The sequence below is a fragment of the Cohnella luojiensis genome (assembly GCF_004564235.1).
GTDB classification, from domain to species: Bacteria; Bacillota; Bacilli; order Paenibacillales; family Paenibacillaceae; genus Cohnella; species Cohnella luojiensis.
Window position 1 is genome coordinate 1 of record NZ_SOMN01000033.1, and the last position, 57,671, is coordinate 57,671.

The 57,671-nt window shown below is 49.6% G+C and carries 58 protein-coding genes and 1 pseudogene (1 of these 59 running past the window's edge); 45 read left to right on the plus strand and 14 right to left on the minus strand.

The window, feature by feature from the left end; genetic code table 11:
* Positions 1 to 364 precede the first annotated feature (364 nt).
* The 4 genes from E2980_RS18765 to E2980_RS24335 all read right to left on the minus strand — a co-directional run bounded on the left by E2980_RS18765 (position 365) and on the right by E2980_RS24335 (position 3,711).
* Positions 365 to 1,165 (minus strand): M48 family metallopeptidase, encoded by an 801-nt coding sequence (locus tag E2980_RS18765; protein WP_205699993.1) that lies wholly within the window; start codon positions 1,163 to 1,165, stop codon positions 365 to 367.
* Between the two features lies 1 nt (position 1,166).
* Positions 1,167 to 1,502, minus strand: a complete 336-nt coding sequence (locus tag E2980_RS18770) for a TM2 domain-containing protein (RefSeq protein WP_135153758.1) — start codon at positions 1,500 to 1,502, stop codon at positions 1,167 to 1,169.
* A 172-nt stretch (positions 1,503 to 1,674) separates the two neighbouring features.
* Positions 1,675 to 2,934 (minus strand): glycoside hydrolase family 18 protein, encoded by a 1,260-nt coding sequence (locus E2980_RS18775; RefSeq protein ID WP_135153759.1) that lies wholly within the window; start codon positions 2,932 to 2,934, stop codon positions 1,675 to 1,677.
* A gap of 129 nt (positions 2,935 to 3,063) precedes the next feature.
* The gene (locus E2980_RS24335; protein WP_167747184.1) at positions 3,064 to 3,711 is read right to left on the minus strand and encodes a sensor histidine kinase; all 648 of its coding nucleotides are present in this window, start codon (positions 3,709 to 3,711) and stop codon (positions 3,064 to 3,066) included.
* Positions 3,712 to 4,523: 812 nt separating this feature from the next.
* Here E2980_RS24335 and E2980_RS18785 point away from each other — a divergent pair.
* From E2980_RS18785 to E2980_RS18810, 6 genes are all read left to right on the plus strand, one after another.
* A complete protein-coding gene (locus E2980_RS18785) occupies positions 4,524 to 5,297 on the plus strand; it encodes a hypothetical protein (RefSeq protein WP_135153761.1) in 774 nt (257 codons plus the stop codon).
* Positions 5,266 to 5,793, plus strand: coding sequence for an accessory gene regulator ArgB-like protein (locus E2980_RS18790; protein ID WP_167747185.1), 528 nt, complete (start codon positions 5,266 to 5,268; stop codon positions 5,791 to 5,793). The genes E2980_RS18785 and E2980_RS18790 overlap by 32 nt, the downstream gene beginning before the upstream one ends.
* A complete protein-coding gene (locus tag E2980_RS18795) occupies positions 5,790 to 5,912 on the plus strand; it encodes a cyclic lactone autoinducer peptide (RefSeq protein ID WP_135153763.1) in 123 nt (40 codons plus the stop codon). The genes E2980_RS18790 and E2980_RS18795 overlap by 4 nt, the downstream gene beginning before the upstream one ends.
* Before the next feature lie 28 nt (positions 5,913 to 5,940).
* Positions 5,941 to 6,327 carry a LytTR family transcriptional regulator DNA-binding domain-containing protein gene (locus E2980_RS18800; protein WP_135153764.1) on the plus strand — a complete coding sequence of 129 codons (387 nt, stop codon included), beginning with the start codon at positions 5,941 to 5,943 and terminating at the stop codon, positions 6,325 to 6,327.
* Between the two features lie 172 nt (positions 6,328 to 6,499).
* Entirely contained in the window at positions 6,500 to 7,285 is a 786-nt protein-coding gene (locus E2980_RS18805) for a class I SAM-dependent methyltransferase (RefSeq protein WP_135153765.1), read from the plus strand.
* A gap of 109 nt (positions 7,286 to 7,394) precedes the next feature.
* Positions 7,395 to 8,741 (plus strand): MATE family efflux transporter, encoded by a 1,347-nt coding sequence (locus E2980_RS18810; protein ID WP_135153766.1) that lies wholly within the window; start codon positions 7,395 to 7,397, stop codon positions 8,739 to 8,741.
* A 323-nt stretch (positions 8,742 to 9,064) separates the two neighbouring features.
* Here the strand turns inward: E2980_RS18810 and E2980_RS18815 are convergent, their stop codons facing one another.
* Positions 9,065 to 9,979, minus strand: a complete 915-nt coding sequence (locus tag E2980_RS18815) for an SDR family oxidoreductase (protein WP_135153767.1) — start codon at positions 9,977 to 9,979, stop codon at positions 9,065 to 9,067.
* 136 nt (positions 9,980 to 10,115) lie between these two features.
* Complete coding sequence (locus E2980_RS18820) at positions 10,116 to 11,522, minus strand: SpoVR family protein (RefSeq protein ID WP_135153768.1); 1,407 nt, start codon at positions 11,520 to 11,522, stop codon at positions 10,116 to 10,118.
* A 182-nt stretch (positions 11,523 to 11,704) separates the two neighbouring features.
* Here E2980_RS18820 and E2980_RS18825 point away from each other — a divergent pair, with 182 nt between their 5' ends.
* The 6 genes from E2980_RS18825 (at position 11,705) to E2980_RS18850 (ending at position 15,387) form a co-directional block, all read left to right on the plus strand.
* Complete coding sequence (locus E2980_RS18825) at positions 11,705 to 12,292, plus strand: sulfurtransferase TusA family protein (RefSeq protein WP_135153769.1); 588 nt, start codon at positions 11,705 to 11,707, stop codon at positions 12,290 to 12,292.
* Between the two features lie 52 nt (positions 12,293 to 12,344).
* On the plus strand, positions 12,345 to 13,466 hold the full coding sequence (locus tag E2980_RS18830; RefSeq protein ID WP_240703099.1) for an MBL fold metallo-hydrolase: 1,122 nt from the start codon (positions 12,345 to 12,347) through the stop codon (positions 13,464 to 13,466).
* Positions 13,467 to 13,482: 16 nt separating this feature from the next.
* Positions 13,483 to 13,710 carry a sulfurtransferase TusA family protein gene (locus tag E2980_RS18835; RefSeq protein ID WP_135153771.1) on the plus strand — a complete coding sequence of 76 codons (228 nt, stop codon included), beginning with the start codon at positions 13,483 to 13,485 and terminating at the stop codon, positions 13,708 to 13,710.
* A gap of 40 nt (positions 13,711 to 13,750) precedes the next feature.
* Positions 13,751 to 14,542 (plus strand): sulfite exporter TauE/SafE family protein, encoded by a 792-nt coding sequence (locus E2980_RS18840; RefSeq protein ID WP_240703096.1) that lies wholly within the window; start codon positions 13,751 to 13,753, stop codon positions 14,540 to 14,542.
* Between the two features lie 21 nt (positions 14,543 to 14,563).
* On the plus strand, positions 14,564 to 15,040 hold the full coding sequence (locus E2980_RS18845; protein WP_135153772.1) for a DsrE/DsrF/DrsH-like family protein: 477 nt from the start codon (positions 14,564 to 14,566) through the stop codon (positions 15,038 to 15,040).
* A gap of 80 nt (positions 15,041 to 15,120) precedes the next feature.
* Entirely contained in the window at positions 15,121 to 15,387 is a 267-nt protein-coding gene (locus E2980_RS18850) for a metal-sensitive transcriptional regulator (RefSeq protein ID WP_135153816.1), read from the plus strand.
* Positions 15,388 to 15,507: 120 nt separating this feature from the next.
* On the opposite strand, the pseudogene E2980_RS18855 reads toward E2980_RS18850, so the two are convergent.
* Positions 15,508 to 17,069 (minus strand): annotated as a pseudogene (locus tag E2980_RS18855) (IS1182 family transposase).
* Positions 17,070 to 17,632: 563 nt separating this feature from the next.
* On the opposite strand from E2980_RS18855, the gene E2980_RS18865 reads away from it, so the two are divergent.
* The 4 genes from E2980_RS18865 to recQ all read left to right on the plus strand — a co-directional run bounded on the left by E2980_RS18865 (position 17,633) and on the right by recQ (position 24,237).
* Positions 17,633 to 18,799, plus strand: a complete 1,167-nt coding sequence (locus E2980_RS18865) for a BMP family ABC transporter substrate-binding protein (protein ID WP_135153774.1) — start codon at positions 17,633 to 17,635, stop codon at positions 18,797 to 18,799.
* Between the two features lie 17 nt (positions 18,800 to 18,816).
* Positions 18,817 to 19,797 carry an aromatic ring-hydroxylating dioxygenase subunit alpha gene (locus E2980_RS18870; protein WP_135153775.1) on the plus strand — a complete coding sequence of 327 codons (981 nt, stop codon included), beginning with the start codon at positions 18,817 to 18,819 and terminating at the stop codon, positions 19,795 to 19,797.
* A 196-nt stretch (positions 19,798 to 19,993) separates the two neighbouring features.
* A complete protein-coding gene (gene helD, locus E2980_RS18875; protein ID WP_135153776.1) occupies positions 19,994 to 22,336 on the plus strand; it encodes an RNA polymerase recycling motor HelD in 2,343 nt (780 codons plus the stop codon).
* Positions 22,337 to 22,410: 74 nt separating this feature from the next.
* Positions 22,411 to 24,237: a DNA helicase RecQ gene (recQ, locus tag E2980_RS18880; protein WP_135153777.1), complete on the plus strand. Its 1,827-nt coding sequence runs from the start codon at positions 22,411 to 22,413 to the stop codon at positions 24,235 to 24,237.
* Between the two features lie 61 nt (positions 24,238 to 24,298).
* Here the strand turns inward: recQ and E2980_RS18885 are convergent, their stop codons facing one another.
* From E2980_RS18885 to E2980_RS18895, 3 genes are read right to left on the minus strand one after another with little or no spacing between them, the layout of a single operon-like run.
* Entirely contained in the window at positions 24,299 to 24,907 is a 609-nt protein-coding gene (locus E2980_RS18885; protein WP_240703097.1) for a 3'-5' exonuclease, read from the minus strand.
* An 18-nt stretch (positions 24,908 to 24,925) separates the two neighbouring features.
* A complete protein-coding gene (locus E2980_RS18890) occupies positions 24,926 to 25,867 on the minus strand; it encodes a TIGR03943 family putative permease subunit (RefSeq protein ID WP_135153778.1) in 942 nt (313 codons plus the stop codon).
* On the minus strand, positions 25,864 to 26,769 hold the full coding sequence (locus tag E2980_RS18895) for a permease (RefSeq protein ID WP_135153779.1): 906 nt from the start codon (positions 26,767 to 26,769) through the stop codon (positions 25,864 to 25,866). The genes E2980_RS18890 and E2980_RS18895 overlap by 4 nt, the downstream gene beginning before the upstream one ends.
* A 168-nt stretch (positions 26,770 to 26,937) precedes the next feature.
* Between E2980_RS18895 and E2980_RS18900 the strand changes: the two genes are divergently transcribed.
* The 23 genes from E2980_RS18900 (at position 26,938) to E2980_RS19005 (ending at position 48,165) form a co-directional block, all read left to right on the plus strand.
* Complete coding sequence (locus E2980_RS18900; RefSeq protein ID WP_135153818.1) at positions 26,938 to 27,915, plus strand: quinone oxidoreductase family protein; 978 nt, start codon at positions 26,938 to 26,940, stop codon at positions 27,913 to 27,915.
* A 295-nt stretch (positions 27,916 to 28,210) separates the two neighbouring features.
* Positions 28,211 to 28,873: a hypothetical protein gene (locus E2980_RS18905; RefSeq protein WP_135153780.1), complete on the plus strand. Its 663-nt coding sequence runs from the start codon at positions 28,211 to 28,213 to the stop codon at positions 28,871 to 28,873.
* A 147-nt stretch (positions 28,874 to 29,020) separates the two neighbouring features.
* Positions 29,021 to 30,439, plus strand: a complete 1,419-nt coding sequence (locus tag E2980_RS18910) for a SulP family inorganic anion transporter (protein ID WP_135153781.1) — start codon at positions 29,021 to 29,023, stop codon at positions 30,437 to 30,439.
* Between the two features lie 75 nt (positions 30,440 to 30,514).
* The gene (locus E2980_RS18915) at positions 30,515 to 31,336 is read left to right on the plus strand and encodes a lipase family protein (RefSeq protein WP_135153782.1); all 822 of its coding nucleotides are present in this window, start codon (positions 30,515 to 30,517) and stop codon (positions 31,334 to 31,336) included.
* Between the two features lie 124 nt (positions 31,337 to 31,460).
* Positions 31,461 to 32,027 (plus strand): NADPH-dependent FMN reductase, encoded by a 567-nt coding sequence (gene ssuE, locus E2980_RS18920; RefSeq protein ID WP_135153783.1) that lies wholly within the window; start codon positions 31,461 to 31,463, stop codon positions 32,025 to 32,027.
* Between the two features lie 675 nt (positions 32,028 to 32,702).
* Positions 32,703 to 33,353, plus strand: a complete 651-nt coding sequence (gene eutL / locus E2980_RS18925; RefSeq protein WP_135153784.1) for an ethanolamine utilization microcompartment protein EutL — start codon at positions 32,703 to 32,705, stop codon at positions 33,351 to 33,353.
* A gap of 15 nt (positions 33,354 to 33,368) precedes the next feature.
* Positions 33,369 to 33,782 (plus strand): BMC domain-containing protein, encoded by a 414-nt coding sequence (locus E2980_RS18930; protein ID WP_240703098.1) that lies wholly within the window; start codon positions 33,369 to 33,371, stop codon positions 33,780 to 33,782.
* Positions 33,676 to 35,193, plus strand: a complete 1,518-nt coding sequence (locus E2980_RS18935) for an acetaldehyde dehydrogenase (acetylating) (protein ID WP_135153785.1) — start codon at positions 33,676 to 33,678, stop codon at positions 35,191 to 35,193. Before E2980_RS18930 ends, E2980_RS18935 begins: the two co-directional genes overlap by 107 nt.
* A gap of 13 nt (positions 35,194 to 35,206) precedes the next feature.
* On the plus strand, positions 35,207 to 35,497 hold the full coding sequence (gene eutM, locus E2980_RS18940) for an ethanolamine utilization microcompartment protein EutM (RefSeq protein ID WP_135153786.1): 291 nt from the start codon (positions 35,207 to 35,209) through the stop codon (positions 35,495 to 35,497).
* Between the two features lie 8 nt (positions 35,498 to 35,505).
* Complete coding sequence (pduL, locus tag E2980_RS18945) at positions 35,506 to 36,321, plus strand: phosphate propanoyltransferase (RefSeq protein ID WP_135153787.1); 816 nt, start codon at positions 35,506 to 35,508, stop codon at positions 36,319 to 36,321.
* On the plus strand, positions 36,303 to 37,148 hold the full coding sequence (locus E2980_RS18950) for a hypothetical protein (RefSeq protein WP_135153788.1): 846 nt from the start codon (positions 36,303 to 36,305) through the stop codon (positions 37,146 to 37,148). Before pduL ends, E2980_RS18950 begins: the two co-directional genes overlap by 19 nt.
* 7 nt (positions 37,149 to 37,155) lie before the next feature.
* Complete coding sequence (locus E2980_RS18955) at positions 37,156 to 37,440, plus strand: EutN/CcmL family microcompartment protein (protein WP_135153789.1); 285 nt, start codon at positions 37,156 to 37,158, stop codon at positions 37,438 to 37,440.
* 2 nt (positions 37,441 to 37,442) lie between these two features.
* Complete coding sequence (locus E2980_RS18960) at positions 37,443 to 37,790, plus strand: BMC domain-containing protein (RefSeq protein WP_135153790.1); 348 nt, start codon at positions 37,443 to 37,445, stop codon at positions 37,788 to 37,790.
* A gap of 3 nt (positions 37,791 to 37,793) precedes the next feature.
* A complete protein-coding gene (locus E2980_RS18965; RefSeq protein WP_135153791.1) occupies positions 37,794 to 38,237 on the plus strand; it encodes a EutP/PduV family microcompartment system protein in 444 nt (147 codons plus the stop codon).
* Between the two features lie 91 nt (positions 38,238 to 38,328).
* Positions 38,329 to 39,771, plus strand: coding sequence for a sensor histidine kinase (locus E2980_RS18970; RefSeq protein ID WP_135153792.1), 1,443 nt, complete (start codon positions 38,329 to 38,331; stop codon positions 39,769 to 39,771).
* A gap of 6 nt (positions 39,772 to 39,777) precedes the next feature.
* Positions 39,778 to 40,377, plus strand: a complete 600-nt coding sequence (locus E2980_RS18975) for an ANTAR domain-containing response regulator (RefSeq protein WP_135153793.1) — start codon at positions 39,778 to 39,780, stop codon at positions 40,375 to 40,377.
* 7 nt (positions 40,378 to 40,384) lie between these two features.
* The gene (locus E2980_RS18980) at positions 40,385 to 41,893 is read left to right on the plus strand and encodes an ethanolamine ammonia-lyase reactivating factor EutA (protein ID WP_135153794.1); all 1,509 of its coding nucleotides are present in this window, start codon (positions 40,385 to 40,387) and stop codon (positions 41,891 to 41,893) included.
* Entirely contained in the window at positions 41,865 to 43,226 is a 1,362-nt protein-coding gene (locus E2980_RS18985; protein WP_135153795.1) for an ethanolamine ammonia-lyase subunit EutB, read from the plus strand. The genes E2980_RS18980 and E2980_RS18985 overlap by 29 nt, the downstream gene beginning before the upstream one ends.
* A 19-nt stretch (positions 43,227 to 43,245) precedes the next feature.
* On the plus strand, positions 43,246 to 44,109 hold the full coding sequence (gene eutC, locus E2980_RS18990) for an ethanolamine ammonia-lyase subunit EutC (RefSeq protein WP_135153796.1): 864 nt from the start codon (positions 43,246 to 43,248) through the stop codon (positions 44,107 to 44,109).
* Between the two features lie 30 nt (positions 44,110 to 44,139).
* Positions 44,140 to 44,268 (plus strand): hypothetical protein, encoded by a 129-nt coding sequence (locus E2980_RS24960; protein ID WP_276322341.1) that lies wholly within the window; start codon positions 44,140 to 44,142, stop codon positions 44,266 to 44,268.
* Positions 44,269 to 44,329: 61 nt separating this feature from the next.
* The gene (locus E2980_RS18995; protein WP_135153797.1) at positions 44,330 to 45,892 is read left to right on the plus strand and encodes an amino acid permease; all 1,563 of its coding nucleotides are present in this window, start codon (positions 44,330 to 44,332) and stop codon (positions 45,890 to 45,892) included.
* 167 nt (positions 45,893 to 46,059) lie between these two features.
* Positions 46,060 to 47,004 carry a DMT family transporter gene (locus E2980_RS19000; RefSeq protein ID WP_135153798.1) on the plus strand — a complete coding sequence of 315 codons (945 nt, stop codon included), beginning with the start codon at positions 46,060 to 46,062 and terminating at the stop codon, positions 47,002 to 47,004.
* A gap of 141 nt (positions 47,005 to 47,145) precedes the next feature.
* On the plus strand, positions 47,146 to 48,165 hold the full coding sequence (locus E2980_RS19005; RefSeq protein ID WP_135153799.1) for a Gfo/Idh/MocA family protein: 1,020 nt from the start codon (positions 47,146 to 47,148) through the stop codon (positions 48,163 to 48,165).
* A 114-nt stretch (positions 48,166 to 48,279) separates the two neighbouring features.
* Here the strand turns inward: E2980_RS19005 and yyaC are convergent, their stop codons facing one another.
* From yyaC to E2980_RS19025, 4 genes are all read right to left on the minus strand, one after another.
* Positions 48,280 to 48,858, minus strand: a complete 579-nt coding sequence (gene yyaC / locus E2980_RS19010) for a spore protease YyaC (protein WP_135153800.1) — start codon at positions 48,856 to 48,858, stop codon at positions 48,280 to 48,282.
* Positions 48,859 to 49,168: 310 nt separating this feature from the next.
* Positions 49,169 to 49,366: a hypothetical protein gene (locus tag E2980_RS19015; RefSeq protein ID WP_420808662.1), complete on the minus strand. Its 198-nt coding sequence runs from the start codon at positions 49,364 to 49,366 to the stop codon at positions 49,169 to 49,171.
* 242 nt (positions 49,367 to 49,608) lie between these two features.
* Positions 49,609 to 50,010, minus strand: a complete 402-nt coding sequence (locus E2980_RS19020) for a DUF1761 domain-containing protein (RefSeq protein ID WP_167747186.1) — start codon at positions 50,008 to 50,010, stop codon at positions 49,609 to 49,611.
* Between the two features lie 49 nt (positions 50,011 to 50,059).
* Complete coding sequence (locus E2980_RS19025; RefSeq protein WP_135153820.1) at positions 50,060 to 50,944, minus strand: helix-turn-helix transcriptional regulator; 885 nt, start codon at positions 50,942 to 50,944, stop codon at positions 50,060 to 50,062.
* A 128-nt stretch (positions 50,945 to 51,072) separates the two neighbouring features.
* Here E2980_RS19025 and E2980_RS19030 point away from each other — a divergent pair, with 128 nt between their 5' ends.
* The 6 genes in view from E2980_RS19030 to E2980_RS19055 are tightly spaced (at most 39 nt apart) and all read left to right on the plus strand, a layout consistent with a single transcriptional unit that may run on beyond the window.
* Positions 51,073 to 51,729 carry a phytanoyl-CoA dioxygenase family protein gene (locus E2980_RS19030; protein WP_135153803.1) on the plus strand — a complete coding sequence of 219 codons (657 nt, stop codon included), beginning with the start codon at positions 51,073 to 51,075 and terminating at the stop codon, positions 51,727 to 51,729.
* Positions 51,730 to 51,751: 22 nt separating this feature from the next.
* Positions 51,752 to 52,642 carry a carbohydrate ABC transporter permease gene (locus E2980_RS19035; RefSeq protein ID WP_205699994.1) on the plus strand — a complete coding sequence of 297 codons (891 nt, stop codon included), beginning with the start codon at positions 51,752 to 51,754 and terminating at the stop codon, positions 52,640 to 52,642.
* Between the two features lie 3 nt (positions 52,643 to 52,645).
* Positions 52,646 to 53,476 carry a carbohydrate ABC transporter permease gene (locus tag E2980_RS19040; protein ID WP_135153805.1) on the plus strand — a complete coding sequence of 277 codons (831 nt, stop codon included), beginning with the start codon at positions 52,646 to 52,648 and terminating at the stop codon, positions 53,474 to 53,476.
* Positions 53,477 to 53,512: 36 nt separating this feature from the next.
* The gene (locus E2980_RS19045) at positions 53,513 to 56,047 is read left to right on the plus strand and encodes a glycoside hydrolase family 2 protein (RefSeq protein WP_135153806.1); all 2,535 of its coding nucleotides are present in this window, start codon (positions 53,513 to 53,515) and stop codon (positions 56,045 to 56,047) included.
* Positions 56,048 to 56,086: 39 nt separating this feature from the next.
* The gene (locus E2980_RS19050; RefSeq protein WP_135153807.1) at positions 56,087 to 56,911 is read left to right on the plus strand and encodes a carbon-nitrogen hydrolase family protein; all 825 of its coding nucleotides are present in this window, start codon (positions 56,087 to 56,089) and stop codon (positions 56,909 to 56,911) included.
* A gap of 23 nt (positions 56,912 to 56,934) precedes the next feature.
* Positions 56,935 to 57,671, plus strand: partial view of a glycoside hydrolase family 125 protein gene (locus tag E2980_RS19055; RefSeq protein WP_135153808.1) — the start only. The gene runs 1,276 nt beyond the window's last position; the window shows 737 of its 2,013 coding nt (coding positions 1-737); it begins with the start codon at positions 56,935 to 56,937; the stop codon falls past the right edge of the window.

Consider the following 57,671-nt stretch of genomic DNA (forward strand, 5'->3'; position numbering starts at 1 on the left):
GCCCATTGAGATTAAGAGTTGCATAACCGTTTCAAAGGGCAACTTTTTCTTTCGGGTAAAATCTTTTCTAGGGTTTTTGACATAAGGTGCTGGTGATGCTGACATTTCTCGTATGAGGGATGTCAGCTTTTGTTTTAGCGAATTCGCGTACTCATTCATTGGCAAAACCTCCTCGTTTTTTCAAGGGGCTTCGCCACACGATTTCACCTTGTCAAGTCCTTTTTTCTTTTCCGCGCAAGAAAAAGAGCAGGCTATCTTTTCGATAACCTGCTCTTTTTCTTGATTTTTGGCCCTGCGCCTTAACTTAATGACATTGCCCAATTAGGGCTGCCTTTTTAGTTCCGTTCGGATATTGATTTACGTTTTACATCAGTTGCGGAGCGTTGTTCACTTCAAATAGATTCGTTTCGTACCCGTAGAGTTGAGGGAAGCGCGACATTTCTTGAATTTCTCCAATTCTCAGGGGAAGAGGGGGGTGCGTTGAAGTAACGTGGCTCAGCCAAAGAAAAAATCCATTTTCTTTACTGCGTTCCAGAAGATATTCGTCAACATCGACATCCTTAAGCAGAGCCGGACCAATAGCAAGCATCATAAGTCCTTGAATTGCTTTATGGCCCTTGCCCGTATAAGCTGCAGCCATTCGATCGCATGTGTACTCACAGGCTCGAGAATATGCGGATCCAAGGAAGGGAACCCACATAGCGGGGAAAATGAGCATCTGTTTTCCAACATGGTTTCTACGAATATGAGCTAACTCATGCGCAAGTACGAAAGCAAGCTCATCTTCATGGCCTGTTTTAATAATTTCAAATAGATTGGAGTAAATGACGACCATATTTCTACCAAAAAATCTAGTTGCAAATGCATTAAGAATACCGTCGGATTGAATAACGTATACCGCAGGCACTTTTTTTAATCCCATTTCTTTAGATAATCGATTCAAAATATCAAATACGTTAGAAAACTGTTTTTCCGTTAACTTCACGCCATTGTTGCGGATATGTCCGATACGTAATCCATGCAAAAAGAAACCAATAACCAAGCCCAAAACAATGTATACTATACCGACTATCGAAACAATCAATGATATGTATATAAAAATACTTATTATAATGGATAATATCAAAAATGCGGTTTCGTTGTTATGTATGAGTTTCTTATTCATATTATACCGCGGCTGTGGAAGCGGCGTTGTTTCTGGCGTTCTTTAGCAAGGTAATATCGGTAATAATGTCTCTTTCGATTTTTTCATTGGTTTTTCTGATCATTCCCGAAATGAGGAAGAGATCAATTAACGTCCACAAACCAAGACATCCCAATGTAAGAGTCATAGCAATTGCAGAACCGGTTCTTCCCAAATAATAGCGGTGTCCGCCTATGCCGCCCAAGAAGAACCAGAACAACCATGTTGCCCCTGTAGACTTTTTCTTTTTGTCCATTTCGGTAGCAAGCATATGAAGGTCTTGCGAGTTCAGTTCTTGCTTCATCATTAGATTTTGCATCTGAAGTCTCCCTATAACTAAAATTATTGTTACCATTTCATACTACATACGAATGGTAAAATTGTCCAACAAAAAATAACATTATCTCCTACAAAACTACATTATAAGTGGAATTTTGATAAAAAAACCTCCGCAACTACTCCGGAAGCGGCTGCAGAGGCTCTTGCGTATTTTATTTTAACGAATAAATCAATTTGTTCAGCAATGTCCGATTGTAGTCTTGGCTTATCTCCCAGAGCATGGCTCCTCCAAGTCCTTTGGACTTGATGTACCCGGCTTTATGAGCGATGGATTCTTTATCTTCGTAAGTTATAAAGGTGCCAGTCGATTTCTTGTATAGCCATGGCACTTTGGCCGCGGCGTTCCAGTATCGAGCGAACCCTTGGCTATTTATCCAACCTTGCTTCTCTAGATTGCCGTATTCGTGGATTCCTTTGGCGATGACACCCTTCGTTCCTCCGCCGCATGATTGATAGAGTCCTTGTTGGGTTGAGCCGCAGTTCGTCCAGCTTCTCCCGTAGAGGGGGATGCCTAGCACGAGCTTCTTCGAAGGTGCGCCCGCTTTTAGAATAGTAGTCACCGTGTGGTTGATATTCGATTTGGCGCTTGTAGGATCCTTAGGATCGGCGTAAAGAGGTGCATGGTGGTTACTCTTCTTATCCCAGTCTCCGTGATAATCATAGGTCATTAGGTTAATCCAATTCACTATTGATGACACTTTGGCGATCTCGGTGTTATTCACGTATCCGGTGAAAGCTCCCGCGGCAATCGTTAGCAGATAGGTTCTATCGTCTTTGACCTGCGCGGCATCAAGCTTGTTTCGAATCGCTTGAAGCAGGAAAGTGAAGTTGCGTTTATCTTCGGGCCTTGTCTTGTTGGAGGCCAAGCCCCCGGTTACAGGGTACTCCCAATCGATATCGACGCCGTCGAATCCGTTGTCCCGAATGAATTTCACGGCGCTGTCGGCAAATCTGTCGCGGGAATACTTAGATATGGCTACATTCGAGAATCGTCCGGACCATGTCCACCCGCCAACGCTGATCAATGTCTTGAGCTTGGGATTGGCTTGCTTCAATGTGCGGAGTTGCTGAAAATTGCTTTTATCCGTCCAGGGATCGCCCATGACGACTTTCCCCTCTTGAATGTTAGCGAAAGCATAGTTAATATGGGTGACGCTTGCGGCTGCAATCTTCCTGACGGGAAAATTCTGATAGGGTGCCCATGAAGGATAATAGGCGACTATTTTGTATGTAGGATTTGTGGTTGACTGCGGTACCGAGGCGGCGATGATGGGATTGGTATTTTCGTATGTAGGTGGTTTGATTTCCGTACTGGTATTTGTGCCTGCGGAACCGAAATGCGTAGGAAGGGCTGCGAAACAGATGGCGAGTAGCAGCAGGATGATGCCGAGTTGGGTTGCATTCGCTTTCATTTGTAACTCTCCCTCGTCAATAGACTCTTTTCGTTTGCTGGGAGTCTATTAGAATAAGTATGTTTCTACTTATTTTCCGGGAGAGATAGATTCAAGTAAATGTAAAGAATATGGGTGCGGAGGAAAATATTAAATAGCCGTCAGCGGCAAAGTGATGCGGAAATGAGTGTTGCCCGTTCCTTCTTCCGGTTGAACGGCGAGATTGCCGTTGTAATGTTTAACGCGTTCCATAACGATGGCAAGCCCAAGGCCGGAATGACCGTCCCCCTTGGTTGAATATCCTGGCTGGAAGATATGCTCCTTGTCCTTGGCGCTGATTGGGCGACCTTTGTTGGTAACTTGGAGCTCAATTATCCGATCGTCCTTAATATGGATTGCGGCATGGACTTTGCGTTCATCAGGAGGTAATGTCTCGGTCTCATCGAACGCGTTGTCTACGAGATTGCCCATGATTTTAATAATGTCGATAGCTTTGATGGTGGTCTCTTCCACGTTCCAATTATCTGGCAGCACGTAAGTGAAGCGAATGTCTCTGCCCAATGCAACCGTCGTTTTGGCTTGAATAAACGCAGCCAAAGCGGGCGAAGAATGATGGACAATCTCGCTCACGTCGCGGGTCTCCTTAACCAAGTCGGCGACATAAGATTTGAGTTGATCGACTTTGTTCATCTGCGCCATCGTATGAATGACCTGAACATGGTTAAGGAAGTCATGCCTCTGTCCGCGAATCGAGGTGAACATATCGTTAATTTCTTCGACGTATACTTCTTGCGTCATTCGTACTGCCTGTTCTCGGGTTCTGATGAGGAGTCGGATGATGGATACGAGGGCTAGGAAACTGACGAAAGCGGTAGCGTAGATTAGAATGACATTTAAATATTTATTAGACTGTTCAGGTGTGATTTGAATGATTTGGAGTGCACCTAAAATAATAAATTGCAAGCAAATAAGAACTATTATTTTAATCAAGGAACTTCGCTCACTATCAATAAAAATTGAAAATAAACGTTTAGCTGAGAAGACGTTTCGTTTTTGAATAAACCATGTTGAGACCAATAAAATTATCAACTGAGGATACACTAAGGACAGTAATATTATAAGATCATCTCTTATTAGATCTGCATGTGCTGAAATGCCCAATACGAATATTGCTATTGCGCCCGTAATCAGGTCCATAAAGATTGCAAGAGTAAGCGTAAATAACATAAGAAATAATTTTTTGCGTATACTGATCTCCTTAAAAATAACGAACAAGAGAAATATGCCTGCTACGATCGTATTTATTAAATGTAAATAGACTGGTATAAACAGAATTAAAGCATCGGTATAGATAGAGTGAATTACTGCTAAAATTGCAACTCGTTTTATTAACTTTGGAGGCTGGGGGTCTAGGAAAGAAAAAACAAAAAACCAAAAAACAAACGTTTGAGGAATAGAGACAAATAAATCCAATTTCAGAAAGTTTATAAACTCATCCATTATTCTATGTAACTCCTAACGATTAAATCGATATATACATCTTTTATACCATTAAACATAGGAGATTAGGAGTATATTTTGGACTATTTATGTAATATTGAAGAAAAATAATGAATACGATTTCTTTAAGAAATGATAAAATAGGTTCAGGAGTATTACTCTTATCTGGCTGGTATTGGACGGAGGAGCAATCGATAATGAAGTTTGCGGGTTTTTTATTTTTTTCAACTTTGGAGTATATGTCATCGGTCTACTTTATTCTCATTTTATTTCGCTTCAAGGTGATGGAGAATCTATTAAAATTTGTTGTGTTTTCTATTGTTCTTAGTTTCGTCTCAAACTCACTGCTGACCGAATCGTTGCAGGTTGTTTCCTCTTTAATACAACCGGCTTTGATGATTTTTTTCGTCGCCTTTTTTCTAAGGGTCCATGTATTTAATTCGATGATAATGGTGATAACATCTTATGTTACAGGCTTTATTATCCAATCAACAATTGTGGCAATGGCTTTGCATATAGGAGCAATGGAAGAAGTCGTACCTTACACAGCAAATGCTTTTATTATTCAAGCTTCATCTTCGTTTGTCATGTTTATGTTTGCCTTGGTAACATATCTTCAAAAGGGTGGCTTTAGTTTTATTGATAATGAAAGTCGATTGAAAAGAACTAAATTTTTTTCTTTAGAAAATAGGTCCTTTATCATTTTTCTAACCCTATCCATTATGGCAGTTTTCGCTGCGGGACTTCTGCTAAACATCTCTAAGAATCCACCTTATTTATTGGTATCACTCATTTTGTTCATTGCTCTGATGGGGTTACTATACATATGTTTGAAGAGAGATGGTGCAGAAAATGGTAGGAGCGATCGCTCTTTTAATCGCTGAAGCAATTAAAAAAGTTGAGCCGGAGAAGACGGCCAGCATTGCAGTAATGAAATACTCGTTAGAAGTGATTATACAAACATTATTAACTTTGTTATATATAGGAATTATTGGGATATTAACTGATGCTTTAACAGAAACGATGTTTGGGGCGCTCGGATTTGTCGTGCTAAGGTTTTTTTCCGGGGGGTTACACCTACGAACAGCGATTCACTGTTCAATAACCTCCACCATTCTTATTTCGATCGCTCCCCATATACCGTTAAATGGGAAATGGATTATAATAGTCACAGGGGTAAGTTTTGTACTAATGCTTTGTTTTGCACCTTCGAATATTGAAAGGCATGCCCGAATACCAAAAAAATACTTTCCTTTTCTTAAATTGATATCTACATTAATTGTTGCTTTAAACTTCTTCTTTCTTGAGTCTTACTTAGCGATGGTTTTCTTGTTTCAAGCTATAACTACTATCCCATATAGGAAGGAGGCGAAAAAATGAAACGTTCGATGGCTATCGGAATATCCCGAGTATTGATGCTAATCGCGGCAGTGTTTGTTAGCACTTCTTCTTATTATTTTCTCCACCGTCCAGAAGTTCCAGATGAATTGAAACGGTAATCTTGTTCCAATGAAAGGTGGTAAGAACATGACTGAACAAATCCGCTTGCTAGACCGTGATGGGAATCCATGCACCGTTAATATCGAAGATCTAATCGCGATTAAGCCTACGGCGGATGGTCCGGAGTTCTATACGAAGGACAGCATGTATTTCTATCCCACCACAATGGATGAGTTGCTTATCTTGTTCAAGAATAAAGGATTTGAACGATTGGATCGAACTAATCTTGTCAATATGAACCACGTAAAAACATTTGATCCAAAGGCTCGTAAGGTTTACTTCGAGCATCCAGTGACGCAGGATAGTAAATTCGCGACCGTCTCGGAAGCCAATGTCAGCAAGGTTGAGCATTTGGTAAAAGAAGATGCCGCGAAGTACAAGGCTTTCCCCAAACCGTTGTTTTGGAAAGGATAATTTGTTTTTTACATACTTGATGAGATAATTCGCCAAACCGCCGAGGTTTGGTTTTTTTATTTGCCTTTTATAGAATTTACCTATCGTATAAATATAATCTATATATTTCACTTATAAATACCTAGGCGCTATAACTAAACTATGAAGAACAGAACAGGGGAGAGATGGCAATATGACGGAGGCAAGAAACTCACAAAAGGTACATTGGGAAGCAGGCACGTACGATGAGTCCATGAGCTTCGTGTCCCGTTTCGGCGAGGACATCGTACAATGGCTCAATCCGCAGAAGGGCGAGCGAATTGTTGATTTCGGCTGCGGCACGGGGGACTTGGCAGCGCGAATAGCCACTAAGGGGGCGGAAGTCCTAGGAGTGGATATTTCCCCGGAAATGGTCGAAAGGGCTCGGACCAAATACCCTCTTCTAAGCTTCCAATGTTCAGACGGATTGGCATGGAAGCCAGAAAATCAGTCCTATGATGCGGTATTCAGCAACGCGGCATTGCATTGGATGAAGGACGCGGAAGCAGCGGTTATCAGCATGACTAGAGCAATACGTTCAGGAGGAAGACTCGTCGCGGAGCTTGGCGGACATCGTAACGTAGATACGATAATATCAGCGGTAAAGGAAACCTTGATAACGTATGGAAGAGAGGATGCGTTCGTCATGCCTTGGTATTTTCCGAAGGTGGGGGAGTATGCCTCGTTATTGGAGAAGTACGGAATGGAAGTGAAGAGCGCCGAACTCTTCGATCGACCGACTCCGTTGGAAGACGGAGAGCAAGGAATGAAGGGCTGGCTCGAGATGTTCGGGACGTCGATGTTCCCGCGTACGGGTCACTCGATGACCGATGAGTGGATTCAGGAGACGGTGGAAAGATTGAAGGAAACGGCGTTATATGACCAAGGAAAATGGACGGCGGATTATCGTAGGTTACGTATATTCGCCGTTAAAAAATAACATGATAGGAGCACAATGGGATAAGAATATCACCTTATCGTTCATTGACTTCAGGGAACAACTCGGGCAGAATGAGGACTATCTTAGATAGTGGGGACGGTATAACAACATGAAACTTCTCAGGAGCTGGTATGGAATCCTCATACTGGCGCTCCCATCCTTATTCGCGTTCGCTACGCAAACCCTAACCGGTACGATCAACCTGATCTTGGTCGGCGATCTCGGATTCGTAGTGATTGCCGTGGTCGGGGTTTCTAATATTATTATGTATAACGTGTTTGCTATATTTTCCGGTATAGGACATTCCATTAATTATCTGGTTGCGCAGAATTTCGGTGCCAAAGAAATGCGCAAAGGGATGCAGAGAACTTATCTAGCTCTGATCGTAAGCGTCGGCGTAGGACTAATCATAGCGTTGGCCGGATGGCTGGCGAGTGGGGCTGTCCTAAGGCTGACGGGAGGATCGGCCAATCTCATTGCGACCGGCGGGGAATACTTGGAGCTGCGGTTCTATGCGATGTCGTTCGGCATTATTAGTTTCGTTTTTCACGGTTTCTTTCGCGGCGTGGGCGATACCCGGACATCCATGGTCGTCTCGATTGCGGCGAACGTGCTTATGGTCGGACTGACCTATGGTCTAACCTACGGCCATTGGGGCTTGCCTGATCTGGGGATCATAGGTGCGGGTTATGCGCTTCTCATTGGCGAAGCCATTCAGTTATTGATTTGTTTGGTCGTGTTTTGGGGGCCGATGCATAAGCGTTACCAGACTAGGGAGCTGCAGAAACCGGACTGGAAAGAGCTTAATCTGATTTCCCGGGAAAGCGGAAAGCTAGGTCTGCAGGAATTCTCGATGAGCGTATCCATGTATATTTTCACGATGTTCGTTCTGACGCTTGGGGATCTCGCCGCGGCGGCGAATGAGGTAGCATTGAGCGTCATGTCGTTCGGTTTCATGCCTGCTTTTGCTTTCGGCTCGACGGCTACGATATTGGTCGGGCAAGAGATCGGGCAGAGGAACCCTAGGTCGGCGAAAAAAGCGGGAACGAACACGGCGATACTGGGGACGATATTCCTTATTGCGCTCGGTACAGTCGAGTTAATCTGGGCGGTACCCATTGCCAAGTTATATAGTAACGATCCGGGAGTATACGAGCTAGCAGCGTATCTTATTCAAGTGTCCGCTTATTTGCAAATTTTCGACGGGTTCTACAATTTCTACGCAGGGGGCTTAAGAGGAATCGGGGATACGACCTTCTTGATGAGATCGTCGTTCGTGCTTAGTATCTTCATGTTCGTCCCGCTCACTTATGTCTTCGTGATCTTGTTGGACTGGGGAAGTATCGGCGCATGGCTAGCCTTGTATTCGTTCTTAGTTGCCTTAGGCTTGGCGGTAATGATCCGTTACTATAGAACGGATTTCAACTCGGTTAGAATGAAGGAAGCACACGGTTAATGGCATAAAATAAACGGAGACGTTTCAAAAGGAAGTACCGTTCAATCGAGCCAGTTCGTTAATTGAAATGGGACGACGCAGGAGAATATCGCCTGCGTCGTCCCATTTTGTCCTTAACGGCAAGGATTGACGCTAACACTCGCCAAGGCACAAAAAGTGCCTTCACTGACCCAGCGCCCCAGCACACGAATTACTCCGAGCCCAGCCCGTAACGGTAAGGATTGCCGCTATCAGCACAAATGGAGGAGCCAGCTAAGCACTTAACGGCACGCAGTACCGTTAAGTGCTAGCAAGTCAAAACTACCACGATAGAGTCCTGAAAGTTACCCGTTAACGACTTCCCCACCATTTACGTGCAGTACCTGTCCAGCCATATAGGAGGAATCCTCGCTTGCTAAGTAAACGTAAGCCGGAGCGAGCTCGTCCGGTTGGCCCGCGCGTTTCATCGGTGAATCCGCGCCGAATTTCGCGACCTTCTGGGCATCGAAAGTCGACGGAATAAGAGGCGTCCATATCGGTCCCGGCGCAACTGCATTCACGCGAATGCCTTGTCCGATGACGTTAAGGGCAAGCGAACGTGTAAAGGCAACTTGGGCTCCTTTGGTCGCGGAATAGTCCAGAAGGGTTGGACTACCGCGATAAGCCGTAATGGAAGTCGTATTGATAATCGTAGATCCGCTCTTGAGGTGGGGCATCGCCGCTTGGGAGAGATAGAACATGCCGAATACGTTCGTTTTGAATGTTCTCTCCAGTTGCTCCGGAGTGATCTGCTCCAACTTGTCCTGCGGATGTTGCTCGGCCGCATTGTTGACGACGATATCGAGCTTGCCTAGCGTGCTGACGGTTTTATCGATGGCTTGTTTGCAGAATTGGGGATCGCCGATATCGCCCGGAATGAGCAGGCAGCGCCGGCCTTCCGCTTCGATCTGTCTCTTCGTTTCTTCTGCGTCGACGCTCTCATTGAGGTAAACGACGGCAACGTCGGCGCCTTCCTTGGCGTAGATGATCGAGACGGCACGACCTATCCCGCTGTCTCCGCCGCTAATGATAGCAACTTTGCCTGTGAGCTTTCCGGCCGAACGGTAGACCGGAGATTCCGCTTCCGGCAGCGGGTTCATGTTCTTCTCGATACCGGGTTGTTGATTCTGGTGCTGGGGCGGGAAGGACCCAGGGCGTTGAGGCGTTTGGGTGCTTGCGCTAGCTTGGTTGGAACTACTTTGTGCTTGAGTTTGAGTCATGAACGTTCGCTCCTCTCGTATTAGCTTCCTTATAGAATTAGGTTAAACCAATCGAAGGGGTCTTACACATGACGCAAGAAAAAAAGGGCAATCCGCGTTAAACGGATAACCCTCCGGGGCATGTTTACTTCTAACGTTACAAGTTTTTCCTCGCCGTCTTTTTGCCATCGCAGCTGAACAGCACCTTTTTGTCATCGGAGAACGTCTCGAGATGAACTTGTTTGCCCCACAGCTGCACGAGATAAGGAAGCGTTCTTTCCACGTATTTCAGATCGAGCTCGGTGCCTTCATATTGGTGGGTGATATAGAGCTCGCCGCTCCGCTGATAATCCCCGTCAGTCACTTCCAAGTACGGGAATCCTCCGTTGACTCGCGAATAGACTAGCTGATCCCGGATCGTCTCCCATGTCTTGTCGGTAATTTTCCACTCTTGGCCCTTCTTCTCGAAAATATACAGATCCAGCTCATCCGTAAGCTCCTTGGTCAAGTAATTGCGCAGGAAGGAGGGATCGGAGTCGAGCTCCCGCACTTCAAAGATTTTCTCCTGTCCGAATCTCTTCTCGATATCCTCGAAGATCTTAAGACCCAGGTAATAAGGATTTAAAGAATGCCGCGACGGCTGGACGACGGAGGAATTGAGCTTGGCGTACTCGATCGTCTCTTCGCTCGTAAGCGGAAGCTCCCGCATAATCTTCTGATGCCAGTAAGAGGCCCAGCCTTCGTTCATGATCTTCGTCTCGATCTGGGGCCAGAAGTAAAGCATCTCTTCGCGTAAAATACTCATGATGTCGCGTTGCCAATCCTCTAGGTGGGGCGAGAATTCCTGGATGAACCAAACGATATCCTTTTCCGGATCGACAGGGAATTTGCGTGGTTCCTTAACTTCTTCGTCTTGACCGTTAGATCGATTGGCTTCTTCAAAGCTTTCCAGATCCCATAGATCCTCGTAAGGAGAAGCGGACCGCGAGGAGCTTCGGTCCTTAGCTTTGTCGCGTCTTTGCTGCTGGGCCATGTAATGCTTTCTATCCGGGCCGTAAGGCTTGAAAATGGCGGGATCGACATGCTCTTGTATGGCCATAACGGCATCCAGGAAACGTTCTACTTGAGCCGTGCCGTATTCGATCTCGTATTGGTTAATCCTCTCCGCGGCTGCGGACATGCTCTCTACCATATTGCGATTGGAGACGGAGAAGCGGACGTTGTTCTTGAAAAAATCACAGTGAGCGAGCACGTGGGCGACGATTAGCTTGTTCTGAACGAGAGAGTTTCCATCGAGCAAGAAAGCGTAGCAGGGGTTGGAGTTGATGACGAGCTCGTAAATTTTGCTAAGGCCGAGGTCGTATTGCATTTTCATCCGGTTGAAGGTTTTACCGAAGCTCCAATGGCTGAAACGGGTTGGCATTCCGTAAGCGCCGAACGTATAGATGATGTCCGATGGGCATATCTCGTAGCGCATCGGATAGAAGTCGAGTCCGAAGCCCTTCGCGAGTTCTGTAATGTCCGAGATGGCCGATTCCAATTCCGATTGTTCCTCTTCACGCATGCTGAGCCGAGCCCCCTATCGTGAACAAAGATTTCACCACCTTATGTATATGTGGGAACTGGCTGGAGTGTGTTGACAAATTAATTGAAAGCAGATATTATGTTCACATACCCTACTGGGTATATATTTTTGAGATTAATCATACCCTATAGGGTATTATAAAATTGAGGGGGACGGTATATATGGTTAAACAAATCACTGCCAATCAAGTGTTAGATTGCAAAGGTCTTGCCTGCCCGATGCCAATCGTCAGAACCAAAAAAGCAATGGACGCATTGAAGCCGGGGGAGGTAATCGAAATGCAAGCTACGGACAAAGGATCGCTAGCCGACATTCAGGGCTGGGCTATAAACACGGGGCATCACTATATAGGCACGTTGTACGAGGGAGAAATTCTCAAGCATTTTATTCGGAAAGCTTCAACGGACGAGGAGAAAGAAGATCATCCTTATGCTCGTACGATAGATAACCAATCCGTTATAGGCATGCTAGAAGCGAAGGCTAAGTTACTCATTCTCGATGTTCGCGAACCGGTGGAGTTTGCATTTATCCATATACCGGGTGCCGTATCCATTCCTTTGGGTGACTTGGACAGTCGGATGAACGAGCTTGTTCCTGATGAAGAAATATATGTCATCTGCCGCACAGGCAAAAGAAGCAATTACGCGTGTCGGCTCCTTAGCGAGAAAGGTTATCGCGTGACCAACGTTATACCGGGCATGTCGCAATGGAACGGACCTACAGAACAAACTGGGCAGTACCCTATCTGAGGAGGCGAGAATACACATGACAACCATCCTTGAACATGGACAACCGATCAAGATGCCCGCGGAAGCGGTTGCCCGCGCCATTATAAACCAACTTCCACTATTCATCTTAGATGTCCGCAATTCAAGTGACTATGATAACTGGAAAATCGAGGGTATCCGCGTCGAGAGCGTCAATATCCCGTACTTTGATTTGTTGGAGGGTGTTGATTCGGCTCTCCCTCTTCTGCCCACGGACAACCGCAGAGTCCTTGTCGTATGCGCCAAAGAGGGTTCTTCGCAATTCGTTGCCGAGCAGCTTGTTGCATTGGGCTTAAGCAATATTTATTTCCTTCAAGGTGGCATGAAAGCTTGGAGCGAACATCTGGAGCCTGTTAGAATTGGCGCTCTGGAGTCTGGTGGGGAGCTTTATCAGTTCGTGAGATTGGGCAAAGGCTGCTTGTCGTACATGCTGATTTCGGGCGGCGAAGCCGCTGTCGTAGACCCGCTTCGGATGACGGATGTATTCGAGGAATTCGCGAAGCAACGAGGGGTTCAAATCAAACATACGCTGGACACGCATCTTCATGCGGACCATATCTCTGGGGGCAGAAGGCTCGCGGAGAATAATGGAGCCAATTATTGGTTGCCGTCTAAGGATGCGGAGGATGTGACCTTCCATTACCACCCGCTAGATGAAGGTAATCAAATCACGGTGGGAAATACTCGGATCGCCATCCAGCCGATATACTCCCCAGGGCATACCATCGGAAGCACGTCCATTATCATTGACGGCAAATATTTACTTAGCGGAGATATTCTGTTCGTCGAGTCTATCGGGAGACCGGATTTGGCTGGTAACGCCTCGGATTGGGCGGATCACTTGAGAACGACGCTATATGACAAGTATAGAGCCTTATCCGACGAATTGATCGTTCTGCCCGCTCATTTCGGCAAAACAACCGAGTTAGGCGAAGGTGGTAAAGTATCGGCCCGCTTAGGTGATCTATATGCAACGAACCCCGGTCTCAACATGGGGAATGAAGATGCTTTCAGATTAGCCGTCACGACAAACTTACCCTCGCAGCCTCATGCCTATCAAGAAATAAGAAAGGTCAATATGGGGTTCATCCAACCAAGCGCGGAAGAGCAACGCGAGATGGAAATCGGTCCGAACCGCTGCGCAATCCACGACTAAAAAGGAGGAATAAACGTTGAAAATCGACGTTCATGTAGATACGAAAGGGCTAGCTTGCCCGATGCCCTTAGTAAAGGGGAAAAAAGCATTGGATAAAATGCTGCCGGGGCAAATCATGGAGCTTGTTTCCACGGACAAGGGAGCCTTGAACGATTTTAAAGCATGGGTCAAACAATCGAAGAACGAGTGGATATCGCACCAAGAATCAAACGGCGTTCACACCTTCCTCATTAGAAAAGGTTAAGAACGAAGGTAGAGCCCTCATCAAGGAGGCGTAAGGCGTAATGGGGAATGAAATGGACTTTGGCCTAATTATTTTATTGTTCGCGATCGGGTTCGTCGGATCAATGATCTCGGGCATGGTGGGAATCGGCGGATCGATCATTAAATACCCGATGTTGCTTTATATACCGCCGGCATTAGGATTTGCAGCATACTCCGCGCAAGAAGTATCAGCGATCAGCGCGGTTCAAGTATTTTTTGCCACATTGGCAGGCATGTTCGCCTATCGCAAAGGCGGATTCATAAACCGGTCACTAGTGCTATATATGGGCGTCGCTATCGTTATCGGGAGCTTCGCGGGTGGTTACGGTTCTCAATTTTTAGCCGACACGGCGATCAATGTGACTTATGCCGTTCTAGCACTGACAGCAGCGATCCTGATGTTCTTCCCGAAACGGGAGGAGGACAATGGGGACTTCGCTCGGGTTACATTCAGCAAGCCATGGGCTTTCGTACTTGCAGCCATTATTGGCGTAGTATCCGGCATCGTGGGTGCGGCGGGGGCTTTCATCACGGTTCCGGTCATGCTCGTTATTCTGAAAATACCGACAAGGGTCGCGATTGCTTCCTCCCTCGCCATCACGTTTATCTCATCTATCGGTTCAACGGCAGGTAAAGTGATGGGTGGCCATTTGCTGCTGAATCCTTCGATCATCATGGTGGCGGCCAGTTTGGTTGCAGCCCCGATTGGCGCTATGATCAGTAAAAAGATTAATACCAAAGCGCTACAGTGGATCTTAATCGTATTAATCGTTTCGACGGTCGTGAAGATATGGACAGATATTATCATTTAATTTAAGGAGGAGCGCTAACGAATGGAAAAAGAAAAAACAACGATCGTTTTATTCAGCGGGGAACTGGATAAAGCGATAGCCGCCTTTATTATCGCCAATGGAGCGGCAGCCTATGATCATGACGTAACGATCTTCTTTACTTTCTGGGGCTTGAATACGATGCGGAAGGATGAGATCGTTAAGACCAATAAAGGATTGCTGGAAAAAGCTTTCGGGTGGATGATGCCGCGTGGGGCTCGGAAGCTGGGGCTCTCCAAAATGAACATGCTGGGAATGGGACCTAAGATGATTAAGCATGTAATGAAGAAGCATAATGCGCTCACGCTCCCGCAGTTGATCGAATTGGCTCAAGAGCAAGGGGTGAAGCTCGTCGCTTGCACGATGACGATGGATTTGCTGGGTTTGAAAGAGGAAGAGCTAAGCGACGGGATGCAATACGCGGGAGTTGCGGCATACCTTGGCGATGCGACGAATGCCAAAGTGAACTTGTTTATTTAATAAGAGATGGAACGGCTTTATTTTTTGGTCTATAATATACCCATATAGGTATGTTGGACGAACGAGGAGGCGTTAAAGAAATGGCTTACGAATACAATGACGATCTCAAGAAAAGGTTGAGGCGGTTAGAAGGGCAGGTACGCGGTGTCCTTCGGTTGATGGAGGAACGCAAAAACTGCAAGGATGTCATTACTCAATTATCTGCGGTACGCAGCGCGGCGGATAAGGCGATTGCAACCATCGTAGCCGAAAATTTGGAGCAATGCATTATTGAAGAGCAAGCGGCTGGCGGAGACACGAAGAGAATGGTGAAGGAAGCGATCGAGCTGCTCGTGAAGAGCCGCTAAAACAGGGCTAGCATGGGAGTCGCAATGGGGCTGTCCCAAAAGTAGTTAAGTTTACTGATGAGATAGCTCACTCGGAGTAAAAAAATCATGGTAAATAGAGAAAAGGTGATGCAGGATCATTTATCCCTGCACCACCATTTCTCTATTTCGGTCAATTGCGGCTTTCTTAAGCAGATTATGGGCAAGCGAAAGCCAGCCGACCTCTAGGCTTACCTTAGGCAAGCCGCGAAGCAGGAAGCGCCGGAATCCCCGATTATTCTTTATTTGTCCAAACACACTTTCCGGCTCAATCATCCGCCTGACGGAAAGCGCGTATCCATCTTCACTTCGAAGCTTGTCCCTAGCTTGCTTCTTCAGACGTATGTACTTCAGACTTACTTTTACTTCTCTATTTCCTTCTGCTTTTGTACACGAAGGTTTTCAATGGACATCCTTCACAGCTCATGCTGCGATAATGACGATACTCAATTTCATATCCGCTTTCGGTTTTCTCTTTGCTTTTGCGGCGAAAAATTAACTTCTGGCCAGCTTTGCATGTCCAGCTATCTTCTTCCTCATTGTAATCCCAGTTGTCTATTTTACTGATATCGCTTTGCCAAGACTTAGATTTTTCTTTATGGTAGGTGCCGTACTTCACAATCGCTTCAACTTTTTCGTTCTTTAGGTAAGCGTAGTTTTCTTCCCCGCCATAACCCGCATCTGCAATAATGGTGCTGGGCAGTTTGCCAAGCACTGACTTTACTTTTTCTAAATGCGGTTTTAGGCACCGCGTATCCGTTGGCCGCTGGTGGAGGCTGTATGCTAAGATAAACTGATTTTCAGTCCCGATCTGCACATTGTAGCCTGGCTTGAGCTGCCCGTTTCTCATGTGGTCTTCTTTCATGCGCATAAACGTGGCATCTTTGTCGGTCTTGCTGTAGCTGTTCCGTTCTCCAAGAATGTTTTGAGCGCCTTCATATTTTCGAAGCCGCGGCAACAGATCTCGGCGGAGCTTGCTTATGGCTTTCTTAAGCGGCTTGTCCTTAGGTTTCTCTTGCAGCGAGAGCTCCAACTGTTTGACAGCCGTCTCTAACTTTTCGCTTGTGATGGCTGCGGCATCGCCTAACTCCAGAAGGTCTTGTCCGTGATGCTCGTTATCTTCTTGTTTTTCTGCTTCTGCAATGGTCGCAAATAACGTCTGAACTTTTTCTTGTAGTTTCATTTTGTGCTTCACGACGGCTTTGCCCCATACAAAGGTGTAACGGTTGGCATTGGCTTCAATCTTTGTGCCGTCCACAAAATAATGCTCCTATGATACATATTTCTCTTCTGCGAGAAACTTAAGGACAGCAGTAAAAAACCGTCTCGAGCACTGCCTTCATCCGCTCGGAACGAAAACGGTTAATGGTGCGGAAGTCCGGCCGTTGCCTGCCGGCGATCCACATGAACATAACATTTTCTCGAACGGCTTTGGCGATCTGACGGGAGGAGTAAATGCGCTGAGTGTAGGCGTAGATGATGACCTTGGTAAGCATCTTGGGATGGTAGCTGTCTCGGCCGCCGCCCGGATAAGCAGAGGAGAAGATTTCGTCGCTCAGCCGATTCACAGCTGTATTAACGACTCGAACAAGATGATTCTGGGGGATGTCTTCCTCAAGATCCATTGGCAGGGTTAATTGGTCCATGGTATATTGAATGTACAAAGAAACCTCTCCTTTTCTAATGGTTGCTCGACACTTCCATTTTACCAAAGGACGGTTTCTTTTTTGTGTTCCTATGGGCTTATTTTTGTTTTAATCGATGAAAAAAAGAGGGGATGAATCTCCTGGAGGAGCGACAGCGTTTGCCTTTGAAATCGTGAAATCTCCTTGCCAAGAGTTTACCTATTCAGATTTCACGATTTCAACAGCAACCGGAAGGAGATTCATCCCCTCAAAATCCATAATCGATATAAAAGAAAGAAGCTGCTCAAAAGTTTCCACTTTCCGCGATTCTATTGAAGATCCCCTCTACACCTTCTTCTACTTTCACATCGGCTTCCACTTTAATACGTTATATAACATCACATATTTAAGTTGTTTTTTGGGTTTCGATTGAACTATCGAGCGATATTTTTGTCTATTTCACAATTTCATGTTAAATAAGTTGACGTATATATATCGTAAATATATATTTCTTATAAGAACAAAAGTCGATTTCGTCCAGTTGTCATATTTTCGGCCGAGCGACGGTAGAGAAACCACATGGATAGAGAGGAGAAACACGCATGTTAAAAAAGGGTTGGGTAGTCATTCTGTCTTTATTAATGGTATTCGCGGTCGCTTGTTCCAATAAGGAGGACGCTTCGCCATCGGCAAGCTCGAGCGCTCCGGCCTCAAGCGAACCGCCGGCAAGCAGCGCGGCGGCGTCCCCGGAGGCATCCCCGTCCGCTTCCGAGAAGCCATTGCCCAAGGTCGCATTCGTGTATATCGGAGTTCCCGGAGACGGCGGCTGGACTTATCAGCATGATATCGGCCGCATAGAGATGGAGAAAGAATTCGGGATAAAATCTACCGTAGTGGAAAACGTACCTGAAGGTCCGGACGCCGAACGGGTTTTCGAGGATTTGGCGAAGGACAACGACATCATCATCGGTACCAGCTTCGGGTATATGGATTCGATGGTCGCGGTAGCCGAGAGGCATCCGGATAAAATTTTCCTCCATAATACCGGATACAAAACCGCGAAGAACCTCGGAACTTACATGGGCCGGGAATATCAAAGCGGATACCTGGTCGGCATGGTCGCAGGTAAAATGACTAAAAACAATAAAATCGGCTACGTTGCCGCGTTCCCGATTCCGGAAGTCGTATACACGATAAACGCTTTTACGTTAGGCGCGCAAAGCGTGAATCCCGACATCGAAGTATCGGTCGTCTGGAGCAATACTTGGTTCGATCCGACGGTAGAACGTCAGGCAGCGGTAAGCTTATTAGATAAAGGAGTCGACGTGCTTGCCGCTTACCAGGATTCGCCTGCAAGCATCCAAGCAGCCGCGGAGAAGAACGTATGGGGAATCGGCAACGACTCTGACATGAGCAGATTCGCACCTGAAACTTACTTAACGAACCCGGTATGGGATTGGGGTCCGTATTACATCGACACGGTCAAGAAGTACATGGACGGCACGTGGAAATCCGAAGCTTACTGGGGCCATATGAGCACCGGAATTACCGACATCGCGCCATTCGGCAAAAACGTTCCTCAAGACGTGAAAGACTTAGTCGAGGCAAAGAAGAAGGAAATCATCGACGGAACGTTCGAAGTGTTCACGGGACCGATTACCGACGCATCCGGCAAAGTACACGGCGAAGCGGGCAAGCCGCTCTCGGATGAAGAAGTTCTCTCGACGAACTGGTTCGTTAAAGGCGTATCCGGTACGATCCCGCAATAAAGAAAGGAGCTGGCGCTATGATAGACGATTTGTCTCCCGCTATGCTGGAACAATGGTATCCGGCGCTACTCTCCTCAGAACTGCACGATAAACCGGTTCCCGCGAAGCTGTTCGGGCAACAAATCGTACTGTTTCGAACCAGCAACGGCGTTCATGCCTTTAAAGATTTGTGCATACACCGGGGTGTTCCCCTTTCATTAGGCAAAGTCGAAAATGATGAACTGGTATGCGCCTATCACGGTTGGCGGTATAACGGGTGCGGGAATTGCGTGAGGATTCCCTCCCTGCCGGCCGATCGGGCCATTCCGGACAAAGCGAAAGCCAGCGCGTACGCCTGCTTCGAACAACATGGGCTCGTCTGGATTTGCCTAGGAACGCCTAAAGCAGACGTCCCGTCATTTTTCGCCAATATGGATGAGGAATTAAAGATCGTACTTATGGGGCCATATGAACTTGCTGCCGCTGGGCCGCGTATCGTGGAGAATTTCTTGGACGTCTCGCATCTGATGTTCGTCCATGAAGGCCTGCTTGGAGATAGCCAATTTCCGGAAATCCAAGACTACCGCGTGAACGAATACAACGGAGTTCTCCGCACGGACGAGATCGTCGTATTCCAGCCGGACGCGGATGGCCGGGGCACGAGCATGAACAGTCATTATACTTACGAGGTATATGGACCGTTCACGGCGGCTTTGATTAAACGGAATCCGGACAATGGAGAAATGTTTCACTTGTTCCTGATGGTGTTGCCCATGACGGAGCAGAAGAGCCGAGCCTACATGCTTAAAGCGCGCAATTACGATAAAGACGCTCCAGACGACGCGTTCATCGCGTTTCAGGACACTTTAATCGAGCAGGACCGCGTGATGGTGGAAAACCAGAAGCCTGAACTTTTGCCGCTTGATCTGCAGGCGGAGCTGCATCTAAAGTGCGACCGGATGAGCATTGCCTATAGGCAACGGCTGAAGCAATGGGGAGTAACTTTCGGCACGGCATAACAAGATTTGGAATAGACCTCGCACAAGCAGATTGTGCGGGGTTTTTCTGTGCAACGGAACATAGGCGATAATTAGAGGGGAAATGTTGCACTTGGTTGTTGCGCATGTTACAACATAGATTACGAAGGCTTTCGTATGATGACAGCAAATCTCAACGCAGGCGTTTTAAGATTTACTGCATGAGGAGTTGAGCGGTATGGTAAAAGAGCCGGATTCGCCTCGCGACGAGGAAGAGAAACGGTTGCTCGTCGTGCTTGAACAGGTAAGCAGAAGGATGCGCAAGGAGCTTGCGTTACTCGGGGACCGGCGGGAAGACGTGGTTGGCATCCGACAGGAATTCTGGGACGACGTGCGGATGAATTTCTCCGATTCCACGGAGGTCGGAGAAACCTGGAGCAGCATCGTGCAGCAGGCGGAGCTGCTCGCGGAGCGGGAGCGCAGCCACAAGGTGGCGTCCGAGGCGGTGGAACGGCTGACGAAGCAGTTCGACTCGCCTTATTTCGCGCGGATTGATTTTGCGGAAAAGGGAAGCTGGACGGAGGTTATCTACATTGGTCGTGCTACCCTGGTAGGGGAAGACGGGGAGACGTTCTACGTCTACGATTGGCGAGCTCCGGTGTCCAGCCTGTTCTACGATCATGAACCGGGACCGGCTTCCTACCGCATACCTGACGGGCGAATGGAGGGAGAGCTTAAGCTCAAGCGCCAGTTCGTCATTCGCGGCGGGCAAATGAAGCATATGTTCGACACATCGGAGACGGTCGGGGATGAAATCCTGCAGGCTGTACTGTCCGAAGGTTCGGATAGCTCGATGAAGAGCATCGTGGCCACCATACAGAAGGAACAGAACGGGATTATCCGCGACGAGAAACACAAGCTGCTTGTCGTGCAAGGCGCGGCGGGAAGCGGGAAAACATCTGCGGCCTTGCAGCGGATCGCTTATTTGCTATATCGATTTCGGGAGACGCTCGGTCCGGACCAGATCATTCTCTTCTCTCCGAATCCCGTATTCAAAGGGTACATCTCCCGCGTGTTGCCGGATCTAGGTGAAGCCAACATGCGGCAGATGACGTTCCGGGAGCTGATCGAAGCTCGTCTTGGACGCAGGTTCGAGGTCGAGGATCTCTTCTCGCAGACGGAAGCTTTAGCGGCAGCGGATGGAACGACGGATGGAGAATCGAGGGAACGGTCGGTTATATACAAGGGTTCGGAGCATTTCTTTATTACGGTTGAAAATTATCTAAAACGGCTTGAGCAGGAGGGAGTGCGTTTCCGTCCTCTGCGCTTCCGCAGCATGACGATCGTATCGGCAGAGGAAATGTCGCAGCGATTCTACGGTATTCGAGCTGCTGACGGATTTGGAACCCGTGCAGCCGGAGTGCGGCGCTGGTTGCTTGAACGGCTTAATGCATGGGTGGATTCCCAGATGGATGAGGCATGGCTTGATGAAGCGGCGGAGCTGGTGGACAGCGAGGAAATCCAGCGTGCCTACGTAGACGTTCGGAGAAGGGGAGGCTTCCACGACGAAGCTTTCGATGACGAAGACCAGATGAGCGCAAGGCTGCGCCGGCGCGTGGCGGAGCAATCGGTGGCTCCATTAGTAAAGGCTGCTCGTAACTTCCGGTTTCTGGACGCGGTCGCGACATACCGCGAGTTGTTCGAGAGCCGTTCTTTGTTCATGTCATGCTCGCCGGACGGCAAGCTGCCGCTTGGCTGGGAATGGATGCTGCAGCGAGCGGAAGAGACGATAGGCCGCAAAGTCATCGATCATGAGGACGCTACGCCGCTGATGTATATCTCGGAAGCGTTGGAAGGATTCCGCCGCGTAGAAGGCGATATTCAGCATGTGTTCGTGGACGAGGCGCAGGATTATTCTCCGTTCCAGGCGGCGTACTTGCGGCGGCGTTATCCGCGCGCTCGGCTGACCGTGCTGGGTGACTTTAACCAAGCGATCTATCTTCAGTCGCAGGAAAACGGCGGTTTCGGAGGCTGGACTCGGCTGATGGCGCCGGAAGCGACATCCGTTCTGCGCCTGACGACGAGCTACCGGTCTACGGAGCCAATCGTGGAATATACGAAAGGCATACTGGCGGAAGAGGACTCGGCGGGCATTACCCCTTTCCATAGGAACGGGGAACCGCCGAGAGTGGTTGCGTGCAAGGATGTCGGACAATTGGGCGAAAACGTCAGTGATGATATTAGCGAGCTGATAGCGCTGGGTTATGGTACGATTGGCGTAATTACGAAAACGGCGCACGAGACCGGCAATGCTTCAGCTCTTCTGAAGGAAAGGCTGCCGGACGACGTGCCGGTTACCCTCGTTACGGGAGGTTCCGCCGAGCTGCCTAAGGGCGTTTCGGTGCTCCCGTCCTACTTGGCCAAAGGGATCGAGTTCGACGCCGTTCTCGTATGGGATGCTTCTTCCGTCCGTTACGGGAAAGAGAAGGATCGGAAGCTGCTGTACACGGTTTGCACCCGTGCCTTGCACGTGTTGCATATCTACCACACCGGCGACGCTTCTCCTTGGCTTCCTAAGTAAGACCCGTAGTAAATGCAACTATGGAGGGAATGAAAGCAATAATATCAATCTCTCGATAGACATGGAGGATTATCATGCATCCAGCGGCAATTGAAACACTGCGAACTTATTACGGTTATAACGAGTTTCGTTCGGGACAGAGCAAGCTGATCGAAGCGATTCTGGCAGGCAAAGACGTGCTGGGCATCATGCCGACGGGAGCGGGGAAGTCTATTTGTTACCAAATACCGGCGATCCTGCTTCCCGGCGTTACGTTGGTCGTCTCTCCGCTTATCTCGCTAATGAAGGATCAGGTCGATTCGCTTAATTCAGCGGGGATCGAGGCGACTTTCATTAATAGCTCGCTCTCCGTGAAAGAGACGAACGAACGGATGAGGCACGTGGCGGCGGGACATTACAAGCTGCTGTACGTTGCTCCGGAACGGTTGGAATCGGAATATTTCAGAGAGCTGGTGCGTAAGCTCGAAATACCGCTTATCGCGGTGGATGAAGCGCATTGCGTATCGCAATGGGGTCACGATTTCCGCCCGAGCTACATGACGATTACGAGGCTGCTTCGGGACATAGAGTCTCGTCCGGTAATGGCGGCATTCACGGCAACTGCGACGGATGTCGTCAAGGACGATATCGTGGAACGGCTTAAGCTGCGCGATCCGGTGAGGGTGACAACCGGTTACGCTCGCGATAACCTTGCTCTAACTGTCGTCAAGGATGTGGACAAGCGCGATTATGTCGCTAGATTCATCAAGGAACACTCGGATCAGGCAGGCATAATCTATGCTTCCACTCGTCGCGAGGTAGAAAGCGTCTTCTCGTTCGTCCATTCCTTGAAAGTGCCTGTGGGGAAGTACCACGCGGGACTAAGCGAAGAGGAACGCGCCCGCACTCAAGACGCTTTTCAGAGAGATGACTTGCAGATTATCGTCGCAACGAACGCTTTCGGGATGGGAATAGACAAGTCGAACGTTCGATACGTCATTCATAACAATATGCCGAAGAACTTAGAGGCGTATTACCAGGAAGCAGGGCGTGCGGGTCGCGACGGAGAGCCGGGGGAGTGCGTGCTGCTGTTCTCTCCGCAGGACGTCGTCACCCAGAAGTTCTTCATCGAGCAGAGCGAAGCAGGGGAAGAGCGCAAGAAGAACGATTACCGGCTGCTCAACGAGATGGTGCAGTATTCGCATACCGGAGAATGCCTTCAGATGACGATCGTCCGCTATTTCGGCGAGGAGAACGGCAAGCCCTGCGGAACTTGCGCGAACTGCACGGATACGCGGGAGCGGAAGGATGTTACGGAGGAAGCAAGGCTAATATTTGCGTGCGTATCCGAAATGCGGCAGCGGTTCGGCGTAACGTTGACGGCGAAAGTACTGCGAGGCGCGAACGACGCGAAAATTCGGCAATTCAACTTCGACAGGCTGAGGACTTACGGCCTGTTGAAGCACATGCAGGAAAAATCGCTAACGCAGCTTATTCATGCGCTTGTGGCGGACGGTTACTTGCGGATGTCGGATACGGCCTACCCGGTCGTTCAGTTAACAGAGCAAGTTCTGGACGTGATGAAAGGGGAGGAGCGCGTCTACCGTAAGGTGGAGCCGGAGATACCGACCGTATCCCGGAGCAGCAGGTCTTCCTCCAGGTATGGCAGCGGGACTTCGGCGTCGACTTCGGGGAGCGTTGCGAATCCCGAGCTGTTCAACGAGTTGCGCCAGCTTCGCAAGAAGATCGCGGACTCGGAGAATCTCCCGCCTTTCGTTATCTTCCACGACGCGACGCTTCAGGAGATGTGCAGGGCCATGCCGACGACAGAGCGGGCGATGCGCGCGGTCAAAGGTATCGGCGATGCGAAGTACGCCAAATACGGACGAGATTTTCTGGAACTTATACAACGATATAGCTGAGCAAACGAAAAGCCCGGGACTCTTGAGGAGTTCCGGGCTTCCGTACGTTAGCTGTCTTAGGTCAGGCATACTTGATCTCCACGGGCACCATGCTCGCATGCTGGGGATACCATTTCGGGATTCCGTATTTTTTCATGTAGCCGAGCACGTTAAGATCGCTTTCCACGCTCTTTTCCTCGTTCATCTTCTCAAGCAGCTTCCAGCAGGCATATACGTCGTTGAGGGAACGATGCGCTCCTTCCAGCTCGATTCCGTAACGGTTGCACATTTCTTTCAGGTTATGCGGATATGTATGACGGTCTCTGCAGATGGTCAGCGTATCGAGAAACGGGTTGCTGAACGACCTGTTGGCGAGTCTAAGTAAGGTATGATGCAGGAAGCTTAAGTCAAACATTGCGTTATGGGCGACGATTGTGCTATCTCCGATTAACCTGTTCAAGATTCGAAAGGCTGTCTCCTCATCCATGCCATTCACCAGATCGTTCGAGGTGATGCCGGTAATTTCCGTAATCTTAGGCGCAAGAGCCCCGTCGAAGCGAATGAGCGTGTTGAACTGGCTAACGATTTCGCCGCCGTAGCAGCGTATGGCCGCCATCTCGATGACGCGATCGCGAGCCGGATCAAGACCGCTGGTCTCGAAGTCCAGCACGGTGATATTGTCTAGTATCAAGGCTGTGCCTCCTCTCCTTTAGGAATAGATTCTATAGACGTAAGGATCCTTGGGAGCGGGAATCGATTCCCAGGAAGTTACCCGAAGCACAGGGATCGTCTGCTTGAACGGCTGGTAGAACTCGGACGTGAGCTTGCCGGTGACATGCACCCAATCATCGTCGTTTAGCTTCGTGCCCTTCGGAAAGTCGACAAGCATCCCGAACACGCCCGAATCGGCGGCGCAATGAATGAAACCGAAGCGGAAGACGAAGTAGTGATCCCCGTCCACTTGCTCTCCCTTGTAAGCAAACCCGTCAAACGAGATCGTCTTCCCCATAAACTCGCCGGGGAAATTATAGATAACCTCCATGCCTTTCATATAGGTATTGTCGTCCAGAGGGATTTGGCTGAGGCTGAGAAACTCGGCTAGCTCTTTGTTCTTAACCGTTTCGTAGCCTTCCTTACCATAGAATACGCTAGAATCCGGCTTAAGGAATTGATGCTGTCCCGGGTTCTTATCGGACATAGCGCCATCCGCGGAAGGAAAAGAGATGCCCTTCGCCTTCACGAAGCTAGAATCCAACGTCTGCACCGGCAAGAATATCCCCGTGAAGATGGGGAAGCTGAGGATCAAGTAGCCGATCGTCCGCTTCCATCTGGAGGAAGACTCATGGGAGTGGCCGTGGTCGTCGTGAGCGTGATGATGGTGCTCGTGATCGTGACTGTGGTCATGGTGATGTTCATACTCATGCGGGTGCTGGTGATCGTCGTGTTGCTGCGCGGCCACCTCTTTCTTTTTCTCCATTTGCTCAAGACGGTACATCCGCGCAACCTCTATCACGCACAGCAGCAGTAGAATAACGATAGCGCTGATCGATAGATAGGCATAGCGGGTATTGATGTACTTATTTAGTTGGCCCTGAAAATGAATGAGAGAGAACATAAGGGCAAAACCGAACAAAATATAAAACCGGATCATCCGATTAACCTCCCCACGATTAAGGATCCTGCTAGCGTGCTGACGGCGACGAGAGCGATAAGGACGATGACGAACTTCGTGCGGAATGACCCCAGCAACATTAAGGTATTCTTAATATCGATCATCGGACCGAATACGAGGAACGCGGACAAGGCCCCCATCGAGAACGTGCTTCGGAACGATGAGGCGATGAAGGCGTCCGCTTCCGAGCAGAGAGACATCGTGAAGGCAAGGGCCATCATGACCAGGGAGGCCGTCAAGGGATTGCTTCCAATGTGCAGCAACGACGAGGTCGGGATGAACGTCTGCATACAGGCCGCGATGAATGCGCCTAGCACGAGATATTTTCCGACGGAGAAAAATTCATCGACGGCATGGAGAAGCACGGAGCCGAGCCTTGGAATCATCGGCACGCGTTTGTTAACGATGACGGTTTGTTCAGTAGCGGCCGCCACCTGTTGCCCGTTTACCCTCAGAGGGAGCACTGGAAATAATAAAGCTATGGACATCGATACCACCAGCGCAACGGCGAACGCCATTCCTGCGCGGATAGCGACAACTCTCCAATCGTTACCGAAAGCTATATAGGTAGAAAATAGAACGATCGGATTGACGATCGGACCCGTGAGCATGAAGGCGATTCCGGCGTTGAGCGGAACTCCTTTGTTCAGCAGACGGCGGGTAATCGGCACGATACCGCATTCGCACGAAGGAAACAGAATTCCGACGCTGCAACCGAACAGCGAGGCAAGGAACCGGTTCTTGGGCATGATACGCGCGATCCAACGTTCCGTTATGAAGGACTGAATGACTCCTGAGATCAACACTCCGAGGAGCACGAACGGGATGGCTTCCATGATCATGCTTAGGAAGATCGTATTCATCTGGAGAAAAGTTTTCATGCTGCACCTGCTAGAGTTTGATATGGAGCGATGAGTCTAGATTAACATATCGACTCTAGGAATGCCTTAATGGAAAGAGAATCGCGCGCAGAAACGGCGAAAATATTGGGAATACTGATGCAGGCTATGATTAAATAGACTAACGCCTAATCAGTTGGAGTGATGGATTTGAAAGCTTTGGTATTTCATGAATTCGGCGGTCCGGAAGTATTGCAAATAAACGAGGTGGCGGATCCGGAGTTGTTGGCTGGATCCGTTGTTGTTCGCACGAAAGCCATAGGCCTGAATTTCGCGGATATATATAGGCGTCGCGGCAACTATCATCTCGTAGGACAACCCCCTTATATCCTTGGATACGAAGGTGCAGGAGTTGTGGAGCAAGTGGGGGAAGATGTCACGAGTATTCAGGTTGGCGATCGAGTAGGTTTTGCGGATGTCCCCTTTGCGAATGCAGAGTTGGTGCTTGTATCCGCTGACCGTATAATTCCTCTCCCTCAAGAGATTTCTTATGAGCAAGCGGCGTCCGTATTGCTACAAGGTTTAACCGCCCATTATCTAGTGAATGACAGTTTTTCAGTCGGCTCCGGAGATGAAGTGTTGGTGCATGCGGCACCAGGCGGCGTGGGCCAATTGTTGATTCAACTTTGCAAAATAAAGGGAGCAAGGGTGCTAGGCCTGACTTCAAGCAACGCAAAGCGGGATGTGGCGTTGACCGTTGGAGCGGATGAGGTGCTATTATACGGGGACGGGGAACGGGATTGGGTTCATTCGGCGAGGGATTGGTCCGTTGGAGGAGACGGAGTATCCGTCGTTTACGATTCCGTTGGCTCAACGCTGATGGGCAGCTTCGGTGCGGCGAGAACGAAAGGAACGGTCGTTTTCTACGGGATGGCCGGGGGAGATCCGGCACTGGTTGATCCGCGAATGTTAATGGATACATCCAAGACGCTCACGGGAGGCGACCTTTGGAACCACGTGACCACTCATGAGGAACGCGTGAGACGGTCTTCTTCCTTATTCGGCGACCTAATGGCAGGACGGCTCCGATTGGACAAACCGCAGCTGTTCGCGTTAAACGACGGAGCAGAAGCCCATCGCTTGATGGAGAGCCGTTTAAGCACGGGAAAAATAGTATTGGTTCCGTGAAGAAGAGATGATAATAAACCTGCGCAGAGGAATAATAAAACTAAAGCTGAGTCCAATCAACCGCATTCGCCGGAGCGATCCAGCCAGCCATTCTTGCTGCGATTAATCCATCCTGTACCAGCCACTCGAACGCAAGGAGGGTAAACAACAAACCCGCAATAATGAATCCGCCAAGCGCTACCGCATAGCCGTCTCATGCTGTAACTTTCCTCCTGGCAAGCGTTATCTTTGAATATACCTGTTCATGGGATATAATAAGTCAGCGAGCTTTTTTTAGTCATGAGGAGGATTTACCTTGAACCAAACGATTACGATTAATAAAAAAGAAATAGCCGTGACCTTCACTAACTATTTCGATTCCGTGCTTGGCGAATTTTTGTTCAAGCAGGTCATGTGCGATGTATATATGCCTGGCAATGAGGTTGTCCCGATCGCCGTCGAGAAGGAGCAAATCAGGCTCGTGATCGAAGGCTTCAAGAAGCGCCCGGAGCTTCACGACGAAATCCCTAAAGAAAATATCAAGGGCAAATCCTACTACGTCATCAACTCGAGAATGCGTTACGATCTCGATTGGCTGAAAGGAACCAAGCCTGCTAGACCGATCTCTCTTGCCGAGCACGAGAAGATGAAAGCGGATGAAGCCCGCGGTATTAAACCGGTTCCTCCTGCAGCGAACCCGACCGAAACTCCCGAGCCTCCTAAGCCTGAGCCGGAGCAGCCGAAAGCTCCCGAGTATAAGGATAACAGACGCAAATTTTTGCTCTCCAAGGGCTTCAAGCACAATCTGGCGACGAATAATTGGGAAGTCAAGGATATCCGTTTTCCCGATTCCAAGATCGATAAATCCGCATCCGACGAAGAGTTCGCGGAGGGAATGAACCGCCTGCTGGACGCTTCGTACCAGAACCATCTGAAACGCAAGAAACCTTCGAATAGCGCGGAAAGCAAACCCAAATGAACCGAATCCTTCCGTTTTCCCTTAGTCTTCTAAGCGAAACGGATTTTTATTTCCCGCAGGAGATTTGACATAATATCGAAGTAGACGGAAAAACCGGTTCGGGTTATCATCAACAAGGGTAAGAGCATCATGAAAAGGAGTTTGACCATGTTACAGCGAATAAAAACAACCTGGTTTTCCAATATACGCGCGGATGTATTAGCTGGCATTACGACGGTTATGGCATTAATTCCCGACTCGCTTGCATTTGCCTTCATCGCCGGAGTTAATCCGATGATCAGCATCTATTCGACGATCTGCATTCTCGTCTTGATATCGATATTCGGCGGCCGGCCGGCAATGGTATCTTCGACGGCAGGATCGATGGCCGTTCTGATGACGGCGCTCGTTGCCCAGCATGGAGTGGAATACTTGTTCGCGGCAACCATTCTCACAGGCATCATCCAATTGGCGATGGGTTTGTTTAAAATGGGAAGATGGATGAGCTTCGTGCCGTACTCGGTTATTACCGGATTCATTAATTCGCTGGCGATCCTTATCTTCATCTCTCAGCTTCGCTATTTTGAAGGTCAATCCTGGCTCATGTACGCAATGGTCGTCGCCACGCTAGCCATTATCTATATTTTGCCCAAATTCACGAAAGCCGTGCCTTCGCCGCTCGTTGCGGTCGGTTTTATGACCGTAGTCGTCGTCTTCACGCAGATGAACTTAAGCGCAGTAGGCGATCTTGCGAATATCGAGCCTACGATTCCCTTCTTGCATATTCCGAATATCCCCTTCACATGGGATACGCTATGGATTTTATTGCCCACGGCGTTCTCTCTGGCCGTTGTCGGCTATTCGGAAACTCTCCTAACGCAGACGATTATCGACGAGATGACGGAAGAGAAGACGAGCAAGGACAAGGAGATGAAGGGTCAGGGGATCGCGAATACGGTTACCGGATTTTTCGGAGGAATGGCCGGATGCGCGCTAATCGCGGAATCCGCTATTAACGTGAAGGTCGGCGGACGGGGAAGATTATCTACGCTTGTTGCCGGTTTGGTACTGCTTATTCTCGTCTTCGTGCTCGATGACGTGCTCAATAGCATTCCGATTGCTGCCCTCGTCGGCGTCATGATGATGGTGTGCATCGAAATCTTCGACTGGAATTATTTCCGCAATATTCGCAGCAAGCCGAAAGCTCATACCGCTATTATGCTTATCACCGTAGCTATCGTCGTCGCAACTCACGACTTGGCGATCGGCGTTATCGTAGGAGTGCTTCTAAGCGTGCTGGTTTACGCTTATCGTTCCGCAACCCAGCTTCATATCGAGGAGGAGCAGGTTGGCGACGAGAAAGTATACCGCATACGAGGGCAACTCTTCTTCGTTTCCAGCGATAAGCTGCTAGACCGGATCGATTTCAATGACGACAACGATAAAGTATGCTTGGATCTGACGGCGACTCACGTATGGGACCATACGGCCTCGAAGACGTTGGACAAAATCGTCGTTAGACTGCAGAACAAAGGGAAATCGGTTCGCGTGCTGCATAGGCACCTCAGCCCCACTAAATCCGCATAAACATCAACGTACTAGACACATCTAGCTTTAAATCCTAATAGTGTATGGGGAGAGAAGCGGAGGAGGGATCTGCCGATGAGCGGATTCGATAACCGGACGGCAATATTCCTGGCGTCCGCGTGTAGTCAAACCTATGCGCACTATAACGATCCGAATGAGAAATTCGTCATACCTGCGACCTATGAGCTCGTTACGGATTTTCACGCCAAATCGTTAACGGGTATCTCGGAGAAATTCGGATTCATCATTCAATCCAACACGCACGCGATCGTAGCCTTCCGGGGTACGAGCTCGACGACGGACGGGGTTTCGGATGCGAGGGCTTCCCAGACAAGGTTTAAGTGCATGAGGAATGCGGGACAAACCCATCGCGGGTTCTCCGATATCTATTACTCGGCAAGGGAGTCGATATTGGACGCTCTTGAAAAGTTATCGACTAATAAAGCCGTCTATATTACCGGACATAGTCTTGGAGGTGCATTGGCCACTTTGTGCGCGCTTGATGTGGTCAACAATTCAGCGTTCCGACCTCCCGTCGTCTACACTTTCGGTTCCCCGCGAGTCGGAGATTACCAATTCGCTAAATCCTATGAGAGTAAAATAGATGAAAGCTATCGGGTGCACAACCGCTTCGACGTGGTTACTCATTTGCCGCCGCAGACCTTCAAGCTCCCGAAGGACGACAAGACTTATGACTATGAGCATGTTCGTACATCGGAGGCGCTCGCCTTCCATAACGGCTCGATTCTCGCTAATCACGCTATCGGCAGCTATTATTCGGTGCTTGCAAAGAGGGACCCCTTGTTTGCAGAAGAACTTAATAGGGGGAGTCCGGGATTTTGCCCCGATTATGCGAGAAGTGAAGGAAGGATTATAACCTTGCGCTCCCGCTCATGAAGTTCATGATAGCTTATTCGACGTATAGGTTTCAGTGAAGCGCGGAAGCGTTATACTTATCTTAATCACCGGTTACTGGATAGCATTCAAACGCTCGTAACCTATCGTATCGGAGGAAAAAACCATGAGTCACATCGTTATTATTTCAGGCAGCCCAACGCCGGGCTCCCGACTGAACGGAGTCATCCAGCGTGTTGAAAGCAAGTGGATCGAGCAAGGCATTAAGATAAGCCATATTCGAGTATCGGAGCTTCCGGCCGAGGCGTTGCTTCATGCCAACTTCAAAGACGAGAAAATCTTAGATGCGCTGGCTCTGGTGGAATCCGCTAGCGGCGTCGTCATCGCGAGTCCGGTATACAAAGCTTCCTTCACGGGAATCTTAAAAGCCTTCCTGGATCTGTTTCCGCAAACGGGACTTAAAGGCAAGGCAACATTGCCGCTATTCATCGGCGGAACGATCGCGCATCTGCTGAGCTTGGATTACGCGTTGAAACCGATTCTCTCCGTCTTAGGCAGCCGGAACATTCTTGGCGGAGTCTATGCCATCGACCAGTGGGTGCAGAGGCTCGACGACGGCGGATTTGAGTTGTCCGAGGAATTGAAGGAGCGTCTGGATCGTTCGGCGGAAGAGATGGCCGAGGAGATCACGTGGATCGGGATTCGCTCCAAGGAGAAAATTGTTATTTCTTAGTTCGCGAAACCAACCCGATTTGTGGATTTAACCCGCTCGTAGCGGCTTAAATGCTCGAAGCCTGAAGTTCTTAACGGCATTCGGTGTTACGCGGTGCAGCTATCGTGCAGGTTCGAGGGCAGATCGAGGGCACTTAACTACACACGGTGCACACTTTTCCGTAAAGTGGTGAGCGAAGGGCGGGCAACGGGTCGCGTAGCGGCAGGATTTGCCGTTAAGCCCGCGCAAGTGGCGGGCAACGGACCGCGTAGCGGCAGGATTTGCCGTTAAGCCCGCGCAATTGGCGGGCAACGGACCGCGTAGCGGCAGGATTTGCCGTTAAGCCCGCGCAAGTGGCGGGCAACGGGTCGCGTAGCGGCAGGATTTGCCGTTAAGCCCGCGCAAGTGGCGGGCAACGGGCCGCGTAGCGGCAGGATTTGCCGTTAAGCCCGCGCAAGTGGCGGGCAACATTCCCCTCGCAATCCCCTCGCATTCCCTCGGTTCCTGTCATTTCCTAGGGAAGGAATCCGCTTGTAATAGGGGTAAGCTTGCTTTAAACTAGAAGAAGCAATCATCAAAAAAGAATAGATTCAGGCAACGGTGCCTAAGGTGCAAGAACGACTTCGTTCTTCGCGCCTGGGCACTTTTTTGTTTTCACGCGTGTAACAATTTCATGGATACGAAGAGGTGAAGGGAGTGACTCGTCGGCCGATTAGAGGCGTTCCGCTTGCGATCAGGATTATTCCGAACGTGGACGCGGGACTTGCGGAGCAGTTAAAGCTTCGCCCGGGCATTCGGAGCCTGGGAATGTTGACTTCGAGCATCGACGACGTCGGTTACACCGCTGTCGATGAGGCAACTAAGAAAGCGGCGGTCGAAGTCGTATACGCTCGTTCCTTCTACGCGGGCTCGGGAAACGCATCCGGTCCTCTGTCGGGAGAGTTCATCGGCATTATCGGAGGAGAATCGCCGGCAGAGGTTCGAAGCGGATTGGACGCGGCAATTTCTTTAATGGAGAACGGGGCATGCTTCTATTCCCTCAATGATGAAGGAACGCACGCCTATTACGCGCATGTGATCTCCCGTACGGGCACGTATTTGTCCAAGGTCGCAGGAATTCCCGAAGGAGACCCTCTCGCTTATCTAATTGCGCCGCCACTAGAGGCCGTCTATGGTTTGGACGTCGCGTTAAAAGCGGCGGACGTTAAGCTATGTCAGTTTTACGGTCCGCCGACGGAGACGAATTTTGCAGGCGGAATGTTAACCGGAAGCCAATCTGCCTGCAGCGCGGCGGCGGAAGCATTCGCGAATGCTGTATTTGAAGTAGCGCGTGATCCGAGGAAATAAGGCGGGTGATGAGGCTTGGTACCGAAAACGCTGGCGTTAGGAATCATTGAAACATGGGGCATTCCCGCGCTTATCTCAGCCGCGGACGCGGCGGCCAAGACGGCCGACGTGCGGGTTACGACCTACGAAAAAGTCGATGCGGGCATTGTGACGATTTATTTGCTGGGGGACGTCGCATCGGTGAAAACGGCGGTAGAGGCAGGGGGCGAAGCGGCACGGAGAGTAGGCAAGTTACTTGCGACTCACGTTATTCCGCGGCCTGATCCTTCCGTATTCGAGATGGTATCGAATGGAAGTTTGGCGAAGGGAGTGAGGAATCGCCATGAACCTGGACAACGACTTGCAGGGAATCCAGGAAACGAGGAACGCGTTGCGGGAAGCGAAGCTAGCCCAGAAACTCCTGGAGAAGATGACCCAATCGCAGATTGACGAAATCGTCTCAAGCATGGCGAGAACGGTGGAGAATGAAGCGGAACGACTAGGCGCATTAGCCGTCGAAGAGACGGGTTTCGGGCGGACGGCCGACAAGAAAGCAAAAAACCTCTTCGTAGCAAAAGAAGTTTACGCGGCGATCAAGGATATGAAGACCGTCGGAATCATTCGCAAGGACGATAGCAGGCAAGTGTGGGAAATCGCCCAACCGATGGGCGTCGTCGCGGCGATCATTCCTTCGACCAATCCGACATCGACGGTGATTTTCAAGTGTATGATCGCCTTGAAATCCCGCAATGCGATCGTAATCAGTCCGCATCCTTCCGCGCTTCGATGTTCCATGGAATCGGCGACCCTGATGCGTCGTACAGCGGAGCAAGCAGGGGCTCCGGCGGGCCTGATTCACTGTTTGTCTTCGCCGACTATGGAAGCAAGCCAAGAATTGATGAGGAACAAGCTGACGGATATTATTCTCGCCACGGGCGGCACCGGTATGGTTAAGGCGGCTTATAGCTCAGGCAAGCCCGCTTACGGAGTCGGGCCGGGCAATGTTCCCGTCTATATTCACAGAAGCGCGAAACTGTCTCAAGCCGTGAGCCAAATCATCCAAAGCAAAACGTTCGATTATGGTACCATCTGCGCCTCGGAGCAAGCATTGGTCGTGGATGAAGCCGTCAAACCGCAGCTAATCGAGGAATTAAAGCGACAGGGCGGCTATTTCCTGGATGATGCGGAGACTCGAAGGCTAGCGTCGATTCTGACGGTTGGCAAGGGGATGAATCCGAAAGTCGTAGGAAGATCGCCGCAGGTCATTGCCAATATGGCGGGAATCGCAATCCCCCACAATACAAGAGTCCTCATAGCCGAGCAGACGTCCGTTGGCATAGAGCATCCATTTTCAGCGGAAAAGTTGTGTCCCGTCCTTGCTTTCTATACGGTGAAGGATTGGCAGGAGGGATGCGGGCGTTGCATCGAACTGCTAGAGTTGGGCGGAATGGGGCATACGATTGGCATCCATTGCGAGGACCCCTTGATCATAGAGGCTTTCGGATTAGAGAAGCCGGCCTCCCGGATCATCGTCAACACCGGCACCACATTCGGCGGAATAGGAGCAACCACCGGAATTATGCCTTCCATGACGCTAGGCTGCGGTTCATTCGGTGGAAACATTACCTCCGATAACATCGGCCCGCAGCATCTGCTTAATATCAAACGAGTTGCTTTCGGGCTGCGGGAGATGCCGGCAACCGCCGAGACCTCCGTGACCGACATGCGACAAGTCGAAGATCTTGTAAAGGAACGAATAGAGGAAAGCCGGCAGCTAACCAGTCTCGTCAAGCTGGGAATAACCCGAGAAGAAGTAACTCGTATCATCCAAACCGTGCTAGCCGAAATGCAGCCCAAATAAGGAGGAGTTCTAAATGGCAGGAGAATTGACAGCGCTCGGAATGATTGAAACGAAAGGCTTGGTCGGCTCGATAGAAGCCGCAGACGCGATGGTTAAGGCGGCAAACGTGAAGCTGATAGGGAAAGTACACGTGGGAGGAGGACTCGTTACCGTGATGGTGCGCGGGGATGTCGGCGCCGTGAAAGCCGCGACGGACGCGGGAGCGGCGGCCGCCGAGAAAATCGGCGAGCTCGTATCGGTCCATGTCATTCCTCGCCCGCACTCGGACATTGAATTCATTCTTCCAAAGCTTGAAGAAGGATAAACCGAACGATGGCTCTATTAACGGAATCAAGTCTGCGTTCCATGCTTGGTAAGGGTCTCCCTAATCCGTTTCCGATTCGGGATGGAGATAAGCTGACGCCCGCGGCTTCGGATTTCTTGAGGGAACGGAGCATTGCTCTTCAGAGAATCGCGGAGCTTCCGAACAGCATACCGAGCGATATCGATTCGGGCTATCCTTCTATTCCCGTCGGCGTATCCAACCTGCATGTCCATCTGAGTCCAGAGCATGTGGAAGCTTTGTTCGGAGCCGGATACCGGTTGAAGCCGTTACGCGAGCTGTCCCAGAAAGGGGAGTATGCGGCTCATGAAACCGTCACGCTGATCGGACCGAAAGGGAGCATCCCTAATACGCGCATACTCGGTCCTTCCCGTGGAGCGACGCAGGTTGAAATCTCGCGTTCGGACGGCTTTAGGCTTGGGGTGTCCCCTTCCCTCAGACTGTCCGGCGATATTCAAGGAACGCCCGGTATTCAATTAAACGGACCTGCGGGGAACATCATGCTGCAGGAAGGGTTGATCGCAGCCAGGAATCACGTCCATCTCTCGCCTGAAGATGCAAGGAAACTTGGAGTAGAGCAAGGTAACCGGCTAATCCTTCAGACGTTAGGCGATCGACCGGTCATTTTCCCGGACGTCATCGCCAGAATAAGTTCTCACTACTCGCTGGACTTTCACGTCGATCTCGATGAGGCCAATGCGGCTTTCCTTGACACGGGCGACACGGTGCAACTGGTCGGGAAAAACGGACAGTTATCAAAATTCGTCAAAGGGGGGCAGAGGCGAGCATGGAAATCAAGCCGATGATTGAATCTATCGTTCGCGAGCTGCTCGAAGCCTGGCGAAAGGATACCGTTCAACCGCCCAAGGTGCTTTTCGTTTTTTGCGACAGCACCGCACATGAAGCTTACTCGGACCATTTTATCCACCTGCAGAATCATGGAGTGTGCCACGACATTCTGTTCCTGGACGGCGAAACCTCCGCGTGGCTCGGTATGAACAAGCTCGAATGCGGCGGAGCGGGCCGGGTTCTCACGGCAGACGAATATGCTCCGGCGCCGATTGAAGTTCCGCGGGATTATGAAGGAATTATTATCCCGGAGATCGATCTGGATAGCGCGGCAAGGGTGGCCTTGGGCATGAAAGGGACGATCAAGTCGGAAATCATTTTCTCCGCGATTGTGCAAGGCAAATTCGTGCTCGTCGGGGAAGACAGCTCCGGCTTGAAGCGGGCGGACAGGAGAACTCTTAAGACATTGACGCTTCCGAAGCCGTACAATAACCTCTTCGCGTATTACAAGCACGAGCTGCAGATGTTGGGGATAGAGTTCGGCCCGCAGAAACGGTTGGCCGAGCTTGCCGTCGGCAAATGCGGCAAGGAATCGACGCGAACAGGCGCATCTAAAACGCCAGAAACTCCGGAAACGCAGGAAACGCCAGCAAAGACGCAAGAAACCGGCAACGAACCGAAGAAATTCGAAGGCAAGCTGGTAACCGCGGGATGGGTTCAAACGCAAGTAAATGCTGCTAACATCAGCAAGCTGGTCATTAAACGGACAACGATCGTTTCCCCTCTGGCCAAAGACGTTTTGAAGGATCATAAGATCGTTATCCAGTACTCCGACGAAGGGTGAGGTTCGCATGTTTCTGGGAAAAGTCGTCGGCAGCGTGTGGGCCACTCAGAAAGAGGACGGCATGGACAATCTCAAGCTGATGGTAATCCAGCCTATCGATTTTAGAGGCAATGAAGCCGGACAGCAAGTCATTGCGGCGGATCGAATCGGCGCGGGCGTCGGAGAGAACGTCATCGTATCGAGGGGAAGTCCCGCAAGAATATTGTTCAGCGGCAGAACGGTGCCAGTCGACGCCATGATCGTCGGCATCGTGGATAGCTTCGACGTTACGGAAGCAGGCAAGGAGGAGTAGGTATGGAACAACAGCAGCCTAAGCAGCGAGTCATCCAGGAATACGTTCCCGGAAAGCAGCTGACGCTTTGCCATGTCATAGCCAACCCGGATCCGATCCTATACTCGAAGCTTGGGATAGAAGAGAAGAACGCGATCGGAATCTTGACGCTTACGCCGACGGAAACGGCCATTATAGCGGCGGATGTCGCGACGAAAGCAGCCAATGTGGGAATCGGTTATTTGGACCGGTTCACGGGTTCTTTGGTCATAACGGGCGAGGTTTCCGCGGTGGAGATGGCGATGAGCGCAGTGAACTCGTTCCTGCAGGATAAGCTTCAATTTTCCATAGCCCCCCTTACGAGGTCATAGAGGATGAGAAGAGTTATGATCATCGGGATGATCGGCTCGGGCAAGTCCTCCTTGATTAAAGCTTTAACGGATGATGCCAAGCAGGTAACGAAGACCCAGAGTCTGGTTTATCTCAATGGGTTAATCGATACGCCGGGGGAATATGCGGAAAATCCGTTATTTTACCGCTCGCTCATGGCGACCTCCCATCAGGCTGCGGCTGTTCTGCTCGTGCAGGATGCGACTCGGGATAGGTGCGGCTTTCCGCCTGGTTTTGCCCAAGGCTTCCCTATACCGGCCGTTGGCGCCATCACCAAGGCCGACCATCCGAGCGCGAATGCGGATCGCGCGCTTCAACTTCTCAGGCAGGTGTTGCACGCAAGCGAAATCATACTCACCTCTTCTCATGCAAACATTGGAATCGACGAACTGCGCGCGCTTCTTGAACGGTTCACGCAAAATAAGTAACGATCCGACAGCTTGATCCGACAACGAACAAGCTAGGGATATGTCAGAATAGAATCGATCAGAGCAAATCCAAGGCGATGAGGGATTTTCCATGTTATCGATCAGCGAACTTTGTCTCGAACAGACCGTGCTTAGCGGGCGCGATGCCGAAACGATCAAAGATTTGGCTCGTCATTTGCAATTGATCGCAGACGTTTCCCAAGCGGATGTGTTCATCGATTGTCCCTTGTCGGACAAAAGTTCCGCGCTCGTAGTTGCCCAAGCTCATCCCGCCACCGCTTCCTCCCTTTACCAAACTTCCGTCATCGGCCAACGGGCCTACGCTCACAATGAACCTGCCGTTATGTTTTGCCTGCTTTCCGGACAATCCGTCATCGGCTCCCGAGGTATTTCCCAAGAGCATATCGCCATGCAACAGAACGTGTCGCCAATCTTGGGGCAGGAAGGTCAAATCATCGGCGCGCTCATCATGGAAACGGATATTTCCGAGAAGATCGAGCAAGAAAGAAACGTCGAACGGCTGATGGAAACGACGGAGCAGCTAAGCGAGACTTTGCTCGCGATAGCCATGTCCGAAGGTAAAGTACAATCCCTTATGGTTGAAGGAATCATCCTATTCGACGATCGGGAACGCATCACTTACATGAATCCGCGGGCAAGAACCCTGCTTCAAGGAACGGGCTATTCGGACGTTTTGGAAGGACAGGAGATCACGCGTCTTTTCTTCGATCGGGTTCAGTGGAGCAGCTTGTTCGTACCCACCGGGATCTTGTGCAAAGAACTGCAAATCGGGAAAATCGCGTTCGAGCTCAAGGCGGTATCCATCTATAGGGGCGATCGCACGGTAGGGGGGCTCATGCTCATTCGCGACATCTCGGACTTGAAGGAAAAAGAAAAGCAGCTGACGATACAATCCGCCGTTATAAAGGAAATCCATCATCGAGTGAAAAATAATTTGCAAACCGTGTCCAGCCTGCTCCGCCTTCAGATGCGAAGAACGAAGCAGGAGGAAGTCGCGAAGGTTTATCGGGACAGCATCAATCGAATCCATAGCATTGCCGTCATTCATGAGATGCTGGCTTATGAAGGCATTGAAACGATACACTTCAACGACGTGGTCGACCGCATCGCGAAAAACATTATTTCCTCGTCCGCGAAACCCGAACAATCGATTCGCTTTCGCATAGCAGGCAACGAGCTGTTCTTGCCATCGGACATGGCGACGACGTTGGCGCTCGCCGTTAACGAGCTCGTGCAAAATTGCGTGCTGCATGCCTTCGCGGATAGACGGAAGGGGGAGATCGAGATCACGATCCGATCGGACGGGCTTACAACAAGCCTTCAAGTATCCGATAACGGCGGCGGATTAATCTCACATGAACGCGCAGACGTAAAAAACCATCTGGGACTCAAGATCGCGGAGACTTTAGTCGAAGAGAACCTCGGAGGAACCATCCGACTATCCTCCGACGATAAAGGAACGAATGTCGTTATCGCGTTTCCTGCTATACCTCATCCGGCTGAAGGAGGCTGAGCTCCCTTGAAACCTTCCATTGTGGTCGTAGACGACGATCCGATCATTCGGATGGACATTCGCGAAATGCTCGAGGAACATGGCTATTCGGTAACAGGAGAGGCCAAGAACGGCCAGGAAGCGATAGAGATTACGGTTAAGCTGAAGCCGGATTTAGTCATCATGGACATGAAAATGCCGATCATGGGCGGCATTAAAGCCGCCAGGTTAATCCGCAAGCTGCAGAATTCCGCGGTGCTCATACTGACCGCTTACAGCCAGAAGGATCTGGTTCAGGAAGCTCGGGAAGCAGGGGTTACCGCTTATTTAGTAAAGCCCGTATCGGAGGAAAACTTGCTCCCCGCGGTCGAGATCGCGTTAAGTCAGAAGGAGCAGATGGACACGTTGAAGGAAGCCCTCAAGGAGCTCGAGCAATCGATCGAGGGCCGGAAGATCATTGAAAAAGCGAAAGGCATCGTCATGCGGGCTTATTCGGTAGACGAGGAAGAGGCGTTCCGTAGAATGCGGGCGGCTAGTATGGAAAGCCGTATTTCTCTGAGCAAACTGGCGGAATGCATTCTGGAAGGGCGCGCGGAACGGATATTCGGGATGGCGCGGAAGGGGTGAGAACGATATGGACCCTTCGTGGATTACGAGTACGGGAATCGATATCGGCACGAGCACGACGAAGATGATCGTGAGCCGTTTGAAGCTCGCTCGTACGTCGAGTGCCTTGAGCTTGCCCCGGTACGAAATTGCCGAACGTCAGCTTCTGTACGCAAGCGCTATCTACAATACCCCACTAAAGGGCGATGATGAAATCGACGCGGTCCGGCTTTGGGATATCGTGTCGGATGAATTCGGGAAGGCAGGTATAAGCAAGGGCGATTTGAAGACGGGAGCAGTCATCATTACCGGGGAGACGGCCACGAAAGCGAATGCGGGTAAAATCGTCCATCTTCTTGCCGATCGATCCGGGGATTTCGTCGTGGCGACGGCGGGCGCGGATCTCGAAGCCCTTCTAGCCGGCAAAGGAGCCGGGGCTGATCGTCGTTCCAACGGAACGAAAGGCGCGGTCGCGAATATCGATATCGGTGGAGGAACGGCGAATGCAGCTATCTTCCAGCGCGGGAAGCCGATAGGCACAGTTACTTTCCGTGTAGGAGGCAGATTGATCCGGATCGACGGAAACGGAACGATACTGCAGGTTTCCTCTTCGCTCCGTCCATGGCTTGAGGCGAGTGGATACAGGCTCGAAGAAGGCATGTCGATTACATACGTCGATCTGAAGAAAATCTGCCAATCCCTATGCCGAACGATGCTCGATTATATGTCGGGTATCGCAATTCCCAGTAAAGATGAGACCGTTCGCGCTTTGCTCTTAGGTAAGCCCCTGCTTGAAGTCCCTCGCCTGGAAGAGTGTATGGTTTCGGGAGGAATCGGAAGGCTCATGAACGAAAGGGCACCGCTTACTCTATCGGAAACGGCGATTCATAACGACATTGGACCGCTACTTGCGCACGCGTTGAAGGAAGCACTCGCGAATTACCCATTCCGTTGGGTGAAAGCCGACGAGACGGTCAGGGCGACCGTTATCGGGGCGGGTACGCAAAGCATGATCATCAGCGGAGCAACCGTCCACTTGGATCCTAAGCTGCTGCCCCTGCGAAATTTGCCGGTCTTGAAGCTTGAGATAACGCAGAATTTACTGGATCATCCCGTAAATCTCGAGGATTTTTTCGCGGAAACGATGCGCTCCGGCGCCAATCTTTACGATACGGAAGCTTCGCCGCCCTTCGCACTGGCTCTATCGGGCATGCCTATTCTTGGCTACTCCTCTCTTCAACTCATTTCCGAATACATCGTGTTATCCTTCTCCCGATATTTTCCGGAGTGCGGGGTCATTGCCGTCATTTGCGAGAGCGATTTTGCGCAGGCATTAGGTCAAGCATTACAAAGACGTATCGGTCCGCGGAAAAAAGTCATATGCATCGATCAGGTTCGGGTAGAGCATGGAGATTATATCGATATGGGAGAGCCGATCTCGGGGATCATGATCCCCGTCGTCGTTAAGACGCTGGCGTTTCAGAGTCGAGTGGAGGTGACGGGCAGTTTTGAACCTGACGACGAGGGTACTCGGTAAAACTTATCAATTCCTAAATTTAAAAGAAGTAATGGCTAAGGCGAACGAGGAAAAATCGGGGGATCAGTTAGCGGGAATCGCCGCCGAAGACGCGAAGGAACGGATGGCGGCCAAGCTTATCCTCTCGGATCTCACGCTAGCCGATATTCGCGATCATCCTTTGCTGCCTCCCGAAACCGATGAGGTGTCCAGGGTAATCGAAGACGCGGTCAACGAGAAAATATTCACCGAAATCCGGAATTGGTCGATCGCCGAGCTGCGGGAATATATTCTCGGGCAGCAAACGGGAAACGATCAGATTCGCCGGATTTCAAGAGGGTTAACGAGCGAGATGGTCGCGGCGGTGACGAAGCTGATGAGCAACCTTGATCTGGTGCAGGCCGCATCGAAGATCGAAGTGACTACCCATTGCAACATTACGATCGGTCAAAGAGGCGTTCTGTCCGGACGCGCCCAACCGAACCACCCGACGGACAGCATTCCGGGCATGAAGGCGGCATTGTACGAAGCGCTGAGTTACGGGATCGGGGATGCGGTGATCGGGATAAATCCCGTTATCGATTCCGCGGACAGCGTGAAGAATATCTTGCTCGCTACGAAAGAGGTTATGGAGAAGTGGAACATTCCTACTCAAAACTGCGTGCTTGCGCATATCAAAACGCAGATGAAAGCCATCCGCCAAGGAGCGCCCGCGGACATGGTATTCCAAAGCTTGGCGGGGACGGAAGCCGGCAACAAAGCATTCGGAATCGATGTGGCGTTGCTAGATGAAGCAAACGACTTGGTGCGGCGAGAAGGAACGGGGACCGGACCGAATTTGTGGTATTTCGAAACCGGCCAAGGCTCTGAATTGTCGGCGGAAGCGCACCACGGTATCGATCAGGTGACTCTAGAAGCCCGCTGCTATGGGCTTGCCAGGAAATATAAGCCTTTTATCGTGAATACGGTCGTCGGGTTTATCGGTCCCGAGTACTTGTACGACAGCAAGCAAGTGATCCGCGCGGGTTTGGAAGATCATTTCATGGGCAAGCTGCAGCAGCTTCCGATGGGCGTTGACGTTTGTTATACGAACCATATGAAAGCGGATCAGAACGACATGGATAATCTAGCCGTCCTTCTCTCGGCCGCGGGAGTCAATTACCTTATCGGCGTTGCGATGGCGGACGATTGCATGCTGAACTACCAGTCCACGAGCTATCACGACATTGCCACCCTTCGCGAGACGATGCGGCTGAGACCTGCTACGGAATTCGAGATTTGGTTGAATCGCATGGGAATTATGGAGAACGGCAGGCTAACGCCAATGGCAGGCGACCCGACCATGTTCATGTAAAGGAAGGAAGTGACGGCAGATGAATTCATCCATTCAACTGGAATTGTTCGTAAACAGGGTGATGGAGGAATTGGAGAAGAAGCTGTCCGAGTCTCCTCGGGAGCCGATGATAGATCATTCCAGTACCGAAACCGTCCACGCATCCGATCCCGACGTGGTTACGGTCAAAGTACCTCAGCCGAAATGGAAAGAAGGGTTGACGGAGCTAATCGAAAGCACGCCGGCGCGGATCGGGGTGTGGAGAACGGGAACGCGGCCGCTTACGAAGGAAATGCTCAAATTCCGTTGCGACCACGCAGCCGCCATCGATTCCATCTACGGCGAAGTGAACGCGAACCTATTGGATCGGCTAGGTTTGTTCGCGGTGGAGACGCGTTACGGAAATACGGAAAATTACTTGAAGCGACCGGACATGGGCCGAATCGTTACAGAAGCGGGAGTCGCGACGTTGCGGCAAGCTTGTAAACCGAAACCTCAAGTGCAGATCGTCGTGTCGGACGGATTAAGCGCCAACGCGATCGATTCGAATTTATCGGACGTATATCCTTCGTTGCTGGACTCCGTAGATGCCTACGGATTGACGGCAGGTACTCCTTTTTTCGTCAAGGGAGGGCGGGTTGCGGTCATGGACCATATCGGGGAGCTGCTAGAGCCGGAAGTGCTCGTGTTATTGATCGGGGAAAGGCCCGGTCTTGTTTCCTCTAAATCCATGAGCGCATACATGTGCTACCGGCCGCGTAACGGAACGGTGGAAAGCGATCGTACCGTTATTTCCAATATTCATCCGGGAGGAACTCCGCCCGTGGAAGCAGGAGCCTACATCGGCACGCTTGTACTTAAGATGCTAGAGCGGAAGGCAAGCGGCATTCATTTGGACGTATGACCGATAGATTCGGCAGAGGAGGTGGGGAGGATGGCACTGGGGATCGGAATCGCATTGATCGCTGTCACGTGTTTGTTTGCGCTTTGGATCGTACGTCTTGCGGGCAATAACGTTCGCAATTTCGACGAGAGTAAACACGAGAGCTTCATTGGGAAGTAAACAGGCCATGAAGATCAAGCACATGGAGGATAGTTGTGAAAATACCGAGGAGGGTAACAGTATGAATACTCAAACCCATCACCATGAAAAAGACAAACAGGACTTGAATAAGTTCGGTTACGCGCAGGAGCTCCTTCGCAGCATGGGCGGTTTTTCTAACTTCGCGATTTCGTTCTCCATTATTTCCATTCTCACCGGTGCGGTTTCCCTTTACGGTCATGGATTAACCTATGGCGGAGCAGGCATGATGGGCTTCGGATGGCCGCTCGTGGCTTTGTTCGTAATGATCGTCGCGGCATCGATGGCCGAGCTCGCTTCCGCCATCCCGACGGCGGGCGCTTTATATCACTGGGCGTCGATTCTGAAGAACAAGCGTTGGGGCTGGTACACCGCTTGGATCAACCTCATCGGACAGATCGGCATCGTTGCCGGAATCGACTACTCCGTTGCGCTCTTCGCCGATCCGTTGCTGTCGGATGTGTTCGGGTACAGCTCGACGAATACGACGATTCTGATCTGTTTCGCGGTGATCCTGTTAAGCCACGGCATCTTAAACCATGTCGGAATTCGCAGCGTTTCCAGGTTGAACGATTTCTCCGCTTGGTATCATATCGTCATCGTGATCGTATTGGTCGTGTCGCTGGCCTTTTTCTCCAAAGGCAGCTTAAACAGCGTAGACTATTTATTTAAAGTGGGGGAGACGTTCTCCGACAAGCCTTACATGTTCGCCTTCCTGATCGGTCTCTTGCAAGCGCAATGGACGTTCACGGGTTTCGACGCCTCCGCCCATACGATCGAAGAAACGGTTAATCCCCGCGTTCGGGCGCCTTGGGGTATTTTCACTTCCGTTGCTTATTCCTTCGTTTTCGGCTTCATCATGCTCGCCATCGTAACGCTGTCCATTCAAGATGCCGGCGCTGCGACAGGCGCGGACAATGCTTTCATCTACGTCATCAGCGAAGCGCTCGGCGGCGACTTCGGCAGAGTTATCTTATGGCTAGTAACGGCGGCGATGTGGTTCTGCGGGCTGTCCTCGATCACTTCGTTCTCGCGGATGATGTATGCCTTCTCCCGCGACAAAGGGATGCCGTTCAGCAAGCAATGGGCGCAAATCTCCAAGAAATTCCGCACTCCTGCCAAAGCGATCTGGCTTTCGGTCGTGCTTTCCTTCTTGCTTGCTCTGATCGACTACATCATCAAGAGGAACAATCCGGATACGACTTATACGACGATTGCCTTCTTAACCGCGGTGAGCGTCGTCGGCTTATATGTCGCTTACGGCATTCCGATCTTGTTGAAATTGATCGCGAAGTCGCAAGGGAAGTTCCAGGCGAAGCATCTTGGACCTTGGCATCTTGGAAAATACAGTGATATCATCGGGATCCTCGGACTCCTATGGATCGTCTTCATCTCGGTCATCATGGTCATCCCTCCTAATGAGATGGCCGGTTACGCGCTGGGCGGGATGATCATCGTACTGATCATCATGGATTTCGCTTATTACAAGAACCACTTCCCGGGTCCGCAAGCCGCGCTTGGCACGTCCATGGCTGAAATTCTCCGTCGGGAAAAAGAGTTGGAGAGCAACCCTTCCGGCGGATCGGGTATTTCTCATAACGGGTAAGCAGAAGAAGAAAGTTGCGTTAGGCAGGGGCTGTCTCTAAGGTCGTCATTGACCTCGGTGACAGCTCATTTTCGTACGTTCGCCTGTAATTTATTGAAGGGTATCTATATTAGTCCTGACGAACTATAATAAGAATTTGATCATTATCCAACTATGGGAGTCTAACGATGAAATCTACGACAGAAAAAATATTTACCCACCCGCTCGGGATTATGGCGGCGGCGACGGGAGCGACGTTCCTATGGGGGAGCGCCTTTCCGATGATTAAATTAAGTTATGCGGAGCTTGAGATCGGGAAGGAAGAACTGTTCGAGCAAATCCTGTTCGCGGGTTATCGATTCATGCTCGCCGCCTTGCTAATTCTGCTGTTCATGAAGCTGTTAGGCAGAAATATCGGCTATCAGCGCGGATCGTTGCTCGGAGTAGCGCGTATCGGACTGTTCCAGACGTTGCTGCAATACGTGTTCTTCTATTACGGATTAAGCGGCTCGACTGGCGTACAGGGGTCGATTATCGCGGGAACGACTTCCTTTTTCCAGATGATTCTGGCGCATTACATGTATGCAAGCGATAAGATCTCGTTTCGCAAGGTCGTTGGACTTGTCGTCGGCTTTGCCGGCGTTGTCCTCGTTGGAGTCAGCAAGGGAACGCTGTCGCTTCAGTTCGGAGTTGCTGAAATTTGTTTACTGCTGGCGATGTTCTTCGGCGGACTCGGCAACGTTCTCTCGAAAAAAGAGTCGGAGCGCCTCGATATCCTCTATATGACCTCTTATCAGATGCTGTTCGGGGGACTGGTACTGGCGGTAATCGGAGCTTGCGGCGCGGGAGTCATGCCATTCGATTTCACGTGGAGCGCCGCGTGGATGATATTATATCTCGCGGTGTTGTCGGCGCTTGGATTCGTGCTGTGGAACACGGTCATGAAGTACAACAAGGTGGGAAGCATCTCGATGTACTTATTCCTTATTCCCGTGTTCGGCGTCTTTCTATCCGCGGCGCTGCTGGAGGAAGAGCTTCATCTTTTCGTTTGGGCGGCGTTAGCGCTCGTCGTCGGCGGAATCGTCATCGTAAATCGGACGAAAGCGGTCCAAACGGTTGCCCGGAAGGAATAAAGTTGTTGATTATCGAAAATCTGAGGTATGCCTAGTACAAATGTCGGTCTACTTTGTGGTAATCTACTATCTAACGAAGGTTTCAAAGCACTGAGTTATCCGCTGTCGGGTGTTTGAGCCGGAGAAATGAGGAGGCTGGAAATGAGCAAATTGAGAATAGCCGTTATAGGCTGCGGTTCGATCGCGAAATATCGTCATATACCGGAATACGCAGGGAATCCTAACGTGGAGTTGGTCGCTTTTTGCGATCCGGTGTTGGAGCGGGCAGAGTCTTTTGCAGCTATCTACGGCGCACGCGCGTATCAAGATTACAAGAAGCTGCTGGAGGAAGTGAAGCCCGATGCGGTCAGCGTCTGCACTCCGAACTCACTGCATGCGCCGGTTTCGATTGCCGCGGCTAACGCAGGGGCTCATGTACTCGTTGAAAAACCGATGGCCGCATCGGAGACGGAAGGACTAGCCATGATCGAGGCAGCTAAGAGCAATAAAGTCGTCCTTATGGTGGGTCATAACCAGAGGTTGATGCCGCCTCATGTGAAGGCGAAAGAAATTCTGGATTCCGGCCGTCTTGGCCGTGTTCTTACTTTCCGCACTTCCTTCGGCCACCCGGGACCGGAGGGCTGGAGCGTCGACGGGCGCGAAAGCTGGTTTTTCCGCAAAGAAGAAGCCATTATGGGTGCGATGGGCGACCTTGGCGTACATAAGGCGGATTTGATCCGCTACCTGCTGAATGACGAAGTGGCGCAAGTGGCGGCTTTCATCGGAACGCTCGACAAACCGGGCGCCGATGTGGACGACAACGCCGTCTGCACGCTTCGCATGCGGAGCGGCGTAATCGGATCGCTGGTGGCTAGCTGGACCTACTATAAAGGCGAAGACAACAGCACGGTGTTCTGGTGCGAGAACGGCGTCATGAAGATAGGCGCGCAAGATGGCGACCAGGTAATCGTGGAGCTGCGTAACGGGACGGAAGAGAGATATAAGGTGGGAGCCATTTCCACCAACGATAAGCAAGAGTCTAGCGGCGTTATCGATGCTTTTGTTCAGGCCGTCGTGACGGGAGAGCGGCCGATCATACCCGGAGAAGAAGGCTTAAGCTCGCTTCGGGTCATCTTGGCTGCGTTCGAATCTCAAGCGACAGGCAGAATCGTGACGTTGTAATAGGGTGAAAACAAGAGCGTCCACCTCAGAAAATGAGGCGGGCGCTATTCTATTTTTCGGCTCCGTAGAGGTCAGCGGTTTGCGTCCGTCTGATCTGGTGGACGGGAACGATCTTCAGCTATGCGAGGAGTCCGCGAACCGATTGATCGCTATCGCGACGAACAGGCTGCGGGCGATCAGACTGGACATGCTCATGACGAGGTGAAGTCGGGTATTCTGAAGGACATGGTAGCCGAATAACCCGCCGACGTTCACGACTCCGGAGATATGGATGTCTCCGAAGGGGGTTAACGTTTTGTTTACCCCGGCGCCCGGGCGCAAGGGTCCATTGACGATATGCACCGTCCCGATGCTGCCGACGCTCCCGAGACAAGCATCGATTCCTATGACGAACGGGTCATCCGTCGTGCGGAAGAGCTGCTCTAGCGTATCGTCGAGATTCATCGCATGAACGGGTTGCTCTAACGTGCCGTAAAGGTCGAACAAAGGGGAACGGTATTTGCTAAGCAGGGAGCCGGAAAGAGGTCCTAACGAATCGCCGGTGCTTCGATCCGTTCCCACGCAGACGACAACGATCCGTTTGCTTAGAGGTAATAATCTGAACATGCTGCTCAGACGATTGGTGAGCCTCATGGATGCGGCAGGATCGGTAAAGGCGACTTTCGCGTTTCTATCATTCAAGGGTGACGACATTCACGCACCTCGCAAAGGCATTCTTTTCATCGTCTTCATTAGACTTAGTCACAATGATACATTATGTATCTTGAAAGTGTTGTCGGTTTTTAGCGGCTGCACGGTGAAGAAAGTACTTTTTTTTCGACGTTATAAAAATAATAAATCCCCGACAGCAAGATGCTGAAGGGGATTTATTTATTTTTCTTTAGTTGGAGCTAGAACGAAGATAGTAGCGAAAGCGTATAAACTCCGCCGTCCGCGAGCAATTGGCGCCCTAAAACAGGAGAGGCTGTCCACCGTCTTCAATAACGGTGGACAGCCTATATATTTACGCTAACGGCTTAGCGGCATACTCCATTTTTGCTGCATCAAGCATGGATTGCCAATTCTCAAAACTGGTTTCCCTCACGACATGCCGATCGAATAGTTCGCCATGCAGGTTGTTGATTTCCTCGTGCGACTTGGCTGCGAAGTTGCCCTTCTGCAGAAATTCGTCGAAGCTCTTGAAGGATGAGCACTTGCTCATGAACGCTTCGTTAAATAATAGATCCAATGAAACGAGCTTGTTATCTTCCTCGACCGTTTTCTTGCCTTGTAATTCTAGCAGTAATTCCTCAAATGAAATTGGCTTCTGTTTTCTCAGGTCATATCACTCCCAATTATGCTTTGCACTCCATCATACCATACCTCTGAAATATTAGATAATACCAAAGCTTAGGCGGTCGGATGCGAGGAACGTTGTCGAGCACGCCAGTTCGGTATTAATAATTACATCGCGCCAAGAATGAGGCCGGATATTACGAATCCCACAATATGGTAGCCGGCTGTGATCAGGAATAGAGCAAAAGAATGGTTTTCAAAAAGATAGTTCATGCCGATTTTAGCGCTAACGGCTACTCCGAGAAGCAGGCCTATGTACAATCCGTAATCCATGCGACTATCCGTCAACGTTAGAAGCAATGCCAGAATCCATACGCCGACCAGCACCGTCAATGCGGTCAGGATATAGGTTAGAGGATTCCCTCCGGACATTTCTTCCATTTTCAAGCCTACTTGTTTGGCCCAAGCCTTACCGAATAATACCGGTGAATACCAAAGAAATCCTAGCACCATCGTTGCAATAGTCGCAATAAACACTGCCCAGTAGTTTATCTCATCGAAATGAAACATTGTGTAACCTCCATTAAGTTGGTCGCGTTTTCGCGCTGAATTCATCATATCATAAAGGTTTACCGATGGAATCCCTGAAAGTCCCCGGAGTGCATCCCATTTGCTGCTTGAAGGTTTTGGAGAAGTGGAACACATCGGCAAAGCCGCAGTATTCCGCGATTTCGGCCATAGTGTTAGAGGTTGTCTTCAATAGTTCTTGCGCATACTGAAGTCGAAGAGAAATTAAATATTGATGCGGAGGGAAACCGAAGCGACGGCGGAACACCTCTCGAAACCGGGAGGGAGACAAGTGGGCGCGCTTCGCCATAGTTTCAATGGATATAGACTCTGCCAAGTGCAACGATAGATAGGAATCTACCCAATCCAGACGATGCTGCCCGGGGGCATCCCCTCTCGTAGCGCTGCTATGATCGAGAATGATGGCATGGATGAGCTGCGAGCCTAGCACTTGAGCCTCGAGCATACGCAACGGATCGGGAGAGAGCCAGGAATCGATCATTTTTAACAATAAGTCGGCGTACAGATGCGGCGACTTAAGCTGAAGCTTGACGGGAATATTCATGCCCTCGAGATCATTTAGTCTAGGCTGCATCAGATGCTGGTAAGAGGATAAGTCGAGTTGCCCGGGCTTAGTGGGAAAGCTTTTCTCCCGCTCGGGATGAAAGAAGATATCCATATGCACGAAGGGGGTTTCATTGTCGCCCGGAGATCGCAAATCGTGAGTCGTTCCGGGCTGGAGCAAACAAAACTCCCCTTCCGAGAAGCGATAATCGACTCCGTCGGCGACAACCTGCAGCTGCCCCTTGCGAATATAAATCAATAAATAATCAAGCAGTTTCCGTGAGGGGAGATAGTAGGCAGACCTTACGGCGTAGTCGGATTCGCGGATATAGGGAACGAGCGGCTGGCTTTGGTTTAGTTGAAAAAGGTTCATTTGATTCACCTTATGGTCAGTCAGATTATACAAATGAGTAAATCATTACATACAATGACTCGTCTGTCAAAACCGCTTATATTTAAGTTATTAATAACGATATTCTTATTCCTAGCGGAGGGACGATTATGAAACCCATTCATGAATTGCCGGAATTGGACAATGAACATTTGCTGCCGTCCGAACAAGTCGTCAACTATGCGAGAGACGGACATACCTTGGTTAGGGGACTCGCCAAACCGGATGAAATCTCCGTATATCGAACGATCATTAGCGATCTGGTGCGAGAGCACAATTATCAGACGAAGCCGGTCCATGAACGGGATACTTATGGTAAAGCTTTCATCCAAATCGGTAATCTCTGGCAGATGAGCGATGCGGTTAAGAAGTTTGTGTTGGCACGCCGGTTTGCCAAAGTGGCCGCGGAATTAATGGGAGTATCCGGCGTTCGCATTTACCACGACCAAGCCTTGTTCAAAGAGCCGGGGGGAGGACATACTCCGTGGCACCAAGACCAAATTTACTGGCCCTTGGATACGGATAAAACGATAACGATGTGGATGCCGCTTGTCCCCGTCTCGGAAGAAGTCGGTTCGATGACGTTCGCTTCCGCTTCCCATAAGCATGGGTATATATCCAAGCAAGTGATTTCCGATGAATCTCACAGTACCTTGAAGCAATATATCGAGAGCAAAGGCTTGGAGACCGTCAATTATGGTGCACTGTCAGCCGGAGACGCAACTTTTCATGCAGGGTGGACGTTGCACAGCCCCTTTCTTTCTTGATTTAACAAAGGAGTGTAAATTCATGGACAGGATGCTTCGCAACAAGTGGATGATCGCACTTTTCGTGATACCAGCTTTGTCGCTGTATACCTTTTTTCTTCCGTTGCCTATCGTCAAGTCAATTTATTATAGTTTTTTCGATTGGAATGTCATTGGAGCCAAAGTATTCATCGCTTTTGACAATTACCGAGAATTATTTATGCAGGATGATATTTTCTTACTCGCATTAAAGAATACATTAATATTTACGTTGGAGAGCGTATTGCTTCAGCTGCCTATCGCGCTAATCCTGGCTATCCTATTGTCAAGTAAACTTCGTGGAGTGATGTTTTTCCGCAATGTGTACTTTACTCCGGTGATCATCTCGGGAACTGCCGTTGGATTGCTTTGGCAGTTTATTTATCACTCTGATATCGGGTTATTGAATACAGTGGTCCGGGCAATTGGATTTTCAGGATTTGATAAAGCATGGTTATCCGATTCGGAGTTTGCCATTCATGCCGTCGTCATATCTGTAGCGTGGCAATATTTCGGCTACCATATGGTTATTTTTTTGGCGGGCATGTCTACCATACATTCGGAAGTTCTTGAATCGGCTCGTATTGATGGAGCTAGCGAATGGAAGGTGCTTTGGCATATTCTTCTTCCTCTGATGAAGCCTTTTATCGCGATTAGTCTGATACTCATCACAACAAGCTCGGTGAAAGCGTTTGATAATGTTATTGCACTGACGGGAGGAGGGCCGGCGCGTTCTTCGACTGTTTTGGCGTTGCATATGTACAGTACGGCATTTCAACAAATGAGGTACGGCTTCGGCAGCGCGGTATCCGTATTCCTTCTTGGTTTGAATATGTTCATCACTCTGCTTATTTCTCTTATGTTCAGACAGGGTAGAGAGAGTAGGGGGGGCTGAAAAATGAGTTTAAATCAATTCGTGAAGCGTACATTTCTCTACGGGTTTTTATTCTTGATTGCCATCGTCGTACTTTATCCGCTTGCATGGGTTTATATGAGCGCATTTAAAACCCAGGACGATTTCTTTCTTCATCCCTGGGGGATTCCACGATCTTTCCATCTTGAAGGGTTTAGAAAGGTAATTACAGAGCACCACTTGCATTTGAATATATTGAACAGCGCTGTGATCTCCATTCTAACCGTAGGGATCGTTATGTTATTGGCGACAACCGAGGCATTTGGGCTTACCCGTCTGAAATGGAAAGGAAGCAAGTTTGTTCTGGCTTTCTTCTTGCTTGGTCTGTTGATACCGGTACATTCCACTTTAATACCTATATATATTAGTTTGCAAGGATTAAGGGAATATCTGGACCCGCGTTTAGTTATTGTGCTTCCTTATGCCGTATTTGGTTTGCCGACGGCGATCATGATTCTTTCCGGATATTTCTCAACACTTCCACGGGAGCTGGAAGAATCGGCGGTTTTGGACGGAAGTTCAATACCCGGGGTTTTTGCGCGGATCATAATACCGATTTCCGCCCCGGCAATGTCAACAGTGGCCATTTTCACTTTTATGGGAACATGGAATGAGTTGTTGTTTTCACTTGTGTTTCTAATAAAGTCTGAATATCAGACCGTTCCCGTCGCGATTTTGCAATTTATGGGCCTTTCCACGGACTGGCCTAAAGTGCTTGCCAGCATTTCGCTCACCATCGCGCCAAGCCTTGTGGTTTATATGTTCTTGCAAAATAAAATTATCCAAGGCGTTACAGCAGGATCTGTAAAGGGTTAGTCTTGAATGCCAAAACGGATTAATGGAGGTTTATAAATGATACAGATGATGTTAAACGGAGAGGATTGGACCTTAACCGGGTATTATAGAAATCAGTGGCGCTCCAAGGTATCCATGGAGTTGGGCAGGCAAATTCTCCCCAACATTCCCGAGATCAAGGCGACAGTGCCTGGAGCCGTACAAATGGACCTGCGCAGTGCGGGATGGTTGGGCGATTTTAATCAAGGTTTGGAAAGCTTGAATGAAGAGTGGGTATACAATCGCGACTGGTTTTTTGAGAAGCGGATTTTCATTCCCTCCGGATGGGTGCAAGACCGCTGTGAATTGATTTTGGAAGGTCTTGATTTCGAGGGCGAGATCTATCTTAACGGACATAAAATGACGGAATTTGAAGGCATGTTCCGGCCATTATCTTTGGATGTAACGGAGATCATCAAAGAAAACGAAGAAAACTGTCTGCAAATCGTATTTTGTGCCGGACCGGAAGTCGATGGACAAGTCGGGTTTTCTCATCTCATTACCAAGCTGAAGTCGCGATTTAACTACGCTTGGGATTGGTGTCCGCGCATTACACCGGTGGGGATATGGCGTGACGTGTATTTGCGTACTTTTCGAGAGGTGAAGATCCTTGATTTTTACCCCGAAACCTCACTCAATGATGAATTCAATATCGGAGAGTTGCATTATCAAGTTGAAGTGGAGGTATTCACCCCCGGTGAATATACGTTCGACTGCAATCTTAAGGACGATACCGGCGAAAACCGTTTTCACAAGAAGGTAAAAATGTTTTTGCCGGGCGGGAAGCGGAAGGTAGGATGGAAGGAAATTGTTGGGTCAGTCCAGCTGTGGTGGCCTAATGGATTGGGAGATCAACCCTTATATTTCGCATCATTAGAAATCATGAACGAAAGCGGACTCACTTGCGATGATTCGCAAAAGCAGGTTGGATTTCGAACAATTGAATTTGTTCAAAATCCGGGAGCACCATCGGACTCGCTTGCTTATAGTTGTATCGTCAATGGTCATACGATTTTTCTAAAAGGAATCAATTGGGTGCCGATTACTCCGTATTACGGAGCGGTTACCACGGAGCAGTACAGGGAAACGCTTGGACGATTCAAAATGATGAATGTGAATCTCATTCGAGTATGGGGCGGAGCCATTATCGAGAAGGAAGAGTTTTATCTTTATTGTGATCAACAGGGACTTCTCGTTTGGCAGGAATTTCTGCAGTCGTCAAGCGGTCTGACTAACCTTCCGCCGGTTATCCCGGAATTGTTGAAAGATCTAGAAACCGTCTCACGAATTGCAATCAAAGAGAAACGTTCACATCCTAGTCTGGCTATATGGTGCGGTGGAAACGAACTCATGTGGGATGGATTCTTACCTGTTGACGAGCGGCATATCAACATCGGCATGTTACAAAAAATCGTCAGGGAACTGGACCCGAGCCGATACTTTCTGCCTAGCAGCGCGTCCGGTCCTAAATTCTTAGCATCCGAAGAAGACTTCGGCAAAGGCTTGCATCATGACGTACACGGACCATGGCTCTATTTGGGTGAGAACACGCACTATCGTTTTTATAACAATGACGATTCTCTCTTGCGTTCGGAGACAGGGACCCCTGGTGTTTCCAGGGCCGAGTTACTTCGCTCGTTTGCCGGAAAGCATCAAGTTTGGCCGCCTACTTCGGACAACCCGTTATGGGTTCATAGAGGCTCATGGTGGATTCCGTGGAATGAAATAAGCCAATTATTCGGACCCTGGGATCTGGAACGTGACGAAACCGAGGTCTTCGCTCAGTGTAGTCGATATGCCCAAATGGAATCGTTGCGTTACGGCGTGGAAGCTACTCGGCGCCGTGAGCCTACGGCATCCGGATTTATCGTTTGGATGGGCAATGAACCCTTCGCCAATTATGCCAATACGTCGTTACTGGAGTATGACGGCATTCCGAAACCGGCCTATTATGCGATGAAGTCCGCCTTTGCCGACTGCCATGTTTCTTTGAAATATGATCGAATCGCTTATCAAGCCGGGGAAACGTTTAGTGGAGAAGCGTTTGTGCATTTGGAATCGAACTTTCTGAATAAAGCGAACATAAAAGGGATGAACCTGCAAATTGAAATTATCGATATGTTCGGGTCGATCAAGAAACGGATCGATTTACCGATTACAGATCGCGGTTATGTTGGTAGCGTGAACTGGGAAATCGAAGATTACGGACACTCCCTATTCAATGTTCGACTCGTTCTATGGAATCAAGATCAAAGGTTGGATTGCAACGATTACTTGTTCACGATAAACGCTGATTTCCCGTTCAAGCCTTTACGCGACCTTCCTCTTTCCAATGTACAGATATCGCAGGGCGTATTAGAGAATACGATGACTTTCACGAATGATTCACCGATTACCGCAGTCGGCGTGATGATCAGGGAGAAGGATGCCAGTATGCCGTTGCATCTTGAACGCAATTATTTATTGATTCACCCTGGCGAGGAAGTAACTCTTCGCTCATTAGGCGGCGAATACTCATTGAAGAACATTATCATTGAAGGATTGAATGTATAGAGGGAAGGCGCAAAATAAAAGTTTGGGAGGAAGAACAAGATGGAATTGAAAATTGGTGTTGTACAAATGGATTGTGTGTTGAAGGATAAGGAAGCCAATATGCAAAAGGCGGAAGAGTATCTTAATCAAACGGGAGCGAACGTGGATGTGCTTTGTTTACCCGAATTGTTTACGACAGGTTATCATCTTGATTTGATCAAAGAGGATTTCTATACTTTGGCCGAAACGGTACCTGGCCCCACTGTTAATCGGTTGGCGGAAAAGGCGAAAAAGTATAACACAGCGATTATAGCTAATATTGTGGAAAAAGATTCGCTTCTAGAAGCCGTGTTATACGATACAACATTTGTGATTGACGAGGAAGGCAGATATCTCGGAAAATATCGGAAAGTTCACCTTTACCCTACGGAACATCAGTATTTCCGGAGCGGATCGGAATTTCCGGTATTTGAGATACGCGGAGTGAAAATAGGAATCGCAACATGCTATGATCATGCGTTTGAAGAAATGTTTCGCATTATGGCACTTAAAGGCGCTGAAGTGATTTTCATTCCGTCAGCGGTTCCTAAGAATTACGAATATTTACTGAACCTTCGTACACGCGCCCGAGCGCAAGATAATCAAATTTTTACGGTGGCCATTAATCGAATCGGAACGGAAGATAAGGTTACGTATTGCGGTTTGAGTAAAATCGTTAATCCTCGCGGGGAAGTCGTCTGTGAAGCGGGAGATGAAGAAGGAGTCTTGATCGGTACAATCGATTTATCGCTCATCTTGAAAGAACGCAAACAAGAGCCGATTTTACGAAGCAGAAGACCTGAATTATATGGAGCTCTGGCAGAGAACCTGGAATCCCAAAACTAATATATAGGCAGGTCAGAAAATAGATGCAAACAGAATACAATAATCGTCAGGTGACACCTTTACTGGAAGTGGGCAATCAGAAACCAATTGATGTCGGATGCGGACGTTTGTCAGCCAGCATTGGTCTTGACGGACAGGTTCGTTCGGTAAATGGTTATCATCCACAACAAGGATTCATCACTTTGACTTCGATTGAACAGTTTCCGAATGATAAGTGGTATGACAGCAGCTACGTTCGCCGTTACCGCAGAGGGTTGGTTGATCCATTAAAAGGGGAAAGCACGGCGCTTGGCTTCGGCATCAGGTATCAAGAGAAAGTTGTTGAGCAGTCTGTTTTTTATTTGGAAGGAAAAGCGCCAGTTTTTCGCTATCAGTTCGAAAAGGCCGAAGTTAATTCCTTGTTTGTAGCAACTGAAAAGAATGAAAAAGGCTATTTAATTCAAAGAGTCGAAGTCATAAACAAAAGCGATAAAGAAATTGTTTTTCCCTATACTGTCAGCGGACTATTCAGCTTAAACCGCTGCAGTTACGGACAATTGACGGAAGGAGGCCCTATTCCGATACCTCCATTGGAAAACAGAGTGGATATTCAAAGCAACCATATTTCTATTTGTAATCAGCATCTATCTGCCAGGGCCGATATCATGTTGTTTAGCGGTCAGGATGCGCTGATCCTTTCACCCTTACAGGAAAAAGCGAATGAACCGGTAAATTATGAATATGAGACAGAACTCACTTTGGGTAAAGGAGAAAGCCGGTT

Coding starts and splice junctions, on each gene's coding strand:
- E2980_RS18840 (WP_240703096.1), top strand. CDS start 13,751: ATGGGGAATGAAATGGACTTTGGCCTAATTATTTTATTGTTCGCGATC.
- E2980_RS18850 (WP_135153816.1), top strand. CDS start 15,121: ATGGCTTACGAATACAATGACGATCTCAAGAAAAGGTTGAGGCGGTTA.
- E2980_RS18820 (WP_135153768.1), bottom strand. CDS start 11,522: ATGCGTGAAGAGGAACAATCGGAATTGGAATCGGCCATCTCGGACATT.
- E2980_RS18800 (WP_135153764.1), top strand. CDS start 5,941: ATGACTGAACAAATCCGCTTGCTAGACCGTGATGGGAATCCATGCACC.
- eutC (WP_135153796.1), top strand. CDS start 43,246: ATGAATTCATCCATTCAACTGGAATTGTTCGTAAACAGGGTGATGGAG.
- E2980_RS18910 (WP_135153781.1), top strand. CDS start 29,021: ATGTTACAGCGAATAAAAACAACCTGGTTTTCCAATATACGCGCGGAT.
- E2980_RS18815 (WP_135153767.1), bottom strand. CDS start 9,979: ATGACTCAAACTCAAGCACAAAGTAGTTCCAACCAAGCTAGCGCAAGC.
- E2980_RS18785 (WP_135153761.1), top strand. CDS start 4,524: ATGAATACGATTTCTTTAAGAAATGATAAAATAGGTTCAGGAGTATTA.
- E2980_RS24960 (WP_276322341.1), top strand. CDS start 44,140: ATGGCACTGGGGATCGGAATCGCATTGATCGCTGTCACGTGTTTGTTT.
- recQ (WP_135153777.1), top strand. CDS start 22,411: ATGCATCCAGCGGCAATTGAAACACTGCGAACTTATTACGGTTATAAC.
- E2980_RS19030 (WP_135153803.1), top strand. CDS start 51,073: ATGAAACCCATTCATGAATTGCCGGAATTGGACAATGAACATTTGCTG.
- E2980_RS18960 (WP_135153790.1), top strand. CDS start 37,443: ATGGAACAACAGCAGCCTAAGCAGCGAGTCATCCAGGAATACGTTCCC.
- E2980_RS18965 (WP_135153791.1), top strand. CDS start 37,794: ATGAGAAGAGTTATGATCATCGGGATGATCGGCTCGGGCAAGTCCTCC.
- E2980_RS18895 (WP_135153779.1), bottom strand. CDS start 26,769: ATGAAAACTTTTCTCCAGATGAATACGATCTTCCTAAGCATGATCATG.
- E2980_RS18770 (WP_135153758.1), bottom strand. CDS start 1,502: ATGCAAAATCTAATGATGAAGCAAGAACTGAACTCGCAAGACCTTCAT.
- E2980_RS19015 (WP_420808662.1), bottom strand. CDS start 49,366: ATGAGCAAGTGCTCATCCTTCAAGAGCTTCGACGAATTTCTGCAGAAG.
- E2980_RS18830 (WP_240703099.1), top strand. CDS start 12,345: ATGCCCGCGGAAGCGGTTGCCCGCGCCATTATAAACCAACTTCCACTA.
- helD (WP_135153776.1), top strand. CDS start 19,994: ATGGTAAAAGAGCCGGATTCGCCTCGCGACGAGGAAGAGAAACGGTTG.
- eutM (WP_135153786.1), top strand. CDS start 35,207: ATGGCAGGAGAATTGACAGCGCTCGGAATGATTGAAACGAAAGGCTTG.
- E2980_RS18955 (WP_135153789.1), top strand. CDS start 37,156: ATGTTTCTGGGAAAAGTCGTCGGCAGCGTGTGGGCCACTCAGAAAGAG.
- E2980_RS18870 (WP_135153775.1), top strand. CDS start 18,817: ATGATAGACGATTTGTCTCCCGCTATGCTGGAACAATGGTATCCGGCG.
- E2980_RS18810 (WP_135153766.1), top strand. CDS start 7,395: ATGAAACTTCTCAGGAGCTGGTATGGAATCCTCATACTGGCGCTCCCA.
- E2980_RS18845 (WP_135153772.1), top strand. CDS start 14,564: ATGGAAAAAGAAAAAACAACGATCGTTTTATTCAGCGGGGAACTGGAT.
- E2980_RS18935 (WP_135153785.1), top strand. CDS start 33,676: ATGAACCTGGACAACGACTTGCAGGGAATCCAGGAAACGAGGAACGCG.
- E2980_RS18805 (WP_135153765.1), top strand. CDS start 6,500: ATGACGGAGGCAAGAAACTCACAAAAGGTACATTGGGAAGCAGGCACG.
- E2980_RS19005 (WP_135153799.1), top strand. CDS start 47,146: ATGAGCAAATTGAGAATAGCCGTTATAGGCTGCGGTTCGATCGCGAAA.
- E2980_RS19040 (WP_135153805.1), top strand. CDS start 52,646: ATGAGTTTAAATCAATTCGTGAAGCGTACATTTCTCTACGGGTTTTTA.
- E2980_RS24335 (WP_167747184.1), bottom strand. CDS start 3,711: ATGACGCAAGAAGTATACGTCGAAGAAATTAACGATATGTTCACCTCG.
- E2980_RS19000 (WP_135153798.1), top strand. CDS start 46,060: ATGAAATCTACGACAGAAAAAATATTTACCCACCCGCTCGGGATTATG.
- E2980_RS18995 (WP_135153797.1), top strand. CDS start 44,330: ATGAATACTCAAACCCATCACCATGAAAAAGACAAACAGGACTTGAAT.
- E2980_RS18790 (WP_167747185.1), top strand. CDS start 5,266: ATGGTAGGAGCGATCGCTCTTTTAATCGCTGAAGCAATTAAAAAAGTT.
- ssuE (WP_135153783.1), top strand. CDS start 31,461: ATGAGTCACATCGTTATTATTTCAGGCAGCCCAACGCCGGGCTCCCGA.
- E2980_RS19020 (WP_167747186.1), bottom strand. CDS start 50,010: ATGTTTCATTTCGATGAGATAAACTACTGGGCAGTGTTTATTGCGACT.
- yyaC (WP_135153800.1), bottom strand. CDS start 48,858: ATGTCGTCACCCTTGAATGATAGAAACGCGAAAGTCGCCTTTACCGAT.
- E2980_RS18890 (WP_135153778.1), bottom strand. CDS start 25,867: ATGATCCGGTTTTATATTTTGTTCGGTTTTGCCCTTATGTTCTCTCTC.
- E2980_RS19050 (WP_135153807.1), top strand. CDS start 56,087: ATGGAATTGAAAATTGGTGTTGTACAAATGGATTGTGTGTTGAAGGAT.
- E2980_RS18775 (WP_135153759.1), bottom strand. CDS start 2,934: ATGAAAGCGAATGCAACCCAACTCGGCATCATCCTGCTGCTACTCGCC.
- E2980_RS19035 (WP_205699994.1), top strand. CDS start 51,752: ATGGACAGGATGCTTCGCAACAAGTGGATGATCGCACTTTTCGTGATA.
- E2980_RS18980 (WP_135153794.1), top strand. CDS start 40,385: ATGGACCCTTCGTGGATTACGAGTACGGGAATCGATATCGGCACGAGC.
- E2980_RS18795 (WP_135153763.1), top strand. CDS start 5,790: ATGAAACGTTCGATGGCTATCGGAATATCCCGAGTATTGATGCTAATC.
- E2980_RS18970 (WP_135153792.1), top strand. CDS start 38,329: ATGTTATCGATCAGCGAACTTTGTCTCGAACAGACCGTGCTTAGCGGG.
- E2980_RS18825 (WP_135153769.1), top strand. CDS start 11,705: ATGGTTAAACAAATCACTGCCAATCAAGTGTTAGATTGCAAAGGTCTT.
- E2980_RS18915 (WP_135153782.1), top strand. CDS start 30,515: ATGAGCGGATTCGATAACCGGACGGCAATATTCCTGGCGTCCGCGTGT.
- pduL (WP_135153787.1), top strand. CDS start 35,506: ATGGCTCTATTAACGGAATCAAGTCTGCGTTCCATGCTTGGTAAGGGT.
- E2980_RS18865 (WP_135153774.1), top strand. CDS start 17,633: ATGTTAAAAAAGGGTTGGGTAGTCATTCTGTCTTTATTAATGGTATTC.
- E2980_RS19045 (WP_135153806.1), top strand. CDS start 53,513: ATGATACAGATGATGTTAAACGGAGAGGATTGGACCTTAACCGGGTAT.
- E2980_RS18765 (WP_205699993.1), bottom strand. CDS start 1,165: ATGAATAAGAAACTCATACATAACAACGAAACCGCATTTTTGATATTA.
- E2980_RS18950 (WP_135153788.1), top strand. CDS start 36,303: ATGGAAATCAAGCCGATGATTGAATCTATCGTTCGCGAGCTGCTCGAA.
- E2980_RS19025 (WP_135153820.1), bottom strand. CDS start 50,944: ATGAACCTTTTTCAACTAAACCAAAGCCAGCCGCTCGTTCCCTATATC.